General features: G+C 49.9%; 61 protein-coding genes, 1 tRNA gene and 1 pseudogene (2 of these 63 running past the window's edge). 30 read left to right on the top strand and 33 right to left on the bottom strand.

The window, feature by feature from the left end; translation table 11 throughout:
- Together ACIPUG_RS09520 and uxaC are read right to left on the bottom strand one after the other, a co-directional pair.
- Positions 1-823, bottom strand: partial view of a tagaturonate reductase gene (locus ACIPUG_RS09520; protein ID WP_014914079.1) — the 5' portion only. It extends 644 nt beyond the left edge of the window; only the first 823 of its 1467 coding nucleotides appear in the window; it begins with the start codon at positions 821-823; its stop codon lies beyond the left edge, outside the window.
- A gap of 202 nt (positions 824-1025) precedes the next feature.
- Entirely contained in the window at positions 1026-2435 is a 1410-nt protein-coding gene (uxaC, locus tag ACIPUG_RS09525; protein WP_205531224.1) for a glucuronate isomerase, read from the bottom strand.
- A gap of 414 nt (positions 2436-2849) precedes the next feature.
- Here uxaC and ACIPUG_RS09530 point away from each other — a divergent pair, with 414 nt between their 5' ends.
- The 10 genes from ACIPUG_RS09530 to ACIPUG_RS09575 all read left to right on the top strand — a co-directional run bounded on the left by ACIPUG_RS09530 (position 2850) and on the right by ACIPUG_RS09575 (position 10082).
- On the top strand, positions 2850-4151 hold the full coding sequence (locus ACIPUG_RS09530) for an MFS transporter (protein WP_039496828.1): 1302 nt from the start codon (positions 2850-2852) through the stop codon (positions 4149-4151).
- 209 nt (positions 4152-4360) lie between these two features.
- A complete protein-coding gene (gene exuR, locus ACIPUG_RS09535; protein ID WP_039282370.1) occupies positions 4361-5137 on the top strand; it encodes a transcriptional regulator ExuR in 777 nt (258 codons plus the stop codon).
- Positions 5138-5638: 501 nt separating this feature from the next.
- Positions 5639-6322 (top strand): DedA family protein, encoded by a 684-nt coding sequence (locus tag ACIPUG_RS09540; protein WP_010282951.1) that lies wholly within the window; start codon positions 5639-5641, stop codon positions 6320-6322.
- A 2-nt stretch (positions 6323-6324) separates the two neighbouring features.
- The gene (gene mzrA, locus ACIPUG_RS09545; protein WP_039313059.1) at positions 6325-6720 is read left to right on the top strand and encodes an EnvZ/OmpR regulon moderator MzrA; all 396 of its coding nucleotides are present in this window, start codon (positions 6325-6327) and stop codon (positions 6718-6720) included.
- Between the two features lie 5 nt (positions 6721-6725).
- Positions 6726-7130 carry a DUF1090 domain-containing protein gene (locus tag ACIPUG_RS09550; protein ID WP_048256593.1) on the top strand — a complete coding sequence of 135 codons (405 nt, stop codon included), beginning with the start codon at positions 6726-6728 and terminating at the stop codon, positions 7128-7130.
- A gap of 175 nt (positions 7131-7305) precedes the next feature.
- A complete protein-coding gene (locus ACIPUG_RS09555) occupies positions 7306-7611 on the top strand; it encodes a YqjD family protein (RefSeq protein WP_005971326.1) in 306 nt (101 codons plus the stop codon).
- A 13-nt stretch (positions 7612-7624) separates the two neighbouring features.
- Entirely contained in the window at positions 7625-8020 is a 396-nt protein-coding gene (locus ACIPUG_RS09560; RefSeq protein WP_039282379.1) for a phage holin family protein, read from the top strand.
- The gene (locus ACIPUG_RS09565; RefSeq protein WP_094370663.1) at positions 8017-8307 is read left to right on the top strand and encodes a YqjK-like family protein; all 291 of its coding nucleotides are present in this window, start codon (positions 8017-8019) and stop codon (positions 8305-8307) included. The genes ACIPUG_RS09560 and ACIPUG_RS09565 overlap by 4 nt, the downstream gene beginning before the upstream one ends.
- Positions 8308-8582: 275 nt before the next feature.
- Positions 8583-8978 (top strand): DoxX family protein, encoded by a 396-nt coding sequence (locus ACIPUG_RS09570; RefSeq protein ID WP_010282928.1) that lies wholly within the window; start codon positions 8583-8585, stop codon positions 8976-8978.
- 108 nt (positions 8979-9086) lie between these two features.
- Positions 9087-10082, top strand: a complete 996-nt coding sequence (locus ACIPUG_RS09575) for a glutathione S-transferase family protein (RefSeq protein ID WP_039461661.1) — start codon at positions 9087-9089, stop codon at positions 10080-10082.
- A gap of 82 nt (positions 10083-10164) precedes the next feature.
- On the opposite strand, the gene ACIPUG_RS09580 is transcribed toward ACIPUG_RS09575, so the two are convergent.
- Positions 10165-11061, bottom strand: coding sequence for a LysR family transcriptional regulator (locus tag ACIPUG_RS09580; protein ID WP_039352134.1), 897 nt, complete (start codon positions 11059-11061; stop codon positions 10165-10167).
- Between the two features lie 113 nt (positions 11062-11174).
- Here ACIPUG_RS09580 and ACIPUG_RS09585 point away from each other — a divergent pair, with 113 nt between their 5' ends.
- Positions 11175-11873, top strand: a complete 699-nt coding sequence (locus tag ACIPUG_RS09585; protein ID WP_039510614.1) for a pirin family protein — start codon at positions 11175-11177, stop codon at positions 11871-11873.
- Positions 11874-11995: 122 nt separating this feature from the next.
- Complete coding sequence (gene zur / locus ACIPUG_RS09590) at positions 11996-12505, top strand: zinc uptake transcriptional repressor Zur (RefSeq protein WP_010298842.1); 510 nt, start codon at positions 11996-11998, stop codon at positions 12503-12505.
- Positions 12506-12562: 57 nt separating this feature from the next.
- On the opposite strand, the gene ACIPUG_RS09595 is transcribed toward zur, so the two are convergent.
- From ACIPUG_RS09595 to ACIPUG_RS09605, 3 genes are all read right to left on the bottom strand, one after another.
- A complete protein-coding gene (locus tag ACIPUG_RS09595; protein ID WP_010298839.1) occupies positions 12563-12772 on the bottom strand; it encodes a CsbD family protein in 210 nt (69 codons plus the stop codon).
- 449 nt (positions 12773-13221) lie between these two features.
- Entirely contained in the window at positions 13222-13830 is a 609-nt protein-coding gene (gene lexA / locus ACIPUG_RS09600) for a transcriptional repressor LexA (protein WP_010282910.1), read from the bottom strand.
- A 110-nt stretch (positions 13831-13940) separates the two neighbouring features.
- On the bottom strand, positions 13941-14306 hold the full coding sequence (locus ACIPUG_RS09605) for a diacylglycerol kinase (protein WP_039282393.1): 366 nt from the start codon (positions 14304-14306) through the stop codon (positions 13941-13943).
- Positions 14307-14557: 251 nt separating this feature from the next.
- On the opposite strand from ACIPUG_RS09605, the gene plsB reads away from it, so the two are divergent.
- A complete protein-coding gene (gene plsB / locus ACIPUG_RS09610) occupies positions 14558-17071 on the top strand; it encodes a glycerol-3-phosphate 1-O-acyltransferase PlsB (RefSeq protein ID WP_320697148.1) in 2514 nt (837 codons plus the stop codon).
- A 139-nt stretch (positions 17072-17210) separates the two neighbouring features.
- Here the strand turns inward: plsB and ubiA are convergent, their stop codons facing one another.
- The 5 genes from ubiA to ACIPUG_RS09635 all read right to left on the bottom strand — a co-directional run bounded on the left by ubiA (position 17211) and on the right by ACIPUG_RS09635 (position 21603).
- The gene (gene ubiA, locus ACIPUG_RS09615; protein WP_039496813.1) at positions 17211-18074 is read right to left on the bottom strand and encodes a 4-hydroxybenzoate octaprenyltransferase; all 864 of its coding nucleotides are present in this window, start codon (positions 18072-18074) and stop codon (positions 17211-17213) included.
- Between the two features lie 34 nt (positions 18075-18108).
- Entirely contained in the window at positions 18109-18618 is a 510-nt protein-coding gene (gene ubiC / locus ACIPUG_RS09620; protein ID WP_400338245.1) for a chorismate lyase, read from the bottom strand.
- A 263-nt stretch (positions 18619-18881) separates the two neighbouring features.
- Positions 18882-20528 carry a chaperonin GroEL gene (gene groL / locus ACIPUG_RS09625; RefSeq protein WP_010282899.1) on the bottom strand — a complete coding sequence of 549 codons (1647 nt, stop codon included), beginning with the start codon at positions 20526-20528 and terminating at the stop codon, positions 18882-18884.
- 45 nt (positions 20529-20573) lie between these two features.
- A complete protein-coding gene (locus ACIPUG_RS09630; RefSeq protein ID WP_005971295.1) occupies positions 20574-20867 on the bottom strand; it encodes a co-chaperone GroES in 294 nt (97 codons plus the stop codon).
- A gap of 253 nt (positions 20868-21120) precedes the next feature.
- On the bottom strand, positions 21121-21603 hold the full coding sequence (locus tag ACIPUG_RS09635) for an FxsA family protein (protein WP_010282891.1): 483 nt from the start codon (positions 21601-21603) through the stop codon (positions 21121-21123).
- A gap of 507 nt (positions 21604-22110) precedes the next feature.
- On the opposite strand from ACIPUG_RS09635, the gene aspA reads away from it, so the two are divergent.
- From aspA to ACIPUG_RS09660, 5 genes are all read left to right on the top strand, one after another.
- A complete protein-coding gene (gene aspA, locus ACIPUG_RS09640; protein WP_039279303.1) occupies positions 22111-23550 on the top strand; it encodes an aspartate ammonia-lyase in 1440 nt (479 codons plus the stop codon).
- A gap of 121 nt (positions 23551-23671) precedes the next feature.
- Positions 23672-24973 carry an anaerobic C4-dicarboxylate transporter gene (locus ACIPUG_RS09645; protein ID WP_010286407.1) on the top strand — a complete coding sequence of 434 codons (1302 nt, stop codon included), beginning with the start codon at positions 23672-23674 and terminating at the stop codon, positions 24971-24973.
- A 131-nt stretch (positions 24974-25104) separates the two neighbouring features.
- A complete protein-coding gene (gene cutA / locus ACIPUG_RS09650; protein ID WP_039279300.1) occupies positions 25105-25437 on the top strand; it encodes a divalent cation tolerance protein CutA in 333 nt (110 codons plus the stop codon).
- Complete coding sequence (locus ACIPUG_RS09655) at positions 25413-27143, top strand: protein-disulfide reductase DsbD (protein ID WP_400338247.1); 1731 nt, start codon at positions 25413-25415, stop codon at positions 27141-27143. Before cutA ends, ACIPUG_RS09655 begins: the two co-directional genes overlap by 25 nt.
- Positions 27144-27175: 32 nt before the next feature.
- Positions 27176-27751 carry a transcriptional regulator gene (locus ACIPUG_RS09660; RefSeq protein ID WP_400338248.1) on the top strand — a complete coding sequence of 192 codons (576 nt, stop codon included), beginning with the start codon at positions 27176-27178 and terminating at the stop codon, positions 27749-27751.
- Here ACIPUG_RS09660 and ACIPUG_RS09665 read toward each other — a convergent pair.
- Together ACIPUG_RS09665 and ACIPUG_RS09670 are read right to left on the bottom strand one after the other, a co-directional pair.
- Entirely contained in the window at positions 27748-28338 is a 591-nt protein-coding gene (locus ACIPUG_RS09665; protein WP_400338249.1) for a LysE family translocator, read from the bottom strand. The two genes, ACIPUG_RS09660 and ACIPUG_RS09665, sit on opposite strands and share 4 nt — an antisense overlap.
- A gap of 35 nt (positions 28339-28373) precedes the next feature.
- Entirely contained in the window at positions 28374-29219 is an 846-nt protein-coding gene (locus ACIPUG_RS09670; RefSeq protein ID WP_400338250.1) for an AraC family ligand binding domain-containing protein, read from the bottom strand.
- A gap of 172 nt (positions 29220-29391) precedes the next feature.
- Between ACIPUG_RS09670 and ACIPUG_RS09675 the strand changes: the two genes are divergently transcribed.
- Together ACIPUG_RS09675 and ACIPUG_RS09680 are read left to right on the top strand one after the other, a co-directional pair.
- Positions 29392-29467 (top strand) — tRNA-Phe (locus ACIPUG_RS09675).
- A gap of 161 nt (positions 29468-29628) precedes the next feature.
- Positions 29629-30888 (top strand): tyrosine-type recombinase/integrase, encoded by a 1260-nt coding sequence (locus ACIPUG_RS09680; RefSeq protein ID WP_400338252.1) that lies wholly within the window; start codon positions 29629-29631, stop codon positions 30886-30888.
- A 106-nt stretch (positions 30889-30994) separates the two neighbouring features.
- On the opposite strand, the gene ACIPUG_RS09685 is transcribed toward ACIPUG_RS09680, so the two are convergent.
- Positions 30995-31189 carry a YlcI/YnfO family protein gene (locus tag ACIPUG_RS09685; protein ID WP_039525031.1) on the bottom strand — a complete coding sequence of 65 codons (195 nt, stop codon included), beginning with the start codon at positions 31187-31189 and terminating at the stop codon, positions 30995-30997.
- A 185-nt stretch (positions 31190-31374) separates the two neighbouring features.
- Between ACIPUG_RS09685 and ACIPUG_RS09690 the strand changes: the two genes are divergently transcribed.
- The 4 genes from ACIPUG_RS09690 (at position 31375) to ccdB (ending at position 33947) form a co-directional block, all read left to right on the top strand.
- The gene (locus ACIPUG_RS09690) at positions 31375-31716 is read left to right on the top strand and encodes a hypothetical protein (RefSeq protein ID WP_025919584.1); all 342 of its coding nucleotides are present in this window, start codon (positions 31375-31377) and stop codon (positions 31714-31716) included.
- Positions 31717-32618: 902 nt separating this feature from the next.
- Complete coding sequence (gene mobC / locus ACIPUG_RS09695; protein ID WP_400338254.1) at positions 32619-33362, top strand: MobC family replication-relaxation protein; 744 nt, start codon at positions 32619-32621, stop codon at positions 33360-33362.
- Between the two features lie 58 nt (positions 33363-33420).
- The gene (ccdA, locus tag ACIPUG_RS09700) at positions 33421-33639 is read left to right on the top strand and encodes a type II toxin-antitoxin system antitoxin CcdA (RefSeq protein WP_400338256.1); all 219 of its coding nucleotides are present in this window, start codon (positions 33421-33423) and stop codon (positions 33637-33639) included.
- 2 nt (positions 33640-33641) lie between these two features.
- A complete protein-coding gene (ccdB, locus tag ACIPUG_RS09705; RefSeq protein WP_400338258.1) occupies positions 33642-33947 on the top strand; it encodes a type II toxin-antitoxin system toxin CcdB in 306 nt (101 codons plus the stop codon).
- 261 nt (positions 33948-34208) lie between these two features.
- Here the strand turns inward: ccdB and ACIPUG_RS09710 are convergent, their stop codons facing one another.
- The 4 genes from ACIPUG_RS09710 to ACIPUG_RS09725 are packed head-to-tail and all read right to left on the bottom strand — an operon-like array spanning position 34209 to position 38286.
- Positions 34209-34682: a Mov34/MPN/PAD-1 family protein gene (locus tag ACIPUG_RS09710; RefSeq protein WP_400338260.1), complete on the bottom strand. Its 474-nt coding sequence runs from the start codon at positions 34680-34682 to the stop codon at positions 34209-34211.
- A gap of 7 nt (positions 34683-34689) precedes the next feature.
- Positions 34690-36447 (bottom strand): HesA/MoeB/ThiF family protein, encoded by a 1758-nt coding sequence (locus ACIPUG_RS09715; RefSeq protein ID WP_400338261.1) that lies wholly within the window; start codon positions 36445-36447, stop codon positions 34690-34692.
- Complete coding sequence (locus ACIPUG_RS09720; RefSeq protein WP_400338263.1) at positions 36440-37726, bottom strand: nucleotidyltransferase; 1287 nt, start codon at positions 37724-37726, stop codon at positions 36440-36442. The genes ACIPUG_RS09715 and ACIPUG_RS09720 overlap by 8 nt, the downstream gene beginning before the upstream one ends.
- A gap of 23 nt (positions 37727-37749) precedes the next feature.
- Positions 37750-38286, bottom strand: coding sequence for an exonuclease domain-containing protein (locus ACIPUG_RS09725; protein WP_400338265.1), 537 nt, complete (start codon positions 38284-38286; stop codon positions 37750-37752).
- A gap of 260 nt (positions 38287-38546) precedes the next feature.
- Between ACIPUG_RS09725 and ACIPUG_RS09730 the strand changes: the two genes are divergently transcribed.
- Complete coding sequence (locus ACIPUG_RS09730) at positions 38547-40127, top strand: SAVED domain-containing protein (protein WP_400338266.1); 1581 nt, start codon at positions 38547-38549, stop codon at positions 40125-40127.
- 34 nt (positions 40128-40161) lie between these two features.
- On the opposite strand, the pseudogene ACIPUG_RS09735 reads toward ACIPUG_RS09730, so the two are convergent.
- Both ACIPUG_RS09735 and ACIPUG_RS09740 read right to left on the bottom strand, forming a co-directional pair.
- Positions 40162-40386: pseudogene (locus ACIPUG_RS09735) on the bottom strand (DUF3577 domain-containing protein); the annotation flags it as partial.
- Between the two features lie 529 nt (positions 40387-40915).
- The gene (locus ACIPUG_RS09740; RefSeq protein WP_200877705.1) at positions 40916-41158 is read right to left on the bottom strand and encodes a helix-turn-helix transcriptional regulator; all 243 of its coding nucleotides are present in this window, start codon (positions 41156-41158) and stop codon (positions 40916-40918) included.
- Positions 41159-41278: 120 nt separating this feature from the next.
- Between ACIPUG_RS09740 and ACIPUG_RS09745 the strand changes: the two genes are divergently transcribed.
- From ACIPUG_RS09745 to ACIPUG_RS09760, 4 genes are all read left to right on the top strand, one after another.
- Positions 41279-41539 (top strand): helix-turn-helix domain-containing protein, encoded by a 261-nt coding sequence (locus ACIPUG_RS09745; protein ID WP_400338268.1) that lies wholly within the window; start codon positions 41279-41281, stop codon positions 41537-41539.
- A gap of 104 nt (positions 41540-41643) precedes the next feature.
- On the top strand, positions 41644-41910 hold the full coding sequence (locus ACIPUG_RS09750) for a helix-turn-helix domain-containing protein (RefSeq protein ID WP_400338270.1): 267 nt from the start codon (positions 41644-41646) through the stop codon (positions 41908-41910).
- A 324-nt stretch (positions 41911-42234) separates the two neighbouring features.
- Positions 42235-44106 (top strand): DEAD/DEAH box helicase, encoded by a 1872-nt coding sequence (locus tag ACIPUG_RS09755; protein ID WP_400338272.1) that lies wholly within the window; start codon positions 42235-42237, stop codon positions 44104-44106.
- Complete coding sequence (locus ACIPUG_RS09760) at positions 44100-44534, top strand: hypothetical protein (RefSeq protein ID WP_400338274.1); 435 nt, start codon at positions 44100-44102, stop codon at positions 44532-44534. The genes ACIPUG_RS09755 and ACIPUG_RS09760 overlap by 7 nt, the downstream gene beginning before the upstream one ends.
- Positions 44535-44650: 116 nt before the next feature.
- Here ACIPUG_RS09760 and ACIPUG_RS09765 read toward each other — a convergent pair whose 3' ends face one another.
- Both ACIPUG_RS09765 and ACIPUG_RS09770 read right to left on the bottom strand, forming a co-directional pair.
- The gene (locus ACIPUG_RS09765) at positions 44651-45793 is read right to left on the bottom strand and encodes a Fic family protein (protein ID WP_400338275.1); all 1143 of its coding nucleotides are present in this window, start codon (positions 45791-45793) and stop codon (positions 44651-44653) included.
- 437 nt (positions 45794-46230) lie between these two features.
- The gene (locus ACIPUG_RS09770; RefSeq protein WP_039313377.1) at positions 46231-47133 is read right to left on the bottom strand and encodes a LysR family transcriptional regulator; all 903 of its coding nucleotides are present in this window, start codon (positions 47131-47133) and stop codon (positions 46231-46233) included.
- Between the two features lie 128 nt (positions 47134-47261).
- Between ACIPUG_RS09770 and ACIPUG_RS09775 the strand changes: the two genes are divergently transcribed.
- Positions 47262-47525: a DUF2798 domain-containing protein gene (locus ACIPUG_RS09775; protein WP_012773200.1), complete on the top strand. Its 264-nt coding sequence runs from the start codon at positions 47262-47264 to the stop codon at positions 47523-47525.
- Positions 47526-47605: 80 nt separating this feature from the next.
- Here ACIPUG_RS09775 and phnP read toward each other — a convergent pair whose 3' ends face one another.
- The 11 genes from phnP to aepY form a co-directional block, all read right to left on the bottom strand.
- Complete coding sequence (gene phnP, locus ACIPUG_RS09780) at positions 47606-48358, bottom strand: phosphonate metabolism protein PhnP (protein ID WP_400338291.1); 753 nt, start codon at positions 48356-48358, stop codon at positions 47606-47608.
- Between the two features lie 59 nt (positions 48359-48417).
- Positions 48418-48987 carry a ribose 1,5-bisphosphokinase gene (gene phnN, locus ACIPUG_RS09785; RefSeq protein ID WP_400338276.1) on the bottom strand — a complete coding sequence of 190 codons (570 nt, stop codon included), beginning with the start codon at positions 48985-48987 and terminating at the stop codon, positions 48418-48420.
- Positions 48988-48989: 2 nt separating this feature from the next.
- The gene (phnM, locus tag ACIPUG_RS09790) at positions 48990-50126 is read right to left on the bottom strand and encodes an alpha-D-ribose 1-methylphosphonate 5-triphosphate diphosphatase (RefSeq protein WP_104210402.1); all 1137 of its coding nucleotides are present in this window, start codon (positions 50124-50126) and stop codon (positions 48990-48992) included.
- Positions 50116-50862: a phosphonate C-P lyase system protein PhnL gene (gene phnL / locus ACIPUG_RS09795; protein WP_400338278.1), complete on the bottom strand. Its 747-nt coding sequence runs from the start codon at positions 50860-50862 to the stop codon at positions 50116-50118. Before phnL ends, phnM begins: the two co-directional genes overlap by 11 nt.
- 21 nt (positions 50863-50883) lie before the next feature.
- Positions 50884-51672 carry a phosphonate C-P lyase system protein PhnK gene (phnK, locus tag ACIPUG_RS09800; RefSeq protein WP_400338280.1) on the bottom strand — a complete coding sequence of 263 codons (789 nt, stop codon included), beginning with the start codon at positions 51670-51672 and terminating at the stop codon, positions 50884-50886.
- Positions 51669-52466 carry an alpha-D-ribose 1-methylphosphonate 5-phosphate C-P-lyase PhnJ gene (locus ACIPUG_RS09805; RefSeq protein ID WP_240345666.1) on the bottom strand — a complete coding sequence of 266 codons (798 nt, stop codon included), beginning with the start codon at positions 52464-52466 and terminating at the stop codon, positions 51669-51671. The genes phnK and ACIPUG_RS09805 overlap by 4 nt, the downstream gene beginning before the upstream one ends.
- Positions 52467-52573: 107 nt before the next feature.
- Positions 52574-53677 carry a carbon-phosphorus lyase complex subunit PhnI gene (locus ACIPUG_RS09810; protein WP_039515059.1) on the bottom strand — a complete coding sequence of 368 codons (1104 nt, stop codon included), beginning with the start codon at positions 53675-53677 and terminating at the stop codon, positions 52574-52576.
- Positions 53677-54258: a phosphonate C-P lyase system protein PhnH gene (gene phnH / locus ACIPUG_RS09815; protein WP_039515057.1), complete on the bottom strand. Its 582-nt coding sequence runs from the start codon at positions 54256-54258 to the stop codon at positions 53677-53679. The genes ACIPUG_RS09810 and phnH overlap by 1 nt, the downstream gene beginning before the upstream one ends.
- A gap of 6 nt (positions 54259-54264) precedes the next feature.
- Positions 54265-54708 carry a phosphonate C-P lyase system protein PhnG gene (gene phnG / locus ACIPUG_RS09820; protein WP_014914043.1) on the bottom strand — a complete coding sequence of 148 codons (444 nt, stop codon included), beginning with the start codon at positions 54706-54708 and terminating at the stop codon, positions 54265-54267.
- The gene (locus tag ACIPUG_RS09825) at positions 54709-55602 is read right to left on the bottom strand and encodes an NAD(P)-dependent oxidoreductase (protein ID WP_205560281.1); all 894 of its coding nucleotides are present in this window, start codon (positions 55600-55602) and stop codon (positions 54709-54711) included.
- Positions 55603-55654: 52 nt separating this feature from the next.
- On the bottom strand, positions 55655-56678 hold the 3' portion of the coding sequence (gene aepY / locus ACIPUG_RS09830) for a phosphonopyruvate decarboxylase (RefSeq protein WP_400338282.1). It continues 131 nt past the right edge of the window; only the last 1024 of its 1155 coding nucleotides appear in the window; its start codon lies beyond the right edge, outside the window — the gene reads right to left on this strand; its stop codon occupies positions 55655-55657.

Here is a 56678-nt window from a genome sequence, read left to right on the forward strand (position 1 = left end):
TGATGTCATCAACGATACGGACGTTCAGATCCAGCTTGTTCAGACGCAATTCTTCCGCCAGCCACTGTGGCCCCTGAATCACGAACAGGTAGAAGTGTTCTGCCGTATCCCAAAAGGTATCCTGATAGCCCATTTCCTGCTGTAGCGCTTCCACTTCGGCACGCGGGTAACCCGTCACAATGCGGTCCACCAGCGTCGAGCAGAAGGTGTTGTGATCGTTCAGCCAGGTGGTAAACGTTGGCGTCAGTTTCCACTGTGCGGCGTAGCGCAGCACCAGCTCTTTCAGCGCCACGCCGTTGTAATCAATCAGCTCGCACGGCAGCAGCACCCAGCCTTTATCCGCCGCGCCGTCAAAATGACAGAAGCGCTCATACAGCAGACGGGTTAATTTCGCCGGGAAGCTGACAGGCGGTGCATCGCTGAGGCGATCTTCTGCGTGATAGCTGATACCGGCTTCGGTGGTATTGGAGAACACGAAGCGGATATTCGGATCGTGCGCCAGCGCCAGATACTCATCGAACTGACGGTACACGTTAATTTCACGGTTTACCGAACGGATCAGACGGGGTTCACGCACCGCCTCGCCCTGCTCGTTCAGACCACGGATAATCGTAGTGTACAACCCATCCTGCGTGTCCAGCGCGGGCGGGAAATCGGAATCAATCGGGCGAACCACGACAATCCCCGCATCCAGATCGGTGTGCTCATTCAGCAAATCCAACTGCCAGTCAACGAAGGCACGCAGGAAGTTGCCTTCACCAAACTGGATGACCCGATCCGGGTGTTGACGACCGGGGAAGTTACGACGATTTAACGTTTGCATTAACAGGCTACCTTAGGACGAATCTCACATTCAGGGCACGACCGATCGACCATCGTCATCCTTGCCCTATATTCATATTCACCCGCACCGAATCACCACGCGTGCCGATGACAAAAGACCGAGACACCGAGAGCCGCGGCGTAATCCCCTTTAGGAATCTTACTGCCGCGTCCCTCGTGCAACTCACACCGATGCGGTGGAATTACAGCTCGATGGCAAAATAGTTTTTAGCGTTATCGAAACTGATGTTTTTCACCATTTCGCCCAGCAACGGCAGGTCGGCTGGCGCTTCGCCATCTTCCACCCAGCGGCCAATCATCTGGCACAGAATGCGGCGGAAATATTCATGGCGGGTGTAAGACAGGAAGCTACGGCTATCGGTCAGCATACCGACGAAGCGGCTCAGCAGACCAAGCTGTGCGAGCTGAGTCATCTGGCGTTGCATGCCGTCCTTCTGATCGTTGAACCACCAGCCGGAACCGAACTGCATCTTGCCCGGCATCCCTTCGCCCTGGAAGTTACCGATCATGGTGCCGAGCACTTCGTTATCACGCGGATTCAGGCAGTAAAGGATGGTTTTCGGCAGCAGGTTTTCTTCATTCTGCTTGCTGAGCAGGCGAGACAGTTCCTGAGCCAGCGGACGGTCATTGATGGAATCGAAGCCTACATCCGGCCCCAGCAGTTTGAACTGACGCAGGTTGTTGTTGCGCAGTGCGCCAATGTGGTACTGCTGAACCCAGCCGCGACGCGCATATTCCGCACCCAGCCAGACCAGTACGCCAGTCTTGAACTGTGCCACTTCATGTTCACTCAGCGTTTCGCCAGCAAGGCGACGCGCCAGAATGTTATCCAGCGTGGCGTCATCGGCTTCGGCAAACATCACCACATCCAACGCGTGGTCAGATACTTTACAGCCGTGCGCAGCGAAGTGATCCAGACGCTTGGTCAGCGCCGTTTGCAGATCGCTGAAACGACGAATATCGGTATCGGAGACTTCACCCAGTTTCGCCATGTAGTCGTTGAAGGTTGCCAGCTCAATGTTGAACGCTTTATCGGGACGCCAGCTCGGCAACACTTTGATAGAGAAGCTCGAATCCTGAGCAACGGTTTTATGATGGCGCAGATCGTCAATCGGATCGTCTGTCGTACCCACCATTTTCACGTTCATCTGCTGCATGATGCCGCGCGCGGTAAAGTCATCGCGCTCCAGCATGGCATTACAGCGATCCCAAATGTCTTTTGCCGTGCTCGGCGACAGCAGCGTGCCGGTGATGCCGAATGGACGACGCAGTTCCAGATGTGTCCAGTGGTAAAGCGGGTTGCCGATGGTGTGCGGCACGGTAGCAGCCCAGGCTTCAAATTTTTCCCAATCGCTGGCATCACCGGTACACAAACGCTCAGGCACGCCGTTGGTGCGCATCGCACGCCACTTGTAGTGATCGCCTTTCAGCCAGATGTCATACAAATTTTTGAAGCGATAGTTTTCCGCGATCTGCTCAGGCGGCAAATGGCAGTGATAGTCAAATATCGGTTGGTCGACGGCATACTCATGATAAAGACGACGGGCAAATTCACTGTCTAACAGAAAATCTTCACTCAGAAACTGGGGCATGTTCTCTTCCTTACCGTGCTTCTTGTGCACCAAATTAGTTGACCGTTAAAAGATATCACACCAATTATGCGCGATATCTCACAGTATTTGTGAGGTCATGATCGCAAAAATGTAACAAACAGTACAATAACTCAGCATTTATCGCCGTAAACGGCTTGTCTCTCTCGGTTTAAGCGAGGAATTCGCTATTCCATATAAAAATAATGGTTTTGTGATATCACTCAACTTTTAAAGTTGTATGACAAATTATTGTAGCGCTGCCTTAAGCAGGGATTCAATCGCTATCTCACAAAGAGAAGGGTTTTCCTGTTCAGCACAACAACAAAACGTGTCGCACAACATCACAAGACACATCACACCGTGACGCCACTCAAGAGCCATCACTGTGTTTTTATTGACTCGGAGAGAAAGTAAATGCGTAAAATCAAAGGATTACGCTGGTATATGATCGGACTGGTGACCATTGGCACCGTGCTGGGATATCTGACGCGTAATGCAATTTCTGTCGCCGCACCGACGCTACAGGATCAGTTGCACATCACCACACAGCAGTATTCTTACATCGTTGCTGCCTACTCAGCTTGTTATACCATTATGCAGCCCATCGCCGGCTATGTACTGGATTTGCTTGGCACCAAAATCGGCTATGCCATGTTCGCCATTCTGTGGGCCATCTTCTGTATGGGCACCGCGCTGGCAAATAGCTGGGGGGGTTTGGCGATCGCCCGCGGCGCGGTCGGTATGGCAGAAGCGGCCATGATCCCTGCAGGCCTGAAAGCCAGTAGCGAATGGTTCCCGGCAAAAGAGCGTTCTGTTGCAGTGGGTTACTTCAACGTGGGGTCATCCATCGGCGCCATGATCGCGCCACCGCTGGTCGTGTGGGCGATAGTGGCACACAGTTGGGAAATGGCTTTCATCATTACCGGTGCGCTAAGCCTGATCTGGGCTATCTGCTGGCTTATCTTCTATAAGCATCCGAAAGATCAGAAGAAACTCAGCGACGAAGAGCGTGACTATATTCTTAGCGGGCAGGAAGCACAGCACCAAACCAATAACGCGAAGAAAATGTCCGCCTGGCAGATCCTGCGTAACCGTCAGTTTTGGGGTATCGCACTGCCGCGTTTTCTGGCTGAACCCGCCTGGGGAACGTTCAATGCGTGGATCCCACTGTTCATGTTTAAAGCCTACGGCTTTAACCTGAAAGAAATCGCCATGTTCGCCTGGATGCCGATGCTGTTCGCCGATATCGGCTGCATTCTGGGTGGCTATCTGCCGATGCTGTTCCAGAAATATTTCAAAGTGAACCTGATCGTTTCCCGCAAGCTGGTGGTCACGATGGGCGCAGTACTGATGATCGCACCGGGCATGATCGGGCTGTTCTCCAGCCCTTACGTCGCCATCGCCCTGCTGTGCGTCGGTGGTTTCGCGCACCAGTCATTGTCCGGCGCGCTGATTACCCTGTCATCTGACGTATTTGGTCGTAATGAAGTGGCTACCGCGAACGGTTTAACCGGGATGGCAGCCTGGATGGCAAGTACCATGTTTGCACTGGTTGTCGGTGCGCTGGCCGATACGCTGGGCTTCAGCCCGCTGTTTGCTGCACTGGCCGTCTTCGATCTACTAGGTGCTGTCGTCATCTGGACGGTGTTGAAAAACCAACCCGCATCAGAAGTCGCCGCCACGGCGGAAACGTTGAAAGAAGCCAACCAGAACTGATAATTCCTGCATTATCCTGGCTCATCCGGTATGATCTGCGACTGGGTGAGCCACCTCCCTCCGATAACACACCGCGATAACTGTGACCGCAACATTGGTTGCTGCTATGATTAAGTGGTATAACAAATCATCCCTGAAAGATTAACGAGATAGACACTCAGGCCCTGACGTGGCACATGGACCGTCATCTATCGAGAGTAGACATCATCATGGCACTCACTGAACCCCGCCGGCTATACCAGCAGTTAGCCGCAGAATTAAAACAACGCATTGAAAGCGGTATGTACCAGGTTGGCGAAAAATTACCGGCAGAACGCTATATTTCGGAAGAAATGAACGTCAGCCGCACCGTGGTACGTGAAGCGATTATTATGCTGGAAGTCGAAGGGTACGTTGAAGTACGCAAGGGTTCAGGCATTCACGTTATTTCCAACCAGCAGAAGAATCCGTTCATTAATAGCGGCGATAATGAATTTGTCGCGGCGGGTCCATTTGAGCTGCTTCAGGCTCGCCAGCTTATTGAGAGCAACATTGCCGAATTTGCGGCCACGCAGGTGACCCGTCAGGACATCATCCAACTGATGGAAATTCAGGAATACGCGCGGCAAGAAGATCGCTTTCGTGATTCTCAGTGGGATCTCAAATTCCACGTTCAGGTCGCGCTGGCAACACAGAACTCTGCGATGGCGACCATCGTCGAGAAAATGTGGAGCCAACGGATTCATAATCCTTACTGGCGCAAACTGCATGAGCACATTGACGACAAGTCGATTGAAAGCTGGTGCGAAGAGCACGACCGCATCCTTAAGGCACTGATTCGCAAAGATCCTTACGCGGCCAAACTCGCGATGTGGCAACATCTGGAAAATACCAAACAGATGCTATTTCGCGCCACGACGGATGATTTCGAGTTCAACGTCGACCGCTATATGTTCGCCGAGAATCCGGTCGTCCACCTCGACCAGATACACACGGGCAAGTCCTAAATAGGCATCCTCCCCCTTGTTTTGAGCGAAGGGGGAAAATTTTGTACCAAAGGGAAAAAGTCAGAAAACGTTGATTTCTGTCAGCGAGTGTAAAATATCGCAGAAATCCCCACTCTTCTTCGAAAAATCCCCCCAAACCGCCCCAGTTGTCGTAATATTTTTCTGTCTCAGTAACACCTATTTTGTTACAGTTAACGCGTCTTTCTTACGCTTAATCCGTCGCTTTGAATGCAAAGTCTGCCAAGACCAAACAATCCCCAGGCAGCCTGTTTATCGGGTTCGCAGCGAAAAGCGAGCATCAAGTCAGACGCCAGCTCCACTATCAGGCAGAAAAACAGAGATCATCAAAAAATCATAATCCTGTGCCCTGATATACCCTAAATACGTCGAGTTTCAGGCAACTTGACGTATGACGGGATTAGCACTGTATTCACTCTTATCATGTCCAGAAGCGTGATTGTCGCCAAGGCTAAAATGCAACAGCAGTATTAGGAATACCGGATGGAATTAATCAAAGAACTGTTAAACGCACTCTGGCATCAGGATTTCGATATTTTAGCCGACCCGAAGCTGGTATGGACCATCTACATATTACTGTTTCTCATTATCTTTCTGGAAAATGGCCTGCTCCCCGCCGCTTTCCTGCCCGGCGATAGCCTGCTCATTTTAGTCGGCGTCCTCGTTGCCAAGGGCACAATGAATTACCCTTTTACGATATTTCTCCTGACGACGGCCGCCAGCCTCGGCTGTTGGGCTAGCTATATTCAAGGGAAGTGGCTTGGTAATACGGGAGTGGTTCAAGGCTGGCTATCACATTTGCCCGCGCACTATCACCAGCGCGCCCACCAGCTCTTCCATCGTCATGGCTTGTCCGCACTTTTAGTTGGCCGTTTTCTGGCTTTTGTCAGAACGCTACTCCCTACCATCGCAGGCTTGTCTGGCCTGAGTAACGCGCGCTTTCAGTTCTTTAACTGGATGAGCGGGTTCCTGTGGGTATTTATTCTGGTTACGCTGGGCTTCGCCTTAGGAAAAACAACGGTCTTCCTGAAATATGAAGACGAGCTGATGTTCTGCCTGATGATGCTGCCGCTGGTGCTGCTGTTTATCGGCCTGTTTGGATCGCTCTTTGTCCTATGGCGTAAAAAACGTGACGCTAAAACAGATAACGCTGAAAAAGGGAGCTAACCGTGTCAATCAGCGGGTTATTCTCTAAGCTCTTCTCCAGGAAAGCAGGTCGCATACTGCTATTGCTTGCTCTACCGATGATTGCATTGACGCAGTCCCAGTCACTACGCCGCTCCCAAGACGATGCTATGCTACATATCAGGCCTTATGATGGTGCCGCGTTGCCAGATGGCTTTTACGTGTATCAACGTCTCAACGAAAAAGGGATTGCGATCAAGAGCATTACGCCAGAGCAAGATAGCCTGATCGTCCGTCTGGCCTCGCCAGAACAGAGTATCGCTGCCAGAGATGTCCTACGTTTGTCTCTACCTAAAGTCACGATTACCGCGCAGCAAGTGACAACCCCGACACCGTTCTGGCAGCAGAAACTGACACAGAAACAATCCAAACTGGGGTGACGACTATGAAATTATCTCCATCAAAACTATCTCCATCCATTATTGCCTTATCTGTCCTGCTTTCCGGTCATGCACTGGCGAATACCGCCAATCAGGTAGAGACCTGTCAGCAGAAAGCGCAAGATATTCAGCGCCAAATCGATGAAGCGCGTAAGCATGGCAATCAGAATCGCATCAACGGGTTAGAGAAGGCATTGGACGGCGTGAAAACCCACTGCACGGATGCCGGATTAGCAGAGAAACGTCAGGAAGCGATTGCGGAAAAACGCAAAGATGTCGCAGAGCGGCAGCAGGAACTGAATGAAAGCCGCCAGAAAGGGGATGACGCCGAGAAGATCCTCAAGCGCGAAAGAAAGCTGGCTGAAGCCGAGCAGGAATTGCGCGCCGCAGAACGTGGCACATCGCAATAGCCCATCACCACATTGCCCCTACAAAACACACAGCAACTGTTCATTTTGTATGCAAAATCCAAATCGCTAAAATTTACAGCGAGTTATCAGAATTGTCCGTACCCGTTTTGGGCGGCATAAATTTCAGCTTCAGCTATAGTTAATGTTCAGGTTTATAACATGAAGGGTTATTAATATGGCTAAAGATCAAAATTCTGAGTACCTACGCGCCGAATTGAAATCACTGGCGGACACGCTGGAAGAAGTATTAAGCACCTCCAGCGATAAATCTAAAGCGGAACTCGACAAGCTGCGTAATAAGGCAGAAAGCGCGCTGAAAGAAACCCGCAGTCGCCTGAGCGATACCGGTGAGCGCATCGCTTCCCAAACCAAAGAAGCGGTTGAATCTGCGGACGATTATGTACGCCAGAATCCGTGGACCGGTGTCGGCATTGGCGCAGCAGTCGGTGTCGTGCTTGGCGTCCTGCTGTCTCGTCGCTAATTAGCGGATTGCTATGACGGATAAATCACAACAAGGCCCCGCAAGCGGGGTCATGGCTTCTGCTCAGCGCATCATCTCTATTATTGTCAGCATGGTGGAAAGCCGCGTTCGACTAGCCGTAATTGAATTAGAGGAAGAGAAAGCCAATCTGATTCAGTTGCTGATTATGGTCGGCCTGACGCTGCTTTTTGCCGCTTTTGGCATTATGAGCCTGATCGCGCTGATCATCTGGGGCATCGATCCGCAATATCGCCTCTTTGCGCTGGGGTGTATTACCGCCACATTGCTCGGACTGGCGCTGATAGGCGGTATATGGACACTCGTGAAGGTACGTCGTTCCACCTTGCTCAAAGCGACGCGTAAGGAGCTGGCGACCGACAGATCGCTGCTGGAGGACGATCCCAAATGAACCAGCGTCAACAGCGAGACAAAGAAAAAACCCAGCTACTGCGCCAGATACAGCAGCAGCGGCTGGATTTATCGGCAGGTAAGAAGCACTGGCTGGATACCACCGCCCGTTACGATCGCGGCTGGCAAAGCCTGATGCAGTGGCGTAAATACTGGATCGTGGGTTCCAGCCTCGTGGCGCTCTATGGCGTACGCCATCCCAGCCGCATGATTCGCTGGGGACGCCGCCTCGTCGGGCTGTGGGGCACAATCAGACTCGTTCGCAAAACGTTTGAGCCACGTCCGTAATCCTTCCTATCATCTAGGCTATCTGCCTTCTCTATATAAGACATTTTTCATCTGACTTTTACCTAACGCGCTCATGTCATTACCGCGCGTTCTTGCACAATTCACTGAACATCAATTTTTCTGAAATAAAGCAACAATTATACTCGCTGGAAGCGCAAATCATCTCTCTATACTATCTGCCCATAACCTGATGGCGGGCCAAGTTTTCAGACCACACCTGCTACAACAAACAAAACAGGGCAATATAGCCCACAACAAAATTAATTGGAGAGATGATGAAAAATTTAGAAAGCACTGCACTGCTGGTTGCACGTATCTTAATGCCAATTCTGTTTATCGTTGCAGGTTACGGTAAGCTGGGTGATGCCTATGCAGGTACACAACAATATATGCAGGCGATGGGCGTGCCGTCCTTCCTGCTGCCGCTGACCATTCTGCTGGAACTGGGTGGTGGTCTGGCAGTTCTGTTCGGTCTGCTGACGCGTACCGTCGCGCTGTTCACTGCGGGCTTTACGCTGCTGACTGCACTGATTTTCCACTCTAACTTTGCGGAAGGCATGAACCAACTGATGTTCATGAAAAACCTGACCATCGCTGGCGGCTACCTCCTGCTGGCTGTAACAGGCCCAGGCGCATTCAGTATCGACCGCCTGCTGGGCAAAAAGTGGTAAGACGAGCCTTTTCCGGCCTGTACTACACTTAATAGTCGAATACCGAATGAGACGGCAAGCATACAAGGCTTGCCGTTGTTTTATCATCACTCACTAACGGGAGGATTTATGGGACAACTGGTTGACGGCGTATGGCACGATACCTGGTATGAAACCAAATCTACCGGCGGCCATTTTAAGCGTTCAGAATCCGCATTCCGCAACTGGGTAACGCCCGATGGCGCACCCGGCCTAACCGGCAAAGGTGGCTTTCCTGCCCAGTCCGGCCGTTATCATCTCTATGTTTCGCTTGCCTGCCCGTGGGCACACCGCACGCTGCTCATGCGACAGTTGAAAGGGTTAGAAGATCACATCGCCGTTTCGGTGGTTCATCCCCTCATGCTCGATCATGGCTGGACGTTCGGTACCGATTTTGAAGCCGCGACGGGTGACTCACTCTATCAGCACGAATTCCTCTACCAGCTCTACCTGCACGCCATGCCAGACTACAGCGGTCGGGTGACCGTACCTGTCCTGTGGGATACTGAGCAGCACACCATTGTCAGTAACGAATCTGCCGATATCATCCGCATGCTGAATAGCGCTTTTGATGGCGTGGGAGCAACGGCGGGAGATTATTACCCAGAAGCGCTACGCGCTCAGATTGATGAATTGAACGGCTGGATTTACGACAAGGTCAATAACGGTGTGTACAAAGCTGGTTTTGCGACAAGCCAGTCAGCCTATGATGAATCGGCCACGGCCGTTTTCGCCGCGCTCTCCGATCTGGAAAGCATTCTGGCAAAACAACGCTATCTGACGGGTGAGCAGTTAACCGAAGCCGACCTGCGGCTGTGGACGACGTTGATCCGTTTCGATCCGGTCTATCACACGCATTTTAAATGCGATAAATATCGCCTGAGCGATTATCCAAATCTGTTCGGTTTTCTGCGTGATATTTATCAGATGCCCGGCATCGCCGATACCGTCGATATGGCGCACATTCGTCACCACTACTATCGTAGCCACGGCACGATTAATCCGCATGGCGTGATTTCGCTGGGTCCAGAACAAGATCTGAACCAGCCTCACCAGCGCGATAAGACGTTTGTCGATTTATACTAGGGTTGTTGTCGATTTTCGCTGAGCAGTAGTGAAATAGAGCGGCAAGGTGCGGAACCACACCTTGCCGCGAAAAGCGCGGGATTTAGGGCTGGTTCAGCAGTTTCGGAATTTCACGCAGGAACCAGGACTTTGCCTCGCCCATGCTGTCTCGCCGCCAGGCCATAATGATCTGGCTTTCCATCTGATGCTCAGGCCCAATCACCAGCAAACGCCCTTCGGCAATATCCTGTGCAACCATCGGGTAAGGCATGGTCGCGACGCCTAATCCCGCCAGCAGCGCACGCCGTTTATCATCCAGCGAACTCACCGTCAGACGTTGCTGTTTATCCAACAGCTGCACGGTCAGTACCGGGCGTTCGCGCGCGGTATCTGCCACCGCAATCCCACGGTATTTTACCCGAGTTGCATCCGACAGCGGTTCAGGCTCCTGATGAATCGGATGCTCTGGGCTGGCGACATAAACGTTATTCATCGTGTACAGCTTGCGAGTATTCATTTCAGAAGACGCGCGAAAATGCATGTCTGGCGCAATCACAATATCGGCACGCCCTTGCTCAAGACGCTCCCACGCCCCCGCCAGCACTTCCGTCAGAATCGATACCTGTGTATTGGCTTTGAGCGCCAGTTTATCGATTAACGGGAAAAGTCGCTGAGTCGGAATCAGCGCTTCCGTCACAATCGTCAGGTGCGTTTCCCAACCGCGCGCCAGCGCTTCTGCGTCCGTCGTGAGCTTATCTGCAGCTTCCAGCAGGATACGTCCGCGTTCCAGCAGCATCCGCCCGACATTCGTGAATTTAGTACGATGCCCGGAACGATCGAACAGCACCACATCTAACTCTTCTTCCAGTTTCTGCATGGTATAACTCAGTGCCGAAGGCACCCTACCCAGCTCGTCTGCCGCAGCGGCAAAGCTGCCACGGCGATCGATCGCATCCATCACCCTCAAAGCTTCCAGCGTCAATGCTCGTTCTTTCGCCATCTTCGTACTCATTCAGGAATTTTGAACATACCCACCAGATTAACTAGCTAACAATCCAACGTCCACACAATTACTATCAGTTCAATAAATAATTCTCTGGGGGGATAACAATTATGATCACACGAAGAGCAGCGGGGCAATGCGGCCAGGCCGACTATGGCTGGCTGCAGGCGCGCTATACCTTTTCTTTTGGTCACTATTTTGACCCACAGCTGCTGGGCTACGCGTCTCTGCGCGTGCTCAATCAGGAAGTATTGGCACCGGGGGCATCATTCCAGCCGCGAACCTACCCACGGGTTGATATTCTGAACATTATTCTTCAGGGTGAAGCGGAATACCGCGACAGCAACGGCGGCCACATTCAGGCCAAAGCCGGAGATGTGCTACTGCTCTCTACGCAGCCAAACGTCAGCTATAGCGAACATAATACCAACGCCAACAAACCGCTGACGCGGCTGCAATTATGGCTGAATGCCTGCCAGACCCGCGAGAACAGCCCGTTGCAGCGCATGGGGCTGAGTTCAGTAAACCATACGCTGCTCGCCTCACCGGAAGGTGAACACAATAGCCTGCAACTGCGCCAGCAGGTTTGGGTTCACCATGTCGACCTCCAGCAGAATGAGCAAAGCACTATCGCGCTACAGGGAAATCAGGCGTACCTCCAGCTGATTCACGGTTCAATGGCGGTAAAAGGCAATCAGAACAGTGAAACACTGCACTGCGGCGACGGTGCTTTTGTTAAGGAAGAAACAGCGTTGACGCTACAGGCCGAGTCGCCTTTGCGGGCGCTGCTCATCGATCTGGTCGTGTAACGCTTCTGTTCGTTGTTTTTACATCAAGTGGTTTTCGCAGGAAAACGCCGCCAGTTCGGCGTTTTTATTCAGTCGTGGTAAGATATCCGTCTTGTTCCTCAATGCGTCAGGGTGATATGACAATGGATTCAACCAAACAGGACAAACTTCTTGCCCAGGCTGAACAGATTTGTCAGCAACGCGCTGTGCGTCTCACGCCGCAGCGGTTAGAGGTTTTACGCCTTATGGCACAGCAGTCCGGTGCTATCAGCGCTTATGACCTGCTGGATCTGCTGCGCGTTTCTGAACCTCAGGCGAAACCACCGACTGTCTATCGCGCGCTGGATTTTCTGCTGGAACAAGGCTTCATTCATCGCGTCGAATCCAACAACAGCTATGTGCTGTGTCACCATATCGAAGACCACAGCCACACGTCCGCCCTTTTCATCTGCGACCGCTGTGGGCAAGTCACAGAACGTCAAACCGAAGGCGTGGAAGAAACGTTGCGTAGTCTGGCGCAACAGTCGGGATTTACGCTGCGTCACAGCGTGGTGGAAGCACACGGGTTGTGCGGAGGCTGTCAGGAAGTTGCATCATGCAAGCAGCCGGATCATTGCGATCACGACCATACTGTTCCGATTAAAAAACGATAGCCCTTGGGCTATCGTTTTTTCTGTGGAGAGAGACATCACCTTTGTTACCCGTGATAGCTACCAGTGATATTTGTGGTGCTCTTCCCAGTGTTTCACTTCTTTCTCTGCCGCTTCTTTTGCGTACCCGTAGCGTTCCTGGATTCTCCCCACCAGTTGGTCACGTTTACCTTCGATGACCGTCAGATCGTCATCCGTTAATTTGCCCCATTGCTCTTTCGCTTTACCTTTAAACTGTTTCCAGTTACCGCTGGCTTGGTCTTTATTCATAAGAATCTCCGTACCTTAGGTGCATTGCGCATAAACGAATCGTGACTAACGACTCATGCGTCAGTTTCAGATAAATAGTTTTATTCAGTAAGCAGCATCATAACTATGTGAACCATGACGGTGCTCTTCGCCACTGTCTCCCTTGATTACCGGGCTATCTAAATGTGATGGCTACTAATCAATCGGCAAACGATCAATCAAGATAAAAATGCTTACCTTGATAAAAATTATAGTCGAATATTTCACTTAACATGGAATATCAGGAATCTGTGACTGGAATGAACATTGAGAAAGGGAAAATAACCGAAAAAAGCAGTGAAAAAACAGAAGGATAATGGGGATCGTAGAAAACGCGCGCGAAATGTAACTAAATATATATGGTTAGCAGATTAACAGACTGAACATGATGCACTGACCCAGACGGACGAGCAGTGCATCTCTGCGAATGGTTAGCTCCAGTCGCTGTTACGAATCACGCCAACCGCCAAGCCTTCTATCGAAAAGCTTTGCTGACGTAGATCGACAACAATCGGGGCAAACTCTTCATTTTCAGCGAGGAGGTGTACCGTATTGCCCTGCTTTTTCAAGCGCTTCACCGTCACTTCATCGTCGATACGCGCGACGACAATCTGACCGTTACGCACATCTTCTGTTTTATGCACGGCCAGTAAATCGCCATCCATAATACCGATATCTTTCATAGACATACCGCTCACCCGCAGCAAAAAATCAGCGCTGGGTTTGAACATCGCAGGGTCAACCTGATAGTGACACTCGATATGTTCCTGTGCCAGCAGCGGTTCACCTGCGGCCACGCGACCAACCAGAGGAATGCCCGTCTCTTCTTCCATCAGTAGACGAATACCGCGAGACGCGCCCGATACAATCTCAATCACACCTTTACGCGCCAGCGCTTTCAGATGTTCTTCAGCCGCATTGGGAGAGCGAAACCCCAGCTGTTGAGCAATTTCCGCGCGCGTTGGCGGCATTCCGGTCTGCGCAATATGATCGCGGATCAGGTCATAAACCTGCTGCTGCCTTGCTGTTAATACTTTCATTCCGCCCCCTGGTTGTTTATACAGTCTTGCTGTGAGTATATACAGGTAAGCCACAATTGGGAATGGAGATATCGGTAAAGCTCCTGACTTTTACTCATTTATGCGCGCCGTCAGGCAAAATGTTGCCAGAGGATGCTGCCCCAGACGACAGCGGCTAACAAGATGGCAACAAAGACAGCCGCAGAGCCAATATCTTTCGCCCGACCGGATAATTCGTGGTGCTCGAGACCAATGCGGTCGACCACGGCTTCAATGGCGCTATTGGCCAGCTCAAACAGCATAATCAGAACCACAGACCCGATCAGCAGCAGTTTTTCAACCAGCGTAACCGGCAGTAAACACGCGATAATGACGCCGACAAGGGTCAGTATCGTTTCCTGACGAAATGCCGCCTCATGCTGCCACGCCTGCTTCAGTCCCTTAAAGGAATAACCGGTCGCCTTAATAATCCGGGTCATCCCCGTTGCTTTATTCATTTATCCTCCATTTTTAGACTCTAAATAATTCGAGTTTCAGGCAGGCGGCAAGAGAGGGAGTCCCGATGAGCTTACTCAAGTAAGTGATTCGGGTGACTGAACGCTGCCAACGCACATGCAACTTGAAGTATGACGAGTATATGCAAAATAGTTCGCATTTTAACGCGCTTACGTTGTCTCATCACCACAGATCTCCGGCGCAGTTTCTGGTATCCTTGCGGCGCATTGCTAACAAGAGGCTCCATGTTGTTATGTCAGGTTGGCGTAAAATTTACTATAAATTATTGAATCTCCCACTGAAACTGCTGGTGAAGAGCAAAGTTATTCCCGCAGATCCGGTGGTCGAGCTGGGGTTAGATCCCTCACGTCCTATACTCTATGTTCTGCCTTATAACTCTCAGGCGGATCTCTTGACGCTACGAGCGAAATGCCTGGCATTGGGGCTACCCGATCCCTCGCAGTCGTTCGAATTCAATGGCGTCGAACTGCCTAGCCACGTCTTTATCAATGACGGGCCGCGTGTCTTCCGCTATTACGTTCCCAAGCAGAAATCCGTCAAGCTGTTCCACGACTACCTGGATTTGCATCGTGCCAATCCAGATTTAGACGTACAGATGGTGCCGGTTTCTGTGATGTTTGGGCGTTCTCCGGGTCGGGAAGGCCACGCTCAGGCCGCACCACACCTGCGCTTACTCAACGGTATCGAGAAATTCTTCGCCGTCCTGTGGCTAGGCCGCGACAGCTTTGTCCGCTTCTCCAGCCCGGTATCGCTACGCTATATGGCGACCGAGCATGGTACTGACAAAACCATAGCCCACAAACTGGCGCGTGTCGCACGTATGCACTTCTCCCGCCAACGTTTGGCGGCAGTTGGACCACGTTTGCCGGTGCGTCAGGAGCTATTTAACAAGCTGCTGGATTCCAAAGCGATCAAGAAAGCCGTGGACGACGAGGCGCGCAGTAAGAAGATTTCTACTGAGAAAGCGCAGCAGAACGCTATTGCGCTGATGGAAGAAATCGCCGCTGACTTCTCCTACGAAGCCGTGCGTCTGTCAGATCGCGTATTAAGCTGGACGTGGAACCGCCTTTATCAGGGGATTAACGTCCACAACGCCGAACGCGTTCGCCAGCTGGCGCAGGATGGTCACGGCATTGTCTACGTGCCCTGCCACCGCAGCCACATGGATTATCTGCTGCTATCCTACGTTCTGTACCATCAAGGCTTAGTGCCGCCGCATATCGCCGCCGGCATCAACTTGAATTTCTGGCCAGCAGGACCGATCTTCCGCCGTCTTGGCGCGTTCTTTATTCGCCGTACCTTCAAAGGCAACAAACTGTATTCCACGATTTTCCGTGAATATCTGGGTGAGCTGTTTGCCCGCGGTTATTCGGTTGAATACTTCATGGAAGGCGGACGTTCACGCACGGGCCGTCTGTTAGAGCCGAAAACCGGTACGCTGGCGATGACCATTCAGGCCATGCTGAGAGGCGGCACACGCCCTATCACGCTGGTACCGATTTATGTCGGTTACGAGCATGTGATGGAAGTCGGCACCTATGCGAAAGAGCTGCGCGGTGCAGTGAAGGAAAAAGAAGGCTTTATGCAGATGGTGCGCGGTTTACGCAAACTGCGTAATCTCGGCCAAGGGTACGTGAACTTCGGTGAACCTCTCCCGCTGACAACCTATCTGAACCAGCATGTTCCGCAATGGCGTGACGCGATTGATCCGATTGAAGCACAGCGCCCAAGCTGGCTAACGCCGACGGTGCAGGATATCTCTATGGATATCATGGTGCGCATCAACAATTCTGCGGCAGCAAACGCGATGAACCTGTGCTCTACGGCTTTATTAGCCTCGCGCCAGCGCTCGCTGACGCGTGAACAGATGCACGAACAGCTGGATTGCTACCTCCAGTTGCTGCGCCAGGTGCCTTATCACAAAGATATTACGGCACCGAAGAAGACAGCGGATGAACTGCTGGAACACGCGCTGGGCATGAACAAGTTTGAAGTCGAGAAGGATAGCATTGGCGATATCATCATTCTGCCGCGCGAGCAGGCAGTACTGATGACGTACTATCGCAATAACATCCAGCACCTGTTGGTCTTGCCGTCGCTGATCGCCAGCATCGTCATCCACCATCGTCGGATTACGCTTGCCGAAGTAGTACGACAAATCACGCTGATCTATCCGCTGCTGCAAGCTGAGCTGTTCCTGCACTATTCCAAAGAGCAGTTGCCGGACGTGCTGGAGACGTTGGCTAATGAACTGATTCGACAAGAGCTGCTGTGCAGCCGTGACGGTCAATTAGCCATCAATCCGCCACGCATCCGTACGCTGCAACTGCTGTCAGCAGGCGTGCGTGAAACGCTGCAACGCTATGCAATCACGCTGTCTTTACTGTGTGCAAACCCAGGGATCAACCGTGGAACGCTTGAGAAAGAAAGCCGGAACATGGCGCAGCGTCTGTCCGTCCTGCACGGTATCAACGCGCCGGAATTCTTTGATAAAGCGGTGTTCTCAACGCTGGTCGCGACCTTACGTACAGAAGGATATATCACCGACAGTGCGGAAGCGGCACAAGGCGATATCGTGGCAATCTACAATATCCTCGGCGATCTGATCACCCCGGAGGTGCGGTTGACCATTGAAAGCGCCAGCTCATCCGCTGAGATGGAAGCCGCCAGTCAGGTTGAAACTAATAGTCAGATAGAAACCAATAGTCAGCCGGTAGAAAAGCTCGAAGAGACAAAGCAGGATTAACCGGACAGTCACGGGAAAATGGCGGAGAACATGCCGCCATCAAGCCGTGAATACATTTGGCATGACAAATACTTCTGAGCATTCCACCATAAAAAAAGCAGCGAGAAATCGCTGCTTTTTTTGTCTCTGTCGGTTAGCCCTATAGGCCAAACAGTACGCCAATGAATATCGCCATACCCGCGTATTTATTATTGTGAAAGGCTTTGAAACAGGCATCACGCTCGCGCCCAGCGGTCAGGGTTTGCTGGTAAACAAACATCCCCGCAGCCACCAGCAGCGAAATAATGTATGGCGTTCCTAATCCAGTGGTGATGCCCAACGCCAGCAGCAACGCCAGCATACTGAACTGCAGTAACCCAATGATAATATTGTCAAACCGGCCAAATAGGATCGCAGTGGATTTCACACCGATCTTCAGGTCGTCATCACGATCCACCATCGCATATTGGGTATCGTAGGCGACCGTCCAGCAAATATACGCAACAAACATCATCCAGCAGCTCGCTGGCAGGCTTTCACTCACCGCCGCGTAAGCCATCGGGATTGACCAGCCAAACGCCGCGCCCAGCACAAACTGAGGAAGATGGCTGACCCGTTTCATGAACGGGTAGACCCACGCCAGAACCAACCCCGCAACGGACAGCCAGATCGTCATCTTATTCAGCGTCAGCACCAAGCCAAACGCCAGCAAGACCAGCACGACAAACAGCACTTTGGCCGCTCGCTCGCTCACCTCACCGCTGGGCAATGGGCGAGAAGCGGTACGTTTTACATGGCCGTCAAAATGGCGATCGGCATAATCATTGATGACGCAGCCCGCCGCACGCATCAAGAAAACGCCAGCGACAAAAACAAACAGCGTCCACGGTGCAGGTGCCCCGCCTCCCGCTAGCCACAGCGCCCATAGCGTTGGCCACAGCAGCAACAGAGAACCTATCGGTTTATCAATTCGCATCAAGCGACAATAAGCCAGCCATTTCCCTGCTGTAACACTTCTTTCCAAGGATTTATCTCCTCAAATTACCTGCCAACCTTCATCACCGGCTGAAATAAATCGGTGATTCCGGTAAGAAAAGCTCGGTCAACAGTAACGGATAGCCCGAGACACACAGGCGGGAACGCCGCGCCCATAAGCCTTCACTGCATCCGGTATGAATATAGTCACGCGTCAGCGTCTTTTGCCCAAACAGGTAACGGCCTAGCGGCTGATTGCCTATTTTCGTCAGGGCTGAATCCGTACCGTCGAGCGTCTGTTGCGGAACAATGGTACGGCCAAAAAGCCAGGGACGATCGTCACCATACAGCACCACTTCACGCAGCCAGTAACGTTCACTGTACGGCAGCTGTTCGCGTTCTTCGCCCAGCGCCTGTGGCGTAATGAATTTCTCACTGCACAGGATGGTCTTTAGTTGGGCACAATATTTTTCAAGTCGCCGCGTCATGGAGCCGGTTTCCATAAGCCAGTCACCAATGTGCTCAGGTAATACCGAAGGGGGCTCAGTAAACCAGGAAATAGAGCGCAGAAGCGTAGACGCATCGTCAGACATTGTCCCTACTCCTAACAGGGTTGTTTCGAATAAAAAGGTATTCGTAAATAAAGTAACGCTGCCATTGTAGCGCAGAATGCTTCCCCCGATAACACGCGATAAACGCATTCATCAACGATACGGCAACATTTCAGCAATGCAGTGCATAAAAAAAGCACCACCCAGTCTCGCGACCAGATAGTGCTCTTTAAAGGACAGAAAGACGAGCTTCTGTAACCTGACTCCTGTCACCAGAAAATGGCTTCCGGCAACAAGGTGTCACATTACATCATGCCGCCCATACCACCCATGCCGCCCATACCACCAGCGCCACCTAAGTCAGGTGCATCGCTTTTCGGCAGGTCGGTAACCATACATTCGGTGGTGATCATCAGACCAGCAACGGAAGCCGCGAACTGCAGCGCAGAACGGGTGACTTTGGTTGGATCCAGGATACCGAAGTCGATCATATTGCCGTATTCTTCAGTTGCTGCGTTGTAACCGTAGTTACCTTCGCCTGCTTTAACGCTGTTCGCAACCACAGATGGCTCTTCGCCAGCGTTGGAAACGATCTGACGCAGTGGAGCTTCCATCGCGCGCAGCGCAACTTTGATACCCACGTTTTGGTCTTCGTTTTGAGCAGTCAGAGAAGCCAGTTTGGCTGCAACGCGAACCAGCGCAACACCACCACCAGCAACCACGCCTTCTTCTACCGCGGCGCGAGTCGCAGCCAGGGCATCTTCAACGCGTGCTTTCTTCTCTTTCATTTCAACTTCAGTTGCTGCGCCAACTTTGATAACGGCTACGCCGCCAGCCAGTTTAGCCACACGCTCTTGCAGTTTTTCTTTGTCGTAATCAGACGTTGCTTCTTCAACCTGCTGACGGATCTGAGCAACACGGCCCTGGATCGCAGCTTCTTCACCCGTACCATCGATGATGGTAGTGGTGTCTTTGTTGATCACAACGCGTTTTGCCTGACCCAGATCTTCCAGCGTCGCTTTTTCCAGCTCCAGACCGATCTCTTCAGAGATAACGGTACCGCCAGTCAGCGTCGCGATATCTTGCAGCATCGCTTTACGACGGTCGCCGAAGCCCGGCGCTTTCACCGCAGCTACTTTTACGATGCCACGCATGGTGTTAACCACCAGCGTTGCCAGCGCTTCGCCTTCAACATCTTCAGCAACGATAACCAGCGGTTTGCCGGCTTTCGCTACGGCTTCCAGTACTGGCAGCATTTCGCGGATGTTGGAGATTTTTTTATCAGCCAGCAGGATGAACGGGCTTTCCAGTTCTACAGCACCAGTTTCTGGCTTGTTGATGAAGTACGGAGACAGGTAGCCACGGTCGAACTGCATACCTTCAACCACGTCCAGCTCGTCTTGCAGACCGGTACCTTCTTCAACGGTGATCACACCTTCTTTACCGACTTTGTCCATGGCTTCGGCAATCATTTTGCCTACGGTTTCGTCGGAGTTAGCAGAGATGGTACCAACCTGAGCGATAGCTTTAGAGTCAGAGCACGGTACAGACAGTGCTTTCAGCTCTTCAACAGCGGCGATAACGGCTTTATCGATACCGCGCTTCAGATCCATCGGGTTCATGCCCGCTGCAACAGCTTTCAGGCCTTCAGTGATGATAGCCTGCGCCAATACGGTTGCGGTCGTGGTGCCGTCGCCTGCTGCGTCATTCGCTTTAGAGGCAACTTCTTTCACCATCTGTGCGCCCATGTTCTCGAACTTGTCTTCCAGCTCGATTTCACGCGCAACAGATACGCCGTCTTTAGTAATGGTCGGTGCACCGAAGGATTTATCCAACACGACATTACGGCCTTTCGGGCCCAGGGTAACCTTCACTGCATCAGCCAGTACATTTACGCCGCGCAGCATTTTCACGCGAGCGTCATTACCGAATTTTACGTCTTTAGCTGCCATGGTCTATTTCCCTCAAATTCTTTCAGTTCAGATGATTACGCGCAATTACGCTTCAACAATTGCCAGAATGTCGCTTTCAGACATGATCAACACTTCTTCGTTATCAATCTTCTCTGCTTTCACGCCATAGCCATCATTGAAAATAACGATGTCGCCAACTTTCACATCCAGCGGCTTCACTTCGCCATTTTCCAGGATACGTCCGTGACCTACGGCCAGAACTTCACCGCGGGTAGATTTACCAGCAGCGGAACCAGTCAGTACGATACCGCCAGCAGATTTTGACTCAACTTCTTTGCGCTTGACGATCACGCGGTCATGCAATGGACGAATATTCATTGATAGCTCTCCTTTGAGAAAGTCCATATCGGTTTAGGATAAACGCCGACTATGTCTTCATAACAACTATGTTTCATAACGATTATGCTTTTCATAATCGGCCTTGTGGTGTTCTAAGTGGGGGCGTTTCACCACCCTTCAAGGGAAAAAATTCATTTTTTTTGCGTTAGGCGTCTGCCTGTCGCTGATATTTGATAAAAAATAAGGATTATCAATATGATAATCCTTATCTGCTTTTCAATTCGTCTTGACGTTAACGGTTGTCACTATCGTCACGGTGTTCAATATTTGCGCGCCCACCATCCTTGCGCTGATATTCACCTTCAAAGGTGTTACCGCCGGAAGACGACGCACCAGGGCCAGCTCCGGGACCAGAACGCCAGACATGCAAGTGAGGCATCAGCTTGAGCGTCAGCCTTTTTTGCACTGGCGGCAGCAGTAACAACAGCCCCAGAAAGTCAGTCAGGAAGCCCGGAATCAGCAGCAGGAAGCCCGCCAGCACCAGTGAAACGCTTTTTACCATCTCGGCCGCTGGGCTTTCACCTGCCGCCATTTTCTGCTGCATCTGCACCAGCGTTTTCATCCCCTGATTACGCACCAGCGAGACGCCCACGCAGGACGTGAAGACAACCAGCAGCAGCGTCATGGCGACGCCAAGCACCTCAGCCACCTGAATAAACAGCGATATCTCGATGTAAGCCAAAAGAAAAATAAGTAATAACGGTAACCAGCGCACCCGGTACTCCTGTGTGTTTTACGCGTACTGTTTTAATAAAAACGTCTGTTAATCAGAACGTGTTAAGCCATCGCGATTGAAAACCCAGTACGCTTTACCACCCATCGGATTTACTACCAATGGATTAGGAAAAATGCGCGCCTGCTCTGCGATCCGGCACATCATGATTTACTGAAATGGGTACGGCTTTGCGCATTTTCAAGCCGCCGCCCTACGATTATTGTTCTAAAATAGTGACTCGTGACTACAGTCACAGTTCATTTACCGCCGTGGTAGAGAACGCCAGTATAGTGATCTAAACACCTGTTTTTCGCTGTCGTAACGACATATCCTCACGGCAATGGATACCTGGTTGGTCAAACATCCCGAGACTATTGCCGCGATAAGACGGTTTATCCGAGACCACATTGTTTTTAGAGATAATGGTTTTTTGAGATAACGCCGCCCGACACACCAGCCCACAACGTCTAGTTGCATCACTAGTCGCACAACAGGATAAGCACTCTCATGTCAGAAAACATCCGTATTGAAGAAGACCTGTTAGGCACCCGAGAAGTTCCCGCAGACGCGTATTATGGCGTTCACACGCTGCGCGCCGTCGAGAATTTCTACATCAGTAACAATAAAATCAGTGACATACCCGAGTTCGTGCGCGGTATGGTCATGGTGAAGAAAGCCGCGGCCTTGGCTAACAGAGAGCTGCAAACTATCCCGAAAAAAATCGCCGACGTCATCATCCGCGCCTGCGATGAAGTGCTGAATAACGGCAAATGCATGGATCAGTTCCCGGTCGATGTCTATCAAGGGGGGGCTGGCACGTCGGTCAACATGAATACCAACGAAGTATTAGCCAATATTGGTCTGGAGCTGATGGGCCACCAGAAAGGCGAATACCAGTATCTGAACCCCAACGATCACCTGAACAAATGCCAGTCCACCAATGATGCCTACCCCACCGGATTTCGTATCGCGGTCTACGCGGCCGTCCTGAAGCTAACGGAGGCGATAGCGAAGTTGAGCGATGGGTTCGAGCGCAAAGCCAAAGAATTTGAAGACGTGCTGAAAATGGGCCGCACCCAGTTGCAGGACGCCGTACCGATGACGCTCGGCCAGGAGTTTCATGCATTTAACGTACTGTTGCAGGAAGAAATCAAAAACCTGCTGCGCACGTCGGAACTGCTGCTTGAAGTCAATCTGGGCGCGACCGCAATCGGTACGCGCCTGAACACGCCAGACGGCTATCAGCAACTGGCGGTGCAGCGTCTGGCGGAAGTCAGCGGTCTGCCCTGTGTGCCAGCAGAAGATTTGATCGAAGCCACGTCAGACTGCGGTGCCTATGTGATGGTACACAGTTCGCTGAAGCGGCTGGCCGTGAAGCTGTCAAAGATCTGTAATGACCTGCGTCTGCTCTCTTCCGGTCCCCGTGCAGGCCTGAATGAAATCAACCTGCCGGAGCTACAAGCGGGTTCCTCGATCATGCCCGCCAAGGTGAATCCGGTCGTGCCGGAAGTCGTCAATCAGGTGTGTTTCAAGGTCATCGGTAACGACACCTGCGTCACGATGGCGTCAGAAGCCGGGCAATTACAGCTAAACGTGATGGAGCCGGTCATCGGTCAGGCGATGTTTGAATCGACCCACATTCTGACCAACGCCTGCTACAACCTGTTGGAGAAATGCGTCAACGGCATCACCGCCAATAAGAGCGTCTGTGAAGCCTATGTCTTCAATTCCATCGGGATTGTGACGTACCTGAACCCGTTCATCGGCCACCACAACGGCGATATCGTCGGCAGAATCTGCGCGGAAACGGGGAAAAGCGTGCGTGAAGTTGTCCTGGAGCGCGGCCTGCTGACGGAAGCCGAACTGGATGACATTTTCTCCATCCAGAACCTGATGCATCCGGCGTACAAAGCCAAACGCTACACCGATGAAAACGAGCTTCCCTAACACCAACACCTAATACCAACAGGCACGTCCGTTCACGAAGAACAGCGTGCCTTTATTTTTTGCCGTCTACGGCCATAAGAATAAGTTATGAAATTTTTATTATTAATTAAGGAGCATAGTCATGCTTGGTCTTGAGTTACTGATCGTTCTGCTCGCCATCTATTTGGGGGCACGACTGGGAGGCATCGGCATTGGTTTCGCCGGTGGCCTGGGAGTGCTTGTTCTTACGCTGGGGTTTCAGATAAAGCCCGGCGTAATCCCTTTTGATGTCATTGAAATTATCATGGCCGTTATCGCCGCCATCGCCGCAATGCAGGTAGCGGGCGGAATGGATTATCTGGTCAGTCTGGCGGAGAAACTGCTGCGTAAACACCCGAAATACGTCACCTTTCTCGCGCCGCTGGTCACCTACTTCATGACGATTCTGGCTGGGACTGGACACACCGCGTTTTCCACCCTGCCGGTTATCGCCGAAGTCGCCAAAGAGCAGGGTATTCGCCCTTCTCGTCCGCTTTCGATTGCCGTCGTTGCCTCGCAAATCGCCATTACTGCCTCGCCGATCTCAGCGGCGGTGGTGTTTGTCGCCGGTATTCTTGAGCCGCACGGCGTCAGCTATCTGCTGCTGTTGGGCATTTGTATTCCGACCACGCTCGCCGCAATCCTGCTGACGGCAATTGTGACCAACTTCCTGGGCAAAGAGCTGAAAGACGATCCGATTTATCAGGAACGTCTGAAAAAAGGTGAAACCACGCTGCGCGGCAATAGCCAGCATGAGATCAAACCGGGTGCCAAACTTTCCGTGATGCTATTTCTGATCGGCATCGTCGCTGTCGTGCTGTATGCCACGGCGATCAGCGGCACGGTTGGGCTGATTCAGAATCCGGTTCTGCCACGTAACGAAGCGATTGTGGTCTTTATGCTGACGATCGCCACGCTGATTTGCATCACCTGCAAAATCGACACCGCGCGCATCCTCTCTGCCAGCACGTTTAAGTCCGGCATGAGCGCCTGTATCTGCGTGATGGGCGTGGCCTGGCTGGGCGATACCTTTGTTAAAGCGCATATTTCCGATATTCAGGATACCGCTGGTGCACTACTGCAAAGCTACCCGTGGATGCTGGCCGTCGTGCTGTTCTTCGCCGCCACGCTGCTTTACTCGCAGGCGGCAACGGCAAAAGCACTGATGCCTGCTGCGCTGCTGCTGGGCGTGTCTCCGGTCACGGCCGTGGCGTCTTTTGCTGCCGTTTCCGCCCTGTTCGTGCTACCAACCTACCCGACGCTGTTAGCTGCCGTGGAGATGGACGACACCGGCTCAACGCGCATCGGCAAGTTTGTGTTTAACCACTCCTTCCTGATTCCGGGCGTGATGGCGATTACGCTGTCGGTGATATTTGGCTTTATCCTCGGCAGCATCCTGATCTAAAAATTGCCTTTCAGGCAGCACTTCGCGGATCGACTTAACTCGTCGATCCGCCGCATTCCCTTCAAACAATAAAGCAAGGTATAGTGTGGTTCTGGTTGTCTGGAATTTGTTCATCTGACACGGAGGATGTGATGTCTGACCGCCCGCTTTGCGATGCTGTCGTCATATTATGTACCGCACCTGACGACGCCTGCGCGCAACGGCTTGCCGACTCGCTGTTGGAAACGCGGCTCGCCGCCTGCGTCACCCTGCTGCCCGGCGCACGCTCGCTCTACTACTGGGAAGGCAAGCTCGAACAGCAATCAGAAGTACAAATGCTGATAAAAAGCGATATCTCACATCAGCAAGCCCTGCTGACTCACCTGAAACAACAACACCCTTACGATACGCCGGAGCTGTTAGTTCTGCCGGTATCCGGGGGCGATAGCGATTATCTGACATGGCTCAACGCATCTTTACGCTGATTTTCCTGTTATGGACGGCTTTCGGCACACCCAGTGTGGCCGCCTCTTCTTTCGGTCAGAAACTGTTTGGCAACAGCACGACGTCACGCTTTCTGCCAGTCGATGGCGCTTTCGCCTTTGAGTTTCAGCAGCAGGATAACCAGCTCAATCTGCGCTGGGATATCCATCCCGATTACTACCTGTACCGCGCACAAATCAAGATCGAAGGGAACGGTGCCACGCTTGGCAAGGTGGAACTGCCACAGGGCGAAAGCCATAACGACGAATTCTTCGGTCAGGTCTTTATCCTGCGGGATCGGCTGGCGCTAACGGTTCCCATTCAACAGGCCGAAAACGGCGCGACCGTTAAAGTCACCTATCAAGGCTGCGCCGATGCGGGTTTCTGCTATCCGCCGGAAACGCGCGTTGTTCCTCTCAGTCAGGTGATTGCTAACGCAGGCACAGACACATCGAATACGGCATCAGCCCAGACGCCACCGCCGCAGGCCACGCCGATGCCGTTCTCGCCGTGGTGGGCGCTGTTGATTGGTATCGGCGTCGCCTTTACCCCTTGCGTCCTGCCGATGTACCCGCTGATTGCCAGCCTGGTGCTGGGCAGAAAAGAACAGCTGACGCCGCGTCGAACGCTACTGCTGTCGATGACCTACGTTCAGGGCATGGCGCTGACCTACACACTGCTCGGGCTGGTTGTCGCCGCCGCCGGATTACGCTTTCAAGCCGCGCTCCAGCATCCCTACATTCTGATTGGCCTGTCGGTGATGTTTGCCGCACTCGCGCTGTCCATGTTTGGCCTGTATACGCTCCAGCTCCCGTCCTCGGTACAAACCCGACTGACAGAGTGGAGCAACCGTCAGCAAGGCGGCTCCGTTACTGGCGTATTCTGCATGGGCGCGCTGGCTGGGCTAATTTGTTCCCCTTGCACAACCGCGCCGCTCAGCGCCATCCTGCTTTACATCGCCCAGAGCGGCAACATGCTGGCGGGCGGCGGCACGCTTTATCTCTACGCGCTTGGCATGGGTTTACCGCTCATTCTGGTCACGCTGTTCGGCAACAAACTGCTGCCGCGTAGCGGCCCGTGGATGCAGTACGTTAAAGAAGCGTTTGGTTTCATTATTCTGGCACTGCCCGTCTTCCTGCTGGAGCGCATTCTGGGCGAGATGTGGGGAATGCGGCTGTGGAGCGCACTGGGTATCGCCTTCTTCGGCTGGGCGCTCATGCTGACGCTGCGCAGCAGCAAGGGCTGGATGCGTGGCGTACAGCTACTGCTGCTGGCAGGCGTGGTGATCAGCGCCAAGCCGCTGCAAGACTGGGCATTTCCTCCGGCTGGCGTGGCGCAAGCTCATACCTCAGCACTGAACTTCGCCCCTGTCGCCAATATTGCCGATCTCAACAGTGCGCTGGCAAAGAGCGCTCAGCCTGTTATGCTCGATCTTTACGCTGACTGGTGCGTTGCCTGCAAAGAGTTCGAGAAATACACGTTCAGCGACCCGGCGGTGCAAAACCATCTGTCGCGCATCACGCTGCTACAGGCGGACGTCACCGCTAACCGCGAAGAACAAAACGCGCTGCTGAAAAAGCTACAAGTTTTAGGGCTGCCGACCATCGTATTCTTTGACGCTCAGGGGAAAGAGATCCCCGGCTCGCGCGTCACCGGTTTTATGAATGCTGAACAATTTCAGGCACATTTACAGAAGTTCAGCCCATAAACGACGATATATGTGCTTCTGGAGGAGACCTAATGCAACGGGAAGATGTTCTTGAACATGCGCTTACTCTGCTGGAGCAGCACGGCTTTGCCATGACGACGCTGGATATGCTGGCGGAGAGACTAGGCGTTCCGGTAGAGGAACTGACGCCATTCTGGCCGGATCGCGAGGCACTGCTGTACGACGGCCTGCGTCACCATAGTCAGCAGGTCGATACCTGGCGGCGTCAGCTTCTGTTGGACGACGAGAAAAGCGTCGAGCAGAAGCTGCTGGCACGCTATCAGGTACTGCACGAGTCGGTGAACAAACAGCGTTATCCGGGCTGCTTGTTTATTGCGGCGTGCAGCTTCTTTCCTGATATCAATCACCCTATCCACCAGATTGCGGAACAGCAGAAGCTGGCGTCTTACCAGTACACCCGCGATTTGCTGGAAGAGCTGGAAACCGACGATCCTGAAATGGTGGCACAGCAGATGGAATTGATTCTGGAAGGCTGCCTGAGCAACCTGCTGGTCAAGCATCAGGCCGCCAGCATCGCCACCGCGCAGCGGCTGGCAGAAGATGTCTTACGCTTTGCGCTGTGCCGCAAAAACGGCGCGTTGACCTAAGCGAGCATACCTGCCCAGGCGGAAATGAACAGACACAGCGCCATCAGGCGCTGAAAGCGCACCATTGCAACGGTGGTGCGAAACACCCTGTTCACGGCCTTTCCCAGCCCTGCCCAGCACACCAGACAGACCATCGAGATAATCAAAAACCACAGCGCCATTATCGATATCTCCCGCAACGCCTGCTCCCCCGCAGGGGCGAACAGGCTGACGACAGCCAATGCCATCATCCACGTTTTCGGGTTAATCACCTGTAACAACGCCGCAGCGCGAGCCGTAAAACGGTTGTGCGATTCGCCAGAGAGGTTAGCCGCAGGTGCCCTGAATAACTGCCAGCTCATCCAGCTTAGCCACAGCACACCCGCCCAGCTCATCACCTGACGAACCACCGGATACTGACGCAGCATCTCCCCCGCGCCGGCACCGGAAATCAGGACGATGGCGCTTGCTGCCACGCAGGCGCCAACCACCGCAGGTAGCGTGTTTCTCACGCCATGGCGCTGGCTATTGGTTAAAATCAGGATATTTGTTGGCCCCGGCGTTATCGAGGCGACAAATGCAAACAGCAGAAACGGCATCAAACTCACAGGTCACTCCTTTTTGAAGAGCCCTGACTGTGCCGCTATTTTCTGGAAACGTCTGGAAGGTTTGTGCACAACCGACGGTAATGGGCGGGCGAGATCCGATATGCCCGCTGAAACCAACGGCCAAGATGGCTTTGATCGGAAAAACCTAAGCTTGCAGCCACGTCGGCAGGCTGATCGCCGCATGCCAATAACTGCCGTGCTTTCGCCAAACGCAGTTGGATAAGCCAGGCGTGCGGAGCCAGATGAAATTCACGTTTAAAGCAACGTGTCAGCGTGAAGCGATCGGTGCCGGTCTCCCGCGCGAGGTCAGACAGACCGATATTTTCGCCCAGATGCGCATAAAGATAATCGCGTGCGCGATGGGCCACCGCCGTGCTTTGCAGCTGCGAGGGTAACCTTTTTCGCCAGTGACAATGTGCGGTAATCTGTGAGAGCAGGTTATCCATAGCGCTCTGCTGCACAATTTTTATTTCATCGTTGTGAAGCGTGGCGAACGTGTCGCCAATCGAACGAACCAGCTGTGGATCACGCGTGAGTGTCTGCGCAAAATGAAGCGAGTAACTTCCTGGCGTGGAAGCATATAAGCCGTGCAGCGCATTAGTCAGCCACTGCTCATCGAGGTAGAACGTCAGATAGGTAAACCCGCCATCTACCGGCGCGTCACCGTCGTGGATTTCACCCGGTTCCAGCAAGAAAGCGTCCCCCGGACGACTCCGGTGTCGCTCACGGCGACAGTGAAACTGCTGCGTACCGGAAAGCGTCACTCCCACGAGGTAGCTGTCGTGCCAGTGCGGATCGTAGGCGTGCCCTTCAAAATGCGCCTTGATCGTCTCAATCCCCGTATCTGCATGCTGACGTAGCTCAAGCCAGTCGTTCGCCATCTCGCTCCCCTCTTTTCGCTATCAGCATTACCCGTTAATAGGCATCAATTCTGGAAGATTTGTGCAAAATCGACGCCTACCCGATCAGATTGCCGTAAAGTTAAGCAGTTGAACAGCTTTTCCCTAAATAGGGTTGACGATCATACGGGATTAAGGTTTAATGCGCCCCGTTGCCCGGATAGCTCAGTCGGTAGAGCAGAGGATTGAAAATCCTCGTGTCCTTGGTTCGATTCCGAGTCCGGGCACCACCTTTCCTTTTTTATGCTTCCTTATCAATCCCTATATTGTTGCGATTCAATAAGTTGGCGTGAAAATCTTTTCCGATGCGTTTTGATTTATCCCTTCGCATCGGGGAATTTGTGGGTCAGATTGCGGGTCATTCAGTTCGATGAACGGGAGTGACCCTCATATGTTAACTGACAGCAAAGTCCGATCCGCGAAACCTCTCGAAAAATCTTACAAGCTCACTGATTCGCAAGGCCTGTACCTCACGGTATCCACCAGCGGCGCTAAGCTATGGTATTTCCGCTATCGTTTCGGCGGTAAAGAAAGCCGTCTGGCCTTTGGCCCCTACCCTCAAACTACACTGGCAGAAGCCCGCGAAAAGCGCGATGCGGCACGTAAGCTGCTGGCATCCGGCATTAGTCCCTCTCAGCTTCGTAAATCGAACAACCCCGCCGTTGAGGAATCCCGTACCTTTCAGTATGTCGCGATGGCGTGGCACACCAGCAGCCTCAAGCTCTGGTCGGACGCGCACGCCGATAAAATCCTCATCTGCCTGAAACGCTACGTTTTCCCCGCGATTGGCACGATGGATATCACGCAGGTTGAAACCCGCCATCTTGCGCAGTTGGTTAAGGCGATTGATGACAAAGGCGTGCATGACGTCGCCGGACGGGTGCGCCAGCATCTGACTAAAATTATGCGCCATGCCGTGCAGCAAGGTGTCATCAAATACAATCCGGCTTACGATTTAGATGGCGTCGTGACCCCGGTGGCGACCCAACATCACCCCGCACTGCCGCTTAAACGCCTGCCTGAGCTGCTGGCTAAGATTGAGAACTACAAAGGCCGGGTGCTGACCCGTCTGGCGCTGGAGCTGAATCTGCATGTTTTCCTACGCTCCAGTGAACTGCGTTTTGCCCGCTGGGATGAATTCAACCTCAAAGCGCATATCTGGAGCGTGCCTGCCCAGCGCGAAGCAGTAAAAGGAGTGAGGTTTTCAGAGCGTGGCGCAAAAATGAAGGATGAACATCTGGTGCCGCTGTCACGGCAGGCAGTCGCCCTGCTGAAACAGGTTCAGGCGATTTCCGGCGAATCGGTCTTCGTTTTTCCCGGCGCACATACCCTGAACAAGCCGATGAGTGAAAATACCATCAACAAGGCGCTGCGCGTGATTGGCTACGACACCAAAACCGAAGTCTGCGGCCACGGTTTCAGAACCATGGCCTGTAGCGCCCTGAACGAGTCCGGACGCTGGTCAAAAGACGCCATTGAGCGGCAGATGAGCCACAAAGAGCGCAACGGCGTGCGGGCTGCTTACGTGCATAAAGCAGAGCATCTGGAAGCCAGAATCGAAATGATGCAATGGTGGTCGGATTATCTGGACGTCAACCGTGAGGGCTACGTCGCACCGTATATTTATGCGCGGAGTCATTCGGCTGGCTAACGCGCTGCGCTTGTTGGCTCCTGACGGGCTTTCTATGTGATAGAAAACCCGTCAGGAGCGTTGTCATAAAACCATTCGAGCATTCTGCCAACCGTCTTTTGCTACGCTAGGATTTCACTGGCTTATCGCGTTTTGGCGTTGCCAATTTTTGGTTGCATGCATCCAGAACCCAGGCTGAAAAATTAGCATCGGGATCTTCCGCTTTCTCCTGCGCAACGCTGGCGTTTATTTCTTCGATAAGCTCATGCGGGAAGCGAATTCCCTTTGTGGTCGAGCGCTTGTTTTTAGAACCTGTAGGCATGCCGTTTTCCTTTCTCACTGAACGCACACTATACAAGGAAAAATATTTTTAAACACGTTGACGTGTATGTGCACCTAGCGTTAAGGTGTATGAACACCAAGAGCAAATTCATGGTGAAAAACGAACCCCGGCAGTGCGCCAACACTAACCGGGCTTCTGACCACAACATTATGAGGACTAATGCTATGGCTGACACAGATAGTAACACGGGCTCGTCTTATCAATCACTGCCGGATTATGAGAACCGTTACTCCGCCATGAGTGCCGCGCTGGCGCGTCTGGATTTTTCAAATATGGACAATGACGAACTCTCGCAGGTGACAGAGTATTGCGCCGAAACACAGGCAGGACTTTGCCATTGTCTGAATTTCATCGGTGATGCGCTGATTACCTTTGCCGATAATGACGTGTGCGAATCGACGCCAGAAAGCTTGTGCCAGTTGGGACATGGGCTAACCGCAATCAGTTTACTCATCCCTGCCCTTACCACGATGCACAAACGCGCACATTCACTCACCGCCAGATAGCCATCTGAACATCACTAGTCTGATTAAAGCTCTGCCGTTAGGTCAGAGCTTTTTTGCTTTCGTGGCTCAATAACCATAATTAACCCTATCCGATATTGAGTTGTTTGCAGGCATCCTCCCCCTTTCCCGATAGCCTTCCCTACTGGCTGATTCCAGTGGGGAGAGATATGCCAGCACGTTTTATTTTCGCAACGCTGACAGCGCTGAATAGGCCATTCAGCCACGACGCAGGATGCGACGGGTTTAGGCGGGTGAAGGCCTGCGTTTCGCGGGCATTCACCTGTGGCGTGAGGCGAGTAAATTCAATTTCGCAGAAATTGCTAATTTGCGTCGCCCGAACCCACCGGCGAGCGTTTCCCCCAAGGGAAACCGAGCAGGCCGGGGGGAGCCGAATAAATTTTGCCGCCCCAGCGAGCAAAAAGACGCGCCCACGCGTCGGTTTATTTGGGGGGCTTAAGCCCCGCACACCGTCGTGGCTAAGTCTCCGGCCACAAGCCGGTAGCGAGGCGCGACTACCCGCTTTGAAGGCGTTTTCCCATTTTTTCGCTGACCGGAACGGGCAAAAGAAAAAGTGGGCTAAAAACGGCGTCTCAAAGGGGGTAGTCGCGCGTAGCGTGCGACGGTGTGCCGCTGTTGACGTTGGGGGTTTTGGCGTGGCGTCCAGCCGCGACATTACCCCCATGTGCCAGGTAATAAGGGCATCCAGCCCGTATGAACTGGCGTACGCCGTTCTGTGACGGGAAATATATTTTTCGGCACATGACCGCATCGCGGTCACCTCTTTATCCCCACAAGATCGCCTCATGACGTCGACTCATGCCAGTGGGCGAAGGTATTCCCCCATGCGATGAGGCGATAAAACCGAAAGAGCGAACACCCCAGTACAATGCGAAGGAGGAACCATGCTGATTTCTGATTACCGTGAACGCCGGGCACGTAGTCACGAAAAAATGCGACTTCTGCTCACCTTTCTGAAAGAAGAAACCTACAGCGATTTTAAAACCCTGATGCTGCTTTTTGATTTTAAAAATCACAAGCCGCTTTATTTGCTGCTGGCGAAAGCTATTAGCATGGGATTCATTCAAAAACAGACGTTTTGCACAAGAATGGAAAAAATCTCACTATGGGGGATCACCAACGACGGATTATCCGTTGTCGTCACACCCCATGAGGATGGCTTTCCTGCACGGTTTGAGCCCTCGAAAGTCACTGGCTGGACGCTGATGCAGCGCCTTGATCGTCAGCTAGCACGGCTCCTTCTTGAGAAGAAAGGCGCTTATGGATGGATCAGCGGCGCTGATTCAATATTCCGCAGCCGCTATGAGGTATATCATCGCCCGGCCGGGGTGATAACGTTACCTGACGGGACAGTTATCGCCGTTGAGACTGAACGCCATCTGAAAACCAAGGCCCGTTATCAGGCAATTATCACCCAACATTTGATAACTCGTACTCAAAAACGTTGGATGTACGTCTTCTATATCGTGCCCGATCCGCAGATAAAGCGAGCTATTGAACGGATGTTCAATAGCGTGAAATACGCCATCGTCAACCATCAGCGTATCCCGCTGGAAGCAAAGCACCGCAATGTTTTTCGAGTTTATACGTTTGAGGAACTTAAACGGTTAGCGTTAAAATTTGACTAATTGCTGAACAACCACGTGAAGTATATACTCAAAGTATACATACGAGAGGAGCACTATCATGAAACACCGCGTCAGCGTTACCGTGGACAAAGACAATTACCAGATTCTGAGTGCTGCCGGAGTCAATATTTCCGGGCTGGTGAATGACGCGATTGGCAAAGAAGCCCGCCGCATTAAGGCTGAGGAGTGGAAAAAGGAAAACCGCGAAGGGATGGAAGAAGTCGCCCGATTTATCGCTCAGCATGGCTCCTTTGCGGATGAAAACAGGAACTGGTGATCATGCAATTCATTGTTTATCAATACAAACGCGCCAGTCATTATAAAATGTTTGTCGATGTGCAAAGCGATATTGTTGAAACACCAAAGCGGCGCATGGTCATCCCGCTTATCGAAGCACATAACCTGTCTGAGAAAGTCAATAAGACGCTGTTTCCTCTGATTCGCATCGACGGCGAAGATTATCGGTTGATGACAACTGAACTATCGAGCGTTCCCGTTGAGGTCATTGGTGAGGTTATCGCGGATCTTGGCGACTGTGCGGATGAGATTAAGGATGCGATTAATCTTATTTTTTGGGGGATTTGAGAGGGTATTCAGACTGCTGAAATAGCTCCTAAACACAGCACTCTCCTCTTAAAGATATGGTTAAAATATCTCCAAAATTGAATAATCTGGTTGACAGGAATACTGAAAAAAGAACTCCTGAAAATATAATGGTGACCATTTAAAAAGTCAAAGTTTAATCCTCAGCGATGAGTTATTGGCAAAGGATTCTAACGGGTTTAAATTGTTATGCTTATATTAAAATAAAACGAAAGTTTAAATTTAACTACACGCATCTAGCATTCATCGTTTAAAAGCCTCACAATACCCCTCATTTTTATAGGCCCATGCCTTTATCCCATCCTGGCCTAATGAAGTTCCAACTATAATAAAAATAGGAGACCTTATAATATTTTTATTCAAAAGATAGAAGCGCTCAATACTAATTTTATCTTGGTGTGACAGCATAGGGATTACTTGAGGGTGAGTATGCCAGTAACCAGCAAAAACTAAACCATTTCTCCTAGCTTGGTTCTGCTCAGATTCACATCTATCAGAATTAAACTCTACCCAATGTTTTGAAGATTTATCCGATGAATGTGGTAACGTGGCAGAAGATAGCCATAAGCCGTTGTTGAATGAAACATCAATGAATAGCTGCCCCCCACATTCATTTTTATTACTGTGTTGCCTATGAGTATCAAATACATCAGAAACATCTTTACTAACATGTAATTCGAAATCATATTTTTCCCATCCCCATGTCCATGCTAGCATGGGGGGGCTATTCGTTATTCCATTCATTTTTAATTACCATGCTTTCAATATTTTCATCAATCTCTGGGCCCACATATTTTCCTCCAGCCACAATAACCTTACGACTCTCGGTAATAAATGAGTTCCATACGTTACAGCCTAACCTATCATTTCCTTCCAAAATATTTATTACTGATTTTGATACCATCCCTGCAATTTGTTGAATGTTTAATGAGCTTCCGGGAATGTAACCTACACCGCAAGCAGGTAATTTGTAATAGCCATCATTCTCCCAATAAGTAAATTTATTTTTAAAGTTCCCCCTCTTATCAAATAAATGTCTTGCATCAGCAGTTTTTGTTTTATCACTACATAAAACATGACCAACGAAAGCGAAGGGCTCAACCCAAGCTTGCACAAATGCAATATCTTGAATCCTTGATTTCATTCCCCACAGGAAATATTCGGTTGGCCAGTCAGCAGAAGTTGAAACAATACAATCGTATGAATAAATATTAATGTCTTTATGAGAAATCGCTTGATAAAAATATTTTGGGATTGCTGTTATTATAGCCGTGGGTATGCAAGACTTAAGATATTTCTTGAGTGCTAAAGATTTATTTTTTCCTAAATCATCAATTGTTAATATATGCCTACCTAAATTGGAATCATCTAGAGTATCAGGGTCAACAATTGTTAGATCTGTTATACCTGAATGTATTAGTTGTGATGCTACATGACTTCCAAGTGAACCAGCACCAATCAGCAGAACTTTTTTTTGAGCAGTTTCTTCTACGTTGAAATCTTTTGAACGTGAAAAAATAATTTCGTTATCAAGCAAGAAAGTGTCAGTAATTAATAAGCTATCTCTTTCGCCAATAGGGTTTTCAAGAGGTTTTTTTTTCGCGCTCCTCAACCCAAAGTTAAATATCTGATTATCTCTAACCCCTTTCCTTTTAATTAATAATGCAATTATACTTACAGGTTCCGAATTGAATACTTCAAGAATTACCCATCTTAAGGGATGATTAGAATCTTTTTCTAACCATCCTTTAAGCGCCTTAATATGATTTCCATCCGCATGGCTTGAGAGCCAATCAACTAAACCAGAGGCAATTGGGAATTTTACATTTGGTGTAGATGTTAATTTTAAATAAAACGCACCTTTTGCAACATCAATTTTCTTTTTGGAGAGAGATATCTGCCATTGGTAATGCTCTAGAATTTTACTTTCACTGTCTGAAATCCAAATTTCTTCACCACCTACCATACCACTATTGGATAAAGTGTATAAAGGTGCTGAGTCCCTTGGTCTGTTTAGCAGAATTAACTTCTGCTGGCTTAATGTGGCTTGAATAGTCCAATAGCTAATGATTTCACTATCGAATTCATTTTTAATTTCACTAATATTTTTACTTTCGCACACAAGAGAGATCAGCTTCCCTAATCTATAGAATGTGTTATCTATAACCTCAACAGGATCACCATATACAGCCTTATCTCCGCCACCAAATAAACAAACAAATTCATCTAAAATATGAGGCCATTCTAACCAAGGGCTTGGTTTGATGGATAATGCTAACGCTACACTCGGGAAGTTTTCACTAAAACCTATTTGTAATTTCCTTTTTACCCCTAAGTAGTCAGCAGGCAGATTTAACTCAAATCTAATCACTTCATTTTTATTTTTTGCATTAACTTCAATCAGAAAGCAATTATTAAATATTTCATGAAGTCTATCCACACCCACCTGAATGGCAGGTGTAATATTATTATTCTTATCCAAGGCGTTCGACCGTCCCTGCATTAGCTTGACCCAATCCGGATAACATGCCAAACGCACCCAATACGGCTTTATTTAAAGTCTCACCAGACTTCCTTCCCGGTAATGTCCAGGATGTGCCAAAGTCTTTAGTTATTTCACTAATCATAGATTGGGGAACACCAAATTTATCACTAACTTCCTGTTCAAACCTCTGCTGAGTTCCCCAATCGCTTAAACCCAGTGCTATATCAGTGATAACATCAGCATGCCATTCATAAAATGCCGCTCTATATTTCTCGCCTTCTCCATTAACCCTATTCCATTTTTCAGCAAAGTTTTCACCTTCATCACATGGATTTAATACTTTGTATTCATTGTCAGAATCATTAACATGTTGGATCATATCTGACACAATCGAGAACATCACATCGATCGGTCTCATTGGTTTAGAAGCAGACTTTAAGGCAATCTTATAATAAGCTTGTGTTGCGAGTGTTGTAATAATAGCAGAAATCGGTCTATAAAGCTCAGATGAAGAACGTATGGCCCAGCGATCACGATGTCTTTTCAAAAGCTTAATCGTTGCGCCAAGAGGGTGAGAATCTGAGTATTCTTGATAATTGGGAATAGGATCCATTGTAGATTTAGCAAAATCTGCATTGCCTACAATACTCTCCATACTATCCATAGTTCTTGTTGATTCAGAGATCATTACAATTTTTTCAGTGCTGATATTCTCAAGCCATTGAGAATAAGAGCGCGGTGCACTAGCTTTCCAACCATCTTCCCTATCTGGAACAAGCAGTTTCCCATATCCATCATCTTCATAATTTCCAGAGACTTTAATAGCAGGAGTAATATCGATATGAAAACCGGGGTTTTCATCAGAATAAACGATTCTGATTCCTCGTCTAAGTTGTTGTGGATCAGCTTTAACAGTTGATTCAGCTTTGAATAATTCCTCAATTGCAAGCAATACATCTTCTGAACTTGAATTCACGGCATTAGGTAATAATATGATGGCATCGGCATCAATCGTTGCCATATCACCCTTGGCTTCAGGTGCAGGCTTGACTGTGGTTTTTAGTCCAATTGATCCTTGGATAAATATATGAGCCCCGGATAAACAAAATTCTTGTGCTTTATCTAGTATTTTTTGTAATTGAGAATATCGACTTTCAATTAAAGCATATTGTGCTGGAGTTAAAGATATTTTTTTAGAGGCTTCGAGGAGCATCTTCTCCCAGCTATTTATTTGTGAAGAGTCTTGCGCTGTATAGTCTAAAACTTGAGAGCTCATATTAATCTCCTAATGAAACAATATTATTTCTTTGAAATCATACTAAATATTTCTGATTGATATATTGCATCTTGAAGGGCATCATGAGTTGCCATATTCTTGGTTTTTAATCTAACATCAATTTTACTGGATTTTGTTTCCTGCCAAAATGTTCCGAATTTACCCATGTAATATGATTTAATATCAAGCGCTGTAAAACCAAAGGGATTTCTTCCAAAGTGTTTGATGAATGCATAATTAATGAACGACCAATCAAAAGCAGCATTGAATCCAACAAAAACTATTTTTTTGTTTTTAAACTCATCCCTTTCAAGCCAATTATTAAAAAGCTCGATGGCAACGATTATATTTTTACCTTTTTCATTCAAATCATCAATATTTAATCCAGTTACGGCAAGAGCCTCATCCTCAACCAAGCCTCCCTGCGGCTTAACTAAGCAACTGAAATTATCTTCAGGTTTTCCAACTACGCAGGCACCGATGCTAATGAGGTCATATTCCCCTGGGATGGGGCCGGTAGTCTCGATATCAACAGAGATATAAATTTCTGGCGAAGTCATTATAACCTCATTTCATTTAATTGAGACAAGCTAATGGGTGAAGGTAACAAAACTTAATAAAAAGTCAATCTATCAAATAGAAATCAAAACAAAAAAACATCAAGTGATTGTTTTTATTGAACTTTATATCAATAAGATTGTAATGTTGATTTTTTTTTAAGGTGTGACATGATGTTTTATAAGCTAACTTCTATCCAAAACTCCACCAAAAGCAAAGAATAATTATTTGAGTTAAGTCGACATTTATGGGATGAATTTAAATGAATGAAAACGAGTTACTTAATCAAACTAATTACCCTCCTCTAGAAGATGATTTTTCAATTAACGAATTATTATCTTTTATAGAAAGTAAAATAGTATGGGATTGTGTTGACGTAATCAGTGATGAAGGATCTTCAAATATAATTATTACTACAAGTGATAATGGGATTGTAAAGTCTTGCTTTAGATTAAACTTACCACCCAGAGAATTTGAAGAAGTTATTAAAAAAATTTCATGTAATAAGAAATTAATTCTTTCATACCTTCAGGGTGTAAAATTATCATCGCAAGATTTATCAACTCTCGAATCTATCCAAGGTATATATATTCGTACTAGAGGTCAGTCACGTGAAGTAGATCTTCCAACACTGACTGAGTTCCTTTTAGCAGTAGAAACAGGATCTAGGGATAAAGGCAGAGGGAAAGATTTTACAGCTGAAACTAAACGAATTGTGAACATGGCTAGTCATAGTCGCTGCATGTTTATTGGATGTGGCGAGTATTTAAATATAGATGAGTTGACAGGGCAGGAAGGAAATTACTCGTACCTAGCTCACAATGTTGCTTCTTCTGAGAATGGTGAACGTGGTATTCCTGTGCTATCAAATTTGCTTTCAAACGAACCGAGTAACATCCTTTTGTTATGCGACAAGCATCACCGATTAATAGATCGTGTTGCTGCTTGTGATTACACTGCTGAAATACTTTCGAACATGAGAAATAATTTCATTCGCGATGCTGATGAATTACTTGATGGTCTTAGGTATCAGCCAATACCTGTATACTCGATTTTATGGCCTATAAACACCAATGTTGCATCCCCACCGAACAAAAAAGAAATTTCAGCATCTCTTTCTATACTTAATTTGAAGATGAGCGGGGCAATCAATAGCATCTACGATAGTAATGATTCTACTCGGGAAGCGCCAGAATCTCATAAATACATTATGCCATCTAGCATTAAAACGGCTGCAGATAAAATTATTCAGCAAACAAGAGATTCAGGGCACCGAGCTGCATTGTTTGCTTTTGGTCCAACACCTGCATTAGTCGCATTGGGAGCACTTCTCGGAAACAAAAGTCAATACACGCCTATGTTGAGATACCGAGAGGGTGCTTGCTGGAAGTGGCCTTCTTCCACTGCAACTGGAATGTTTTATGATAGAGACGGATTTGAAGAATTAGAATTAAGTGAAGAGGTTATAATATGCATAGCTTTTACTGCATTCCCAGAAGCAATGATGGCGAAAGCTAATAACTTGAGTGAGACACTTGGTGCAAAAATAGTTACGTACAAACCCAAAAATGATGCATTCGATAACGGTGCAATACCGCATCCCACTGATGGAGTGTTGTTCTCCTCAAAACTTCATTACGACTTCCACACATTAAAGTCACGCTATGGTGTTAAAAAAATGCATATTTTAATTTGTGCATCTAATGCTGCATCTGTATTTATAGGTCAAGCATTCGATTTGCATCATCCAGAAATGGTAGTTTACGATTTTAAAGAAGGGAGTATGCAACCAATATTGTCATTGATAAATGACTCATCTCGAACGAATATAAGTTATTATTGATTTTAAGTAAATGTCCCGATTAGGGGCATTTATTCTAAAATGATTTATAAACATAACTGCGTTTTTCTTTTTTATTTGACGGTGGTGAATTCTCGGATTTTTCCGGTCTTATAAACCATCTGCTGACCAATCTTGATCCAATCACCTTAATCAATCTGGCTTTCAGACTAAGTCACTGTTCTCCCGCATGATCACGTTTGCTGAGTGTGAAAATATCAGACGTCAGGTTGCTAAGAGTAAACTCAAGTTGCACTTTCTGGCTCGTGTAAGTATCCCGATAAACCGAACCATTCATTGTTTGAGATCTTCTAGCATATTGTTTATGCATCCCTAAAGAGATCGCTATGCGCAAGGAACGATTTATAAATGATTTGTAAAATCTCGGATAAGGAACAAATCGAGCCCCTTATGCATGCTGCCACATCTTCTACTCTGCCAGCTCCAAATGGGTCAACCCATGGGTCTTGACAACAGCCACGGTTAAAATTTATGCTACATTTCAACTTAATAGAAAGCTGAATGATCCCGAGTCCGGGCACCACTAATTCTTAACCCTCGCCTTTGGCGGGGGTTTTTCGTTTATGGCGTGTGGACTCTTTATCGAACACCGTTCGATTATTCGTCGCAAGCGACTCACCCTTTCAGGGCCAGCGCGACAAGCACGCTGTTCAACGCCTCCGGCGTTTGTCCGAGTCCGGGCACCACTAATTTAAAGAAACCAGCCTAACGGCTGGTTTTTTGCTTTTGGGGATTGGGTTCTGAACTAGGTTCGGTTCTTTGCGAGAGCGCTATCCCGCCTCTCCTTCCCCATGATTCGAGTTCATATCTTGATAGCGTGACGGCCAGATCTCCTCCGGCTGCTTTCCCAATGCACAAGCAATTAATCTCTCACCTTTCGGCCAATGTCTTGTCAACGCGTTAGCAAGTGTTGAAGACGCGAGTCCAGATGCCCTTGAAACCGCCGCCAGCGTTGTGCCTTTCTTCCTCAAGCCAGCAATAATGTCTGCCGGATGCCAATCCTTATCAATCATCTCCATGATCCTTATTCTATGGCTTCACATTAAACACGCTTTGTTCAGTAACTCTAAACAAACAAAATGTTAAGTAATGCTAAACACTAAGTCAATGTATGATCATTGATGGTGTCATGAATGCTTCCTGCTCGTCTCAAAACAGCGCGACTACGTGCTCACCTAACTCAGGAAAAATTAGGAGTTCTTGCAGGCATTGAGGAAGAAACTGCGCGTTCTCGCGTGTCTCAGTATGAAGGAGGAATACATCGTCCGACGTTTGAAATGATGTGCGCATTTGCAAAGGTGCTTGATGTGCCGGAATGCTACTTTTACACCGTTAACGATGATTTTGCTGAGATGGTTCTGGGGCTTTACCTTAAACATCAGAATCATTCTTAACGAATGCAAATAAATCCCCCTCATTTATTGTTCAGGAAGTCTAAGCAATCTACATGTAAAGTAGTGCTAAACATGCTATCAATGTTCTTATTGATGGTGTCGTCATGTTGCCCATTCGCCTTAAAACGGCTCGCTTACAAGCAAATCTCACTCAAGAAAAGCTAGGCGTACTGGCTGGCATTGAAGAAGCCACTGCACGATCACGTATATCACAATATGAAAGCGGTATACATCGCCCAACATTTGAGATGATGTGCGCGTTTGCTAAGGTGCTTAATGTGCCAGAATGTTATTTTTATACGGTTGATGATGATTTTGCTGAAATAATTTTAAAATTGCATAACGGCGAAATAGTTCAATTGAGAAAATAAATCAATCCATATAATATCTTTTGAAATTATTGTTTTAACTATCGCTGAAAATAGCAACCCTGCGGTGGTGAAACTGGGTAGAATTGGCCTTTCTGGACACAGATATGTTTTGCGACTCCCCGCCCAGCTCGCCATAAACACAATGAATGTATATATTTTTATAAGGATGTTCTGTAAAGTAAATTTTGTGCTTTAAATAGATGATTTTAGAGGTTTTGCGATAACTGAGTTATTTTTTAGATAGTCACAATATGCAGTACAACTGAACCTATTACCACTTGAAATTTATGAATAAAAACAGAGTAAATGCGGAGAGGTGAAAACATGGATTATTTTTTAAACACCCCAGTTAATATTGTAGGTAATAATAAACTTCGCTCTCCTCAAATTGAGGCATATATTAAAATTGTAGATTATTTTTCTTCGAATGATAATGGCGAAGCTTTAGTTGTACTACCAACAGGAACAGGTAAAAGCGGACTGGTATCGATAGCTCCATTTGGTATTTGTAAGGGCCGTGTTTTAATAGTCACTCCGGGTTTAGTTACTAAGCAAAGTATTGTAAAAACCCAAGAAATGTTAAGTGATAATTTTTGGGTTAATTTTGATGTGATATTTAATCCCAGCGATCTTCCATCCCTTTGCGAATATGAAAGTGATATAACAGTTGAGAATTTATATAGCAGCAATATTGTTATATCTAATATCCACAAACTAACCTCATCAAGAAAAACTAGTTTAATAAACAGTGTTCCGCCAGACTTCTTCGATATGGTGATTATAGATGAAGCTCACCATGCACCAGCACAAAGCTGGAAAGAGTTGTTAGCATATTTCTCAAAGGCAAAAAAATTACACGTTACCGGAACTCCATTCCGTGGTGATAACCAAAAATTACCCGGAGAGCTAATTCACGAAACGCCACTATCTGAAGTTATGCGTGATAGATATGTAAAATGGCTCAGAAAAGAAACTGTAAATGCCAGTCAGTTATATTTTACAATGCCACATGCTCCCGGTGAAAAATTTACACGCGAACAGATCCTAGCTCTAAAAGATAAAGAGTGGATAGAGAAAAGTGTAGCATTATCAAAAGACTGTTCAATTGAAGTGATAAATCACAGTATTAGTAAATTAGCAGAGTTAAATGATGCTTCAAAAAAAATACCTCATAAGATTTTGGCTGTTGGTTGCAGCATATCTCATGCTGAAGATATAAAAAAATGGTATGAAGAAAAAGGGCTTAAGTGCATAATTGTTCATAGCAATATGGAGTATAAAGAAGTTGAAAAAGCATTTAAGGATATTGATAATCATTTATGCCAAGTTGTAATCTCTGTGAATATGCTTATGGAAGGCTACGATCATAGATACCTAACAATTCTAGCCTTGTTTAGACCATACAGAAGTATAAATGCTTTCGCACAAATAGTTGGACGTGTTTTGCGTGCTATTCCCGAAGAGGAAATAGAAGCCTTTGAAGTAGATAATAACGCTCTCATTATTTATCATCAAGATATTGGCCTTGATGCTATGTGGTCATCTTTCCAAAAAGAAGTTGATCGGGGAACTCAGCAACGAATTAAAGACTATAATTTTTCCGATTACGAGTATGAAGGAAAAGACAGATCTTTAGCAGGCGTATTCATTGATAACAGCTTTATAAGTGATCAAGATTCTTATCTAAAAGATATTGACTTTAATGAACTTTTTGAACAAAAAAGGGCCGAAATTGAAGCCCGAGCAAACCAAAAAATTGATAAGTTAAGAGATAATGTTACTGATGGCGAACTCGATGAAGACGACCTTGCATTAATTAAAGCGCAAATGATCGCAAAAGAAACTCGCAAAGTTTCAAATGACGATATTGATCCTAATCTCATATCTAAGAGACCAGAGCTATATCGTAAAAGAATGCGTGAAACATTAACAAAGCGCTCTCGTGATGAAGCTACAAATATTTTAAGTGACTTAAAATTAGATCCAAAGGGAACCGAGTTGACAAAAATTCTGTCAAGGCACATAAGAACCTTAAGGACAGATACAACCAACGATGGTACACTTGTAATCTATATAAATGCCAAATTGCATAACCGATTTGGCCCTGTAAATGAAAGGGATAATGATGCTTTAACGATGTCTGTTAATTATCTCCCTACTATATTCAAAGAGTTAAGGAGCATGTTGTCATGCTAAGCACCAAAAGTGTGAACCAGCTCATAGACAAAATAGTTTCTGTACACCTTTCAAAAGGTGTGCAGCCTCATGAACTTGCAGAAGCTGCATTTAGCCCAAACTACGACGAAATTGTCATTAAGAAAACTCGAAGTGGTCTAAAGGTCTCTGTCTCCTTCTTCGAGGATGAAGATGGACGAAGAACTAACCATACGATGTTGTATACTTATAATTCAAAAAAAATATTGCAGCGCGTAGAACAAAAAGTTAATAACGGTAATTTCAAAATTCAATGGGATAGAACTGAAAATTTATCTCACCTTATTAATGAGCTTTCATTTAAATTATCTCGTGATTATACGCTTGATTTTATTAATGCACTGATGTCTACCCTTCCGGTTGAACTCAGAAAAAAATGCCTTGACAAATCAGTTAGTTCCACTAGATAAATTTTATAAAACCGGCTAACAAGCCGGTTTTATACCTTCCAAATTCCTTTTTTAAGTAGCTAACCAATATATCAGTCAGCACCTACACAGAAATATCAGCCAACGATCTGCTGGCCTCACAAATCAGGAATAAACCCTTCTTCACGCAGAACCTTAATCACCCCACGAATCAGATATGAGTTAGAAAACTTCGCCGTATAGGAACGAGCTCCCTCTTCTACTGGCTGAAGCAGTCCCCGGTCAATCAACTTACCGAGCTGATAAGTCACCTGCGCTGGTTTCAGTTCAGGTAAAGCTGTACGGAGATCACCCGCTTTTATGGTCCCTAACTCGACAGCACGTTTTAGGACTTTGGATTCCAACGAGTTTATTAGCCCTCTTTCAGATGAAAAATCGATCGCCGGATACAGTATTTTCGTACTCAAAAAAGCATGATTTGTCAGTTGATCGACTTTCTTCAACTCAGATGAAATTCCCGAGAGTACATATAAACACCATTCTTCTAAGCCCTGCTCAGTTCCTTTATCCGCTAACGACAGCATGGCGTAATAACGCTCGCGATCGTTACAAAATACTGCTGTCGGATTAAGAACCCGGCCACCTGCCTGCACATTAAAACCATACTTGATCAATAACGCATAGGTCAGCAGTCTGACCGTTCTGCCATTACCGTTGCCAAATGGATGTACCCAACCAAAACGGTGATGCACCAGTGCAATTTTCATCAGATCATATTTTGGTTTGTCAGCACGGTTAATAAAGGCAGTCAGTTCTGACATATAGTCAGGAACGTGGATATGATCCGGCGGTAAATGGTCAGACTGAGCGATGCTGACGTTATGTTGTCGATAGGCACCGGGCGTTCTGTCACCTTCCTGTTGCAATCCGACAACCGCCAAGCTATGCAGCTCGCGGATAAAATACTCCGTTATCTCATCACCATTATTTAGATGCTCGTCGATGAATTCCATCGCAGCTTCAATATTGTTGATTTCTTTGAGCTGATCCGTTGAACTCTGTGTTCCTTCAACTTTGCTTTCAACATAGTCAGCAAGCGTCGTGTGGTTTCCTTCAATCCTCGCAGAGCCCAGACTCTCCAGCATGTGGAATACGGCCTTCAACTGCGCGAAAAGGATGGGATGAACGTCAGTTTCCAGACGCAGATGCCGAAGGATCTCCAGTTCCGTCAGCGCGTCGGCCAAAGGGGAGTCAAAACTGGGGTTCAGAAGCGAGAGTTCAAAGTGATTAAATTGAGCCATGATATGTAGTTATCTCAAATCGAGCATGAGAACATCTCAAAATAATAGCAAAAATATCAATATAATCCATATATTATAAATAACATCATTTTTTATTATCTCAAAAACCACGAATCTGACATATCAAGTCTACGTTTAAAAGATATTCAACACAGAGAGGTATCGGCTGTTGCCTGCATAGGAGATGAAACCACGTTTTTAGCGCCGTTAACCGCTAAAACACCGATTCATCGTGACAACCATCAAAAAAACAAAGCGATTCTTTGTGGGGCCTTCGTAGGGGCACTGTTTGGTCGTTTTACAACAAAACTAATAAAAAAAACAGCACGTTAATCGTCGATATAATCCCGAATCCAGCACTACTAATTCAAAGAAACCAGCCTAGCATTGAGCCTTCATTTAACTGCATTCACGCAGAAAATCACTGCGACATCGCCTTAAATCTCAGCTTCTAAAAACGCAATAAAGGCTCTTACCTTTGAATTCAGTGCCGAACGTTCATTGACACAGGCATAAATATTCATCGGTAAAGACTCTACGTGGTTACCGTTACTGCGGTCTGAGCAGAACAAAGGCGTGAGTTGACCACTGTCTATCAACGGCTGGGCAACAAAGCTTGCCAGACGGGTAACACCGCCTCCGTTTGCTGCTATTTTTGCAATGATATCAATATCATCACTGATAAATTTGGGGTTGAGCTTCACGTTAACAGGCTGTCCATTGACCATAAATGTCCAGGGAAGAAAACGCCCATCTGTGGGATAGCGGAAAACCAGACAGGCGTGCTGGCTAAGTTCTTCGGGAGTCTGAGGGGTACCCGCGCGATCCAGATAAGCCTGGGCCGCGCAGAAGATAAATGGCAGCGATGCGATTTTTCTGGCAATCAGTTGATCGTTCAGCTGTGCCTCGATACGGATGCTGACGTCAACGCCTTCCAACCGATGGTTGACGTTGCGATCGGTACTAATCAGTTCGATATCAATATCGGGGAAAGATTCTTTGAAAGCAGGCATCAGTGGAGCGATAACGTACCGACCAAACGCGGCAGTCGTCGCGATGCAAAGCGGACCTTGCAGTTTGGTTTCACTCGCAGCAGCCTGCGAGGCGAGCTCGATGTCATGTGGAATATGACGTACTTTCTCGAAATAACGTTTACCGTTTTCGGTTAATGTCATGCTACGAGTGGTGCGCGATATCAGGCGCACGCCCAAATGTGTCTCAAGCCGGGAAAGGCTCTGGCTTACCGCCGCCGGGCTCATACCTTTAGCTCGTGCCGCCGCAGCAATGCTGCCGTTCTCCACCACACGGATAAAATTGCTAATCAGCCCTAACACATCCATATTATCCCCGATGCTTGATTCGTTACTTTTATTTAATAATGATTAAAGCATAACGGCTCTACTGCCGTCTTGGTTAGCTTGATAGGTTAGCAGCCGTTTCACTCACCGTTGTTAACCAGGATAACTTGATGACTAATGCTGTTGCTAAAAATACCCCGCGATTCCGCTTACCGAAGCACACTTTACCCTACGTATTTGCTCTTTATATGGCGACCATCATGGCATTTCTGATGTGTCTGGTCATCATTCTGGCCGAATTTGGAATGGGGCCACATTACATGGAAAATGTGATGAATGCCTATCAGGTTGCCATGCCAGCCGCTTTTGTTTGCATACTGATTGTCCGTCCTATTGTTACCCGATTGGTAGGATTAACGGTTCACGGTCACTGAGTCATCAATACACAATTTCTTTCTCCCACATTAAGGCTTGCGAGTCCGCTCACAAGCCTCGCCCGACGATCCCACCAACCCTACAACCCCAACACCAGCCCGTCATACGCCGCATGAACATTCTCAGGCAACAGCGTTTGCGTTTGGAGCCAGCGATCCAGTTCGTGGCCGATGTGGGTCAGGTACAGTTGTTTGGGGTTTAGCTGAGTGAAGATTTCCAGCGCACGGATGATGTCATTGTGGTTGCGCGGTGGCGTCGTTTGGGGAGGATGGCTGCAGTCGACAACCGCATAGTCCAGCGTGTGGGCGGAGAGAAACTGAACGGTTTCGGGCGGTAGTCCGATGGTGTCGGTCAGGTAGGCCAGCGTATGCGTCGGTGTCTGGATGAGGTAACCGTAGGTTAATTTGGAATGGATTAGGGGAACTGGCGTGATCCTGATGTCGTCCAGTTCGAAGGGCTGGAAAGGTGTCAGAGGCGGCTGAAAATGCAGAATCCCAGGGTGCTTAAAGAGATCGTCGCAGCCCGCTTCATCCGGTGGCCCAAAGACCGGAATGGGATCGCCATAGCCCCAGCGTAGGGGAAATAATCCCTGAACGTGATCCATATGATAGTGGGTCAGCAAAATATGCCGAGTCTGATAGGGAAGCAGATATGGCGCTAGCTCGGGTAATCCGGCATCAATCAGGATGATCCGATCTTGTATTGTGATTGCCGCACAGCAGGCACGACGCCGTTTTTTTTCATCGCGTTGCGCCTGCCGGCAAATCTCACATTCGCAGCCAAAGGCGGGAACCTGCTGCGCGCCGCCGGTTCCCAGAAAGTGAAAAACGATCCCGTCACTATTTGCTGCCATCGGTTTTCTCCTGCTCTCCGGTGCGTTTGCCACTCGGCCTATCGTTCGCTGCGCGTCTCACAAGCGCAGTCGAACGGCAGCAGCGACCGAAAGGTGGATAAGGTGCGTTGCAGATCGCCGTCGTTATTCAATAAAACACAGTCGTTTGCTAAGCGGCGTTGCTCTTCTTCGGCACGCTGCAAACGCGTGGCAATTTGCTGTTCACTTTCCCGTCCTCTGGCGCGTAGCCGCTCTCGCAGTGCCGATGTCGAGACAGTCAAACATATCGGAAACAGCGTGTTGCCATAGCGTTCACGCGCCTGAGTCAGGTAAGCCCGCGAGCCATTCACGATGACGTCATTCCCCCGCTGTAGCCAGTCATCAATCTCTATCCCGATACCATAATGGCACTGATGCGCCTGCCAATGGAGCGCGAAAAGGCCAAGCTGCTGACGGTTCGCAAACTCCTCGGGAGTCAGTGCAATGTGATTCTCTCCCTGAATTTCAGCGGGGCGGGTAATGTACCGGTGCGCCACCAGCAGGCGCGGTAGCGACAACTGGCGAATCGCCCGCAGCAGGCTGTCTTTGCCTGCACCGGAAGCGCCAATGAGGTAGATGAGTTTCGGCATGATCAGAATACCCGCACGCCCTGACGCCACACGCGCATCAGCTTCATCTGCGGCGCGTGCCGTTTGACGAGCAGCAGGTCGGCTCGTCGCCCTTCTTCAATACAGCCGCGATCGTCAAATTGCAGCGCCTGAGCGGGGTTGTGGCTGACCAGCGCCATCGCTCGCGGCAAGTCGTAATCATTGCGCGCATCTTCTGCGATCATGAACGCCGCCTCCAGCAGGCTGGCCGGATAATAGTCCGAAGAGAGGATGTGAAGCACGCCCAGCGTCGCCAGATGATGTGCCGACACATTGCCCGAATGCGATCCGCCGCAGATGACATTCGGCGCTCCCATGAGCACATTCATGCCAACGCCGTTTGCCTGCTGCGCCGCGATCTCGGTAGTGGGGAATTCGGCAATGGCGACGCGATGCTGATGGGCTTCGCTGATATGTTCCGGCGTCGCATCGTCATGGCTGGCCAGCGTGATGCCTTTGTCGTGACAAAGACGGACAATGGCCTCGCGGTTCGGCTGCGACCAGCGGCGTGAACCAGCTAGTTGCTCCTCCTCAAACGCGGCCATTTGTTCATCATTGAGGTGATACTTGCCTTTGTAATACTGATGATATTTCTCCTGAGAGGAAAATTGCCGCTGTCCCGGAGAGTGATCCATCAATGACGCGAGCGCGACCAGCGGAATATCCGCCAGTTGCTCAAAGAGGGGAAACGTATCCTGATGCGGCAGTTCGCAGCGCAGGTGCAAATGATGATCCGCCCGATTGGTGCCGTGCTGCTGGCTGTGCAATACCGCATCCGTCATGCGCCGCAGGTTCTCAAGCCGATGCCCGCCATCGCGCACGTCCCCCACCGCGACGGCATCCAGCACGGTGGTGATCCCGCTGGAGATAATCAACGCATCGTGATTGCGCATCGCCGCTTCAGCAGGCCAGTTAACGCCGGGGCGCGGCGTAAAACACTTATCGAGATTATCCGTATGTAGCTCGACAAGTCCCGGCAGGAGCCAGGCCTGTTCGCCATCCAGCGCACCGGGATGACGGCTGGGCCTGTCGCTGATGTGGTGGATCACGCCGTTGCGCACTTCCAGTGAGCCATGAATAATTTCCCGTGAGAGCACCATATTGACGTTATTAATGATCATTTGCGGTCTCCTGAGCGTTGGAAGCTATCGGCAGCGTGTTCATCGACATGGCGTTCACTGACATCGTATACAGGCGATCGGCAACCTCCTGACGCACTTCGTCATCGTGAAAGATACCGACGATGGCACACCCTTTGTCTTTCGCATTGTTAATGAGCTGTGTGACAGCCAGTCGGTTTTTGGCATCCAGCGACGCTGTCGGTTCGTCTAACAGCAAAATCGGGTAATCACCAATAAACCCACGAGCAATATTGATGCGCTGCTGTTCACCGCCGGAAAAGGTAGCCGGCGCGAGCGCCCAGAGCCGTTCAGGGACGTTCAGATGCGTCAGCAGTTCACCGGCGCGAATCTCGCTTTCCTGACGAGACATACCGCGCTCCAGCAAGGGCTGGATGACCACGTTCAGCGTGCTAATGCGTGGGATGACGCGCAGAAACTGGCTGACCCAGCCTACGGTTTCGCGGCGGATTTCCAGCACATGGCGCGCGTCCGCGTTGACGATATCGACCCAGCGTTCGCGATGGCGTACCCAAATGTGCCCGCCATCAGGCTGATAGTTGCCGTACAGGGAACGCAGCAGCGTGGATTTGCCACTGCCTGAATGCCCGTGCAGCGCCACACATTCACCGCCTTTCACGGACAGGCTGATGTCATGGAAAACCGGCAATCGTGTGCCCTGCTGGTTATATAACACGAACGTTTTATCAACGTTCTCGATGCGTAATTGCGTATCCATCAAGCGTCCTTTTGTCTGGATTTACAGAATGGAAGAAACGAGCAGTTGGGTGTAAGGATGGCTCGGATCGTCCAGCACCCTGTCCGTCAATCCCTGCTCGACAACTCGCCCACGCTGCATCACCAGCAGACGGTGCGACAGCAAGCGGGCGACGCCGAGATCGTGCGTCACGATGACGACGGAAAGCTGCATCTCCACCACCAGCGTTCTGAGCAGATCGAGCAGTCGCGCCTGTACCGATACATCTAACCCGCCGGTGGGTTCATCCATAAAGATCAGCCGCGGTGCCGTCACCAGATTGCGTGCGATCTGGAGGCGTTGCTGCATCCCGCCGGAAAATGTGGTCGGCAGATCGTCCAGACGGTTTTCGGGCAACTCGACGTTTTCCATCCACTGTGCGGCTTTGCTGCGGATATCGCCATAATGCCGATTACCGATAGCCATGAGCCGCTCGCCGATATTGCCACCCGCAGACACCGTGGGGCGTAATCCCGCCAGCGGATGCTGCCAGACAATCCCCCACTCGGTGCGCACCAGCGCGCGCCGCTGCCGTTCGCTGATGTCATAGATCGAGAGCGCCTGCTGCCCGGCGTTGCGATAGATCACCTCACCTTCCTGCGGGACCAACCGTGCAGAGATCGCGTTCAGCAGCGTGGTCTTTCCTGAACCCGACTCGCCGACAATCCCTAAAACCTCCCCCGGCCACAGCTGAAACGACACGTCGCGGAAGCCTTTTTCCGGCGCATACAGGTGCGTGAGGTGTCGCACATCGAGCAGCGGGCTGTCGGATGCGTGATGCGCTGTCGTCATGACGGCTCTCCTCCCTGGTTTTGGCGCTGCTGGCAATAGTCGGTGTCGGAACAGACGAACATGCGCGTGCCGTCATCGTCCATCACCACTTCATCAAGGAAGCTGTCGCGTGCGCCACACAGTTCACACGGCTTGTCCCACTGTTGGATTGTGAAAGGGTGGTCGTCGAAATCGAGGCTTTCTACCGAGGTATAGGGCGGAACGGCATAGACCCGCTTCTCACGCCCGGCACCAAAAAGTTGCAGCGCGGGCATCATGTCCATCTTCGGGTTATCGAATTTCGGGATGGGTGACGGATCCATCACGTAGCGATGATTCACCTTCACCGGATAGGCGTAGGTCGTGGCGATGTGTCCAAAACGCGCGATGTCCTCATAGAGCTTCACCTGCATCACGCCGTATTCTTCCAGCGCATGCATTTTGCACGTCTCGGTTTCGCGCGGTTCAATAAAGCGCAGCGGCTCAGGGATCGGCACCTGAAAGATTAGGATCTGATCCTCTTTAAGCGGCGTTTCAGGAATGCGGTGCCGCGTTTGGATCAGCGTCGCTTCATGGGTTTTTTCCGTGGTTGATACCTGTGCCACCTTGCGGAAAAAGGCACGGATCGATACCGCATTAGTCGTATCGTCAGATCCCTGATCGATCACTTTAAGCGTATCGTCTGGCCCGATGATGCTGGCGGTGATTTGAATACCGCCGGTGCCCCAGCCGTAGGGCATAGGCATTTCCCGGCTGCCGAACGGCACCTGATGCCCAGGGATGGCGATCGCTTTCAGGATCGCACGTCGTATCATGCCCTTCGTGCTTTCATCCAGATAGGCATAGTTGTATTCCGTATCTGAACCGTGACATTCCGTTTCTGGCTGGCTGTCTTTCTGGCGGGAGATCGTTGTCTGGCCCATCACGCGTTACTCCTTGGCACAGACGCGAGGTATTCCTCACGTAGTCGTTTTAATAGCTCCAGCTCTGACTGGAAATCGACGTAATGCGGCAGCTTCAGATGCGAGACAAATCCTGCCGCCTCCACATTGTCAGCATGAGAAAGAACGAACTCCTCATCCTGAGCCGGGCCGCGAATTTCCTCTTGGTAATCTGCGGCCTGGAGGGCGCGATCGGCTAACGCCACCGTGATGGCTTTACGTTCCGAGCGGCCGAATGCCAGCCCGTAGCCACGGGTAAAATGCGGCGCGTCGTTGGCGGGTTTCACAAAGCCGTTCACGGTTTCACATTCGGTCAGCAAGATCTCACCAATATCGATGGCAAAGCCGACCTCTTCGGCGACGATGCTCACAGTGATATAGCCCGTGCGGATCTCGCCGACAAACGGATGGTTGCGGCCATAGCCGCGCTGGGTGGAATACCCGAGCGAGAGAAGAAACCCTTCGTCGCCGCGAAACAGTTGCTGGAGACGCGATGCCCGCGTGCCGGGGTAACTCGGTGGATCCATCGTGATATCTGGCGGATCGCGATCGTCACTGTTGTCTCGTTCAGGCGCGAAGCCCTGCTGAGAAAGGAACTGAAACGCATGAGGAATGTGTTCACGCATCGCGTCATCCTCATCAACGGCGTCAGGCTGCGGCGCGACAGGATCCTCACCGTCGGCCAGCAGAGAGAAATCCAGCAGACGATGGGTATAGTCATAGGTCGGGCCGAGTAGCTGCCCGCCCGGTAAATCTTTGAAAATGGCCGACACACGGCGTTCAAGGCGCATATCCGGCGTATTAAGCGGCTGACTAATTCCCCAGCGTGGCAGCGTGGAACGGTAGGCTCGTAAGAGAAAGATACTTTCCACCAGATCGCCACTGGCCTGTTTAATGGCTAGCGCGGCGAGTTGGCGGTCGTAAATATTGCCTTCGGTCATGACGCGATCGACGGCTAAATTAAGCTGCTGTTCTATTTGTGAACAGTCTAATTCTGGCACATCCGTGCACCCGCGGCGGCGGCAGGCTTGTAGCTGGTGGGCGGCCTCAATGGCCTTTTCCCCACCTTTGACGGCAACGTACATTAGCATTCCTCCACGTGGGTACTTCTGGGGATCGCAAAGAGCTTTTTCCCAGACGTAAAGAGAAAATCCAGTCCTGTCGGGAAAGCATGGGGGCGGTTGCACAGGTAGTCCCTGACGCTACCGGGCAGACGGGGGGAGATAATGCGATGTGTCTTGATACCCGGCCCGGTCAGTTTTAGGCAAGGCCCGTCATGCATCCCTTCCACTTCGACAATAACGGTGGTGGATTTTTCGGGTTCGGCTTCGCTGCCGCAGGAGAGCGCCATCAGGTCATAAGAAAAACGGTTTCCACTCAGCAGCACAAAGTCAGCCTCGTCGAGCCTCGTGGCGATCGGCACGTTCGTATGCAGGCAGAGCGTGCGCAGCAGCAGCGGATTACCGATCTTGGGATCGATAAACAGCGGCGTGGTGTGGCTGGTCAGCGTAAGCAGCGTGGCTGCCGTGGCGGACGACATCGATTCCAGACCGGAGACATTCGGAACCGTGACCAGAGAACCCGGCTCGCTCATGGCTTTCACGATTTTGCGAAAGCAGAGCTGTGTGCCAAATACGGGGTGGGCGAAGCCCGTCATCGTTGTCATGACAAATCATTCCCCCCTGACCAAAGTAAAGAAATTCACCCGGCTGGCCGCGACGTCGTGCTGTTGCTGCTCACGACGCGCACGCTGTTGGTCAGCTAACGGCGTGATGATGCGCTCCCAGATTTCATGGAAAGAGGAGCGGGTTTGCAGGAGTGCATCGATCCAGGCGCACAGCTCGGCATGCGGCTTGTTTCTGCCCGCGATATAGCTGTAGCCGCACGTTCCATCTTCCAGTTGCACCGCCGCGCGAGTCACCGTCATGTCACCCACAATAAAGCGCGGGCCATCGACCTCCATTCTCCCTTGCAGCTGGATCAAACCGATCTGCGTCGGGCGTAAGAGCTGGTAGTCTGTTGGAAAATGCAGCGTGTCCCAGTGCGCTTCCAGCGCAGCAGGATCGCTGTGAGCGAGAATCGACATCCAGCGTTGTCGCTGTGTTAGCTCTGACATCTAGTCCCTCCCCGCTGGCAAAGTACGTGAGAGATAAGAAAAGCAGGCAGTTTGATCCTGAGGCTCGGCCGAGAGATCCGCCGTATTTTGATAGCACTGGCGCGCCGTATCGAAGAATTCGCTTTGAATCGTCGAGCGCTGGAAAAGCGTCTGTGCCAGATCGAGATCTTTCAGGCGAATGGATAACGGAACAGACACTGCTTCACGCGGGTTCAGATAGCGATCCAGCATCACTTCCATATAGGTCGAGCGTCCGCGCCCCAGCGTCAGCGCGTTTGCCAGCACCTCCGGGGCGATGTCGTGGGCTTCCGCCAGCAATAGCGCTTCCGCCGCCACCAGCAGATGCACCGCCTCACAATAGTTATTAATCACCTTCATGGTCTGTGCGCTGTGATTACTCGCCATCAGCACATAGCGATCCGACAGGCTGGTGATGACGTCGTTAACCGCGCTGGCAACGTCATCCGCACAAGGCCCGACCCAGGCGGCAAGTTTGCCCTGCCGTGCGCCTTCCGGCCCGCCCGACACCGGACATTCCACATAATGCGCGCCGTGTCGGTGAAAAAAGGCCTCCATCCAGCGGCTCTCTTCCGGCCCTATCGTGCTGATATTGAGTAATACAGGACGATAGCGGGTCAGCTTCTGTATAACCTCCTCCGACTGAAAAACGTCACGTATCGCCTCCGCATCCTTCAGGCAGATGAGCACAATTTGTTTTTCCTGCGTGAACAGCTGGTGCAGTTCGGGGATGGCTTGAGCACCTTCGGCAGCCACCTCGTTCGCTTTGCGGTGAGTCCGGTTGAACACGCGAAGCGAAAAATGCCGCTGTAATAGTCTGAGCGAGATCGCTTTTCCTAATACACCAACGCCAACTAAAGAAACAGAATGAGTCATATCGGCAATCCTTGTCGCTAAGGGGTGGGCAATACTCAGGTATTGCCGCTCATCAAGAGAGTTGAGGAGGTGTATTAAGAAACTGCATAAAGGCATCGCGATTTTGCGCGGGAGAGGTCGCAGGCCGCCCCAGATCGCTGCGATGACCCACGCGGCATTGCACCTCAATGAATTGACTACATTGCGCCTGCAACGCCTGTTGCAGCGCAGCCTGTAAGGCCTCTTCTGTCTCAGCGTAGTACGTAGCGCCATAGCCGCTGGCGGCAGCAATCGGTGCCAGCGGCAAGCGGGACGCCGCCGTGGGCTGTCCTCCCACGGAGTCATGGGCACCGTTGTTGATAACGATATGTATCAGGTTGCTGGCCTGAGCGGTGTTCGTCAGTCCGCCCATGTGCATCAGCAACGCCCCATCGCCATCCAGACACACGACTTTCCTCTGCGGCTGCGCATCACACAGGCCCAGTGCGATCTGGCTGGCAAGGCCCATGCCACCGACGGTCAGAAAATCTCGCTGATGCCCTTCCCCGCGCTGTTCACGCAGCTCATAGAGTTCACGGGACAACATGCCCGTGGTGCTGACGATAGGGAGATGAGACGGCAGCACGTTCAGGCAGGCTGCGACGATGGCTTCTCGCCGCATCAGCGCCGATTCAGCCGTTGGGTTGGCGGATGCCGCTGGCGAGGAAAAGGTATTTTTTCTCACCACCAGCGCTACAGGACGGTGTTCATCATGCGCACGCTGGAGCAACGCCTGAATGTCATCCCACGGCGGCGTGTTATAGCTATCCAGCACGATATGCGGGATATCAAGCACATTGAGCTGAGGCAACGTGACTCGCCCCTGCATGACATGCTGCGGCTCATCGTGCAGTTGCTTACCGCTCTCATCGACTTCACCACGCCAGCCAATAATGAGTAACAGCGGAATGCCATAAACATCCGGCGTAGCCAGAGAGCAGAGGGGATTGATCGCATTGCCCAACCCCGAGTTTTGCATATAAACCACGGGCAGCGTTCGCGTCGACAGATAATGCCCCATCGCCATGCCCACCGCGCAACCTTCATTACTCGCGATA

The organism is Pectobacterium sp. CHL-2024, from assembly GCF_044751765.1.
GTDB classification, from domain to species: domain Bacteria; phylum Pseudomonadota; class Gammaproteobacteria; order Enterobacterales; family Enterobacteriaceae; genus Pectobacterium; species Pectobacterium brasiliense.

Coding starts and splice junctions, on each gene's coding strand:
- uxaC (WP_205531224.1), bottom strand. CDS start 2,435: ATGCCCCAGTTTCTGAGTGAAGATTTTCTGTTAGACAGTGAATTTGCC.
- ACIPUG_RS09530 (WP_039496828.1), top strand. CDS start 2,850: ATGCGTAAAATCAAAGGATTACGCTGGTATATGATCGGACTGGTGACC.
- exuR (WP_039282370.1), top strand. CDS start 4,361: ATGGCACTCACTGAACCCCGCCGGCTATACCAGCAGTTAGCCGCAGAA.
- ACIPUG_RS09540 (WP_010282951.1), top strand. CDS start 5,639: ATGGAATTAATCAAAGAACTGTTAAACGCACTCTGGCATCAGGATTTC.
- ACIPUG_RS09550 (WP_048256593.1), top strand. CDS start 6,726: ATGAAATTATCTCCATCAAAACTATCTCCATCCATTATTGCCTTATCT.
- ACIPUG_RS09555 (WP_005971326.1), top strand. CDS start 7,306: ATGGCTAAAGATCAAAATTCTGAGTACCTACGCGCCGAATTGAAATCA.
- ACIPUG_RS09560 (WP_039282379.1), top strand. CDS start 7,625: ATGACGGATAAATCACAACAAGGCCCCGCAAGCGGGGTCATGGCTTCT.
- ACIPUG_RS09565 (WP_094370663.1), top strand. CDS start 8,017: ATGAACCAGCGTCAACAGCGAGACAAAGAAAAAACCCAGCTACTGCGC.
- ACIPUG_RS09570 (WP_010282928.1), top strand. CDS start 8,583: ATGAAAAATTTAGAAAGCACTGCACTGCTGGTTGCACGTATCTTAATG.
- ACIPUG_RS09575 (WP_039461661.1), top strand. CDS start 9,087: ATGGGACAACTGGTTGACGGCGTATGGCACGATACCTGGTATGAAACC.
- ACIPUG_RS09580 (WP_039352134.1), bottom strand. CDS start 11,061: ATGGCGAAAGAACGAGCATTGACGCTGGAAGCTTTGAGGGTGATGGAT.
- ACIPUG_RS09585 (WP_039510614.1), top strand. CDS start 11,175: ATGATCACACGAAGAGCAGCGGGGCAATGCGGCCAGGCCGACTATGGC.
- zur (WP_010298842.1), top strand. CDS start 11,996: ATGGATTCAACCAAACAGGACAAACTTCTTGCCCAGGCTGAACAGATT.
- ACIPUG_RS09595 (WP_010298839.1), bottom strand. CDS start 12,772: ATGAATAAAGACCAAGCCAGCGGTAACTGGAAACAGTTTAAAGGTAAA.
- lexA (WP_010282910.1), bottom strand. CDS start 13,830: ATGAAAGTATTAACAGCAAGGCAGCAGCAGGTTTATGACCTGATCCGC.
- ACIPUG_RS09605 (WP_039282393.1), bottom strand. CDS start 14,306: ATGAATAAAGCAACGGGGATGACCCGGATTATTAAGGCGACCGGTTAT.
- plsB (WP_320697148.1), top strand. CDS start 14,558: ATGTCAGGTTGGCGTAAAATTTACTATAAATTATTGAATCTCCCACTG.
- ubiC (WP_400338245.1), bottom strand. CDS start 18,618: ATGTCTGACGATGCGTCTACGCTTCTGCGCTCTATTTCCTGGTTTACT.
- groL (WP_010282899.1), bottom strand. CDS start 20,528: ATGGCAGCTAAAGACGTAAAATTCGGTAATGACGCTCGCGTGAAAATG.
- ACIPUG_RS09630 (WP_005971295.1), bottom strand. CDS start 20,867: ATGAATATTCGTCCATTGCATGACCGCGTGATCGTCAAGCGCAAAGAA.
- aspA (WP_039279303.1), top strand. CDS start 22,111: ATGTCAGAAAACATCCGTATTGAAGAAGACCTGTTAGGCACCCGAGAA.
- ACIPUG_RS09645 (WP_010286407.1), top strand. CDS start 23,672: ATGCTTGGTCTTGAGTTACTGATCGTTCTGCTCGCCATCTATTTGGGG.
- cutA (WP_039279300.1), top strand. CDS start 25,105: ATGTCTGACCGCCCGCTTTGCGATGCTGTCGTCATATTATGTACCGCA.
- ACIPUG_RS09655 (WP_400338247.1), top strand. CDS start 25,413: ATGGCTCAACGCATCTTTACGCTGATTTTCCTGTTATGGACGGCTTTC.
- ACIPUG_RS09660 (WP_400338248.1), top strand. CDS start 27,176: ATGCAACGGGAAGATGTTCTTGAACATGCGCTTACTCTGCTGGAGCAG.
- ACIPUG_RS09670 (WP_400338250.1), bottom strand. CDS start 29,219: ATGGCGAACGACTGGCTTGAGCTACGTCAGCATGCAGATACGGGGATT.
- ACIPUG_RS09680 (WP_400338252.1), top strand. CDS start 29,629: ATGTTAACTGACAGCAAAGTCCGATCCGCGAAACCTCTCGAAAAATCT.
- ACIPUG_RS09685 (WP_039525031.1), bottom strand. CDS start 31,189: ATGCCTACAGGTTCTAAAAACAAGCGCTCGACCACAAAGGGAATTCGC.
- ACIPUG_RS09690 (WP_025919584.1), top strand. CDS start 31,375: ATGGCTGACACAGATAGTAACACGGGCTCGTCTTATCAATCACTGCCG.
- mobC (WP_400338254.1), top strand. CDS start 32,619: ATGCTGATTTCTGATTACCGTGAACGCCGGGCACGTAGTCACGAAAAA.
- ccdA (WP_400338256.1), top strand. CDS start 33,421: ATGAAACACCGCGTCAGCGTTACCGTGGACAAAGACAATTACCAGATT.
- ccdB (WP_400338258.1), top strand. CDS start 33,642: ATGCAATTCATTGTTTATCAATACAAACGCGCCAGTCATTATAAAATG.
- ACIPUG_RS09710 (WP_400338260.1), bottom strand. CDS start 34,682: ATGCTAGCATGGACATGGGGATGGGAAAAATATGATTTCGAATTACAT.
- ACIPUG_RS09720 (WP_400338263.1), bottom strand. CDS start 37,726: ATGAGCTCTCAAGTTTTAGACTATACAGCGCAAGACTCTTCACAAATA.
- ACIPUG_RS09725 (WP_400338265.1), bottom strand. CDS start 38,286: ATGACTTCGCCAGAAATTTATATCTCTGTTGATATCGAGACTACCGGC.
- ACIPUG_RS09730 (WP_400338266.1), top strand. CDS start 38,547: ATGAATGAAAACGAGTTACTTAATCAAACTAATTACCCTCCTCTAGAA.
- ACIPUG_RS09740 (WP_200877705.1), bottom strand. CDS start 41,158: ATGATTGATAAGGATTGGCATCCGGCAGACATTATTGCTGGCTTGAGG.
- ACIPUG_RS09745 (WP_400338268.1), top strand. CDS start 41,279: ATGCTTCCTGCTCGTCTCAAAACAGCGCGACTACGTGCTCACCTAACT.
- ACIPUG_RS09750 (WP_400338270.1), top strand. CDS start 41,644: ATGTTGCCCATTCGCCTTAAAACGGCTCGCTTACAAGCAAATCTCACT.
- ACIPUG_RS09755 (WP_400338272.1), top strand. CDS start 42,235: ATGGATTATTTTTTAAACACCCCAGTTAATATTGTAGGTAATAATAAA.
- ACIPUG_RS09760 (WP_400338274.1), top strand. CDS start 44,100: ATGCTAAGCACCAAAAGTGTGAACCAGCTCATAGACAAAATAGTTTCT.
- ACIPUG_RS09765 (WP_400338275.1), bottom strand. CDS start 45,793: ATGGCTCAATTTAATCACTTTGAACTCTCGCTTCTGAACCCCAGTTTT.
- ACIPUG_RS09770 (WP_039313377.1), bottom strand. CDS start 47,133: ATGGATGTGTTAGGGCTGATTAGCAATTTTATCCGTGTGGTGGAGAAC.
- ACIPUG_RS09775 (WP_012773200.1), top strand. CDS start 47,262: ATGACTAATGCTGTTGCTAAAAATACCCCGCGATTCCGCTTACCGAAG.
- phnN (WP_400338276.1), bottom strand. CDS start 48,987: ATGCCGAAACTCATCTACCTCATTGGCGCTTCCGGTGCAGGCAAAGAC.
- phnM (WP_104210402.1), bottom strand. CDS start 50,126: ATGATCATTAATAACGTCAATATGGTGCTCTCACGGGAAATTATTCAT.
- phnL (WP_400338278.1), bottom strand. CDS start 50,862: ATGGATACGCAATTACGCATCGAGAACGTTGATAAAACGTTCGTGTTA.
- phnK (WP_400338280.1), bottom strand. CDS start 51,672: ATGACGACAGCGCATCACGCATCCGACAGCCCGCTGCTCGATGTGCGA.
- ACIPUG_RS09805 (WP_240345666.1), bottom strand. CDS start 52,466: ATGATACGACGTGCGATCCTGAAAGCGATCGCCATCCCTGGGCATCAG.
- ACIPUG_RS09810 (WP_039515059.1), bottom strand. CDS start 53,677: ATGTACGTTGCCGTCAAAGGTGGGGAAAAGGCCATTGAGGCCGCCCAC.
- phnH (WP_039515057.1), bottom strand. CDS start 54,258: ATGACAACGATGACGGGCTTCGCCCACCCCGTATTTGGCACACAGCTC.
- phnG (WP_014914043.1), bottom strand. CDS start 54,708: ATGTCAGAGCTAACACAGCGACAACGCTGGATGTCGATTCTCGCTCAC.
- ACIPUG_RS09825 (WP_205560281.1), bottom strand. CDS start 55,602: ATGACTCATTCTGTTTCTTTAGTTGGCGTTGGTGTATTAGGAAAAGCG.